A 55,258-nucleotide genomic window follows, 5' to 3' on the forward strand; every position below is an offset into this window, starting at 1 on the left:
GCAGGTCGCGCCAGGCGCCCTCGACCGGACCGTAGCCGCCGGCCGGGTCGGCGATCTGCAGCGAATAGAGGGCCACGCCGTCGGCGCCGCGCAGGATCCAGCCGCCGTCCAGCGGGCCTTGCAGCCCCTGAGCCGCGGCGATCGAGCCCTTCACGCGCAGCTCATAGGCCTGTTCGACGCTCATCGGCGCGCCGGGCGGGGCCGGAGGAGCGGTCTCGGGCGCGGGGATCGGCAGGATGGTCGGCTTGTGGCGCGGCGCGGGCGCGGTGGGTGGCGCCTCGTCTTCCTCGTCGGTGGTCTGGGGGCCGCTGGCGGCGATCAGGTCGGCCAGGGGATCGGCGGCGGCGGGCGGCGGGCTCGGCGCGGGCGCGGCCTGGCCGCTTGCCGGCGGAGCGTCCACCAGCGGGATCGCCGCCTGCGCCGGAACGGACGGATTGGTCGTCACCACCTCGGAAGCGGGCGCCTGGGCCAGGGCGGCGGCGGGCGGCGGGCTCGGCGCGGGCGCGGCCTGGCCGCTTGCCGGCGGAGCGTCCACCAGCGGGATCGCCGCCTGCGCCGGAACGGACGGATTGGTCGTCACCACCTCGGAAGCGGGCGCCTGGGCCAGGGCGGCGGCCGGAAACGACAGCAGGGCGGACAGTGAGACGGCGAGAAGACGACGCATAGGGGTCCTTATCAGCCCGCCGTCTTCGCGGCGATGGCCTCGGAAACGGCGACCAGCCGCTCGGCCTGAACCAGGTGCAGCCGCTCGGCCATCTTGCCGTCGACCCGCAGCGCGCCCTTGCCGGCGTTCTCCGGCGCGGCGAAGGCGGCGATCACCGCCTGGCTCCAGGCGATCTCGTCGTCCGACGGCGAGAACACCCGGTTGCAGATCTCCAGGTGCTTGGGATGGATCAGGGTCTTGCCGTCGAAGCCGAAGTCGACGGCCTGGCCGCAGACGGCCTCCAGCGCGGCCAGGTCGTCGATGTCGTTGTGCACGCCGTCGAGGATCGACAGGCCATGGCCGCGCGCGGCGGCGACCGCCAGAGACAGGATCGGCAGGAAGGCTTCCCGGCCCGGGGTCTGGCGGGCCCGCATCTCCTTGGCCAGGTCGTTGACGCCCATCACCCAGGCCGACAGGCGGGTTGTCCTGGCCGCCTCGCCGATCTCCCACAGGTGGAAAGAGGCCTTGGCGGTCTCGATCATCGTCCACAGGCGGGTATGGATCGGGGCGGCGTGCAGGGCCGCCTCATAGGCGTGGACGTCGGCGGCGTCGTTCACCTTGGGCACGAGCACGGCGTCGGGACCAGCTTCGGCGGCCGCCTTCAGGTCGTCGGCGCCCCAGGGGGTGTCGAGGCCGTTGGTGCGGATGACGACCTCGCGCGGGCCGAACCCGCCGGCCTTCACCGTGGCCACGGCGGCCTCACGGGCGGCGAACTTCATCTCCGGCGCCACCGCGTCCTCGAGGTCGAGGATGATCACGTCGGCGTCGAGCGTGCGGGCCTTCTCCACGGCCTTGGCGTTGGAGGCGGGCATGTAGAGGGCGCTGCGGCGCGGCCGGGCGAGGTCGGTCATGGCGGCGATCATCCTGACGGGACGGCTACTGTAAAGCATCCGCCGCGCGGGACGGGAAGCGTCGATCTCGCGGCGGGCGAAGCCATGGCGGGAAAGGGGGAAACGGGGTTAAGCTGGCGCCATGACCACGCAACCGGCCCCCACGCGCTACGACGAAACGGCCCGCAACGTGCTGGGCGGAGAACTGATCCCCTGCTCGCTCGACCCGGTGACCGGCTTCTACCGTAACGGCTGCTGTGAAACGGGGCCGCACGACCTTGGCCTCCACACCGTCTGCGCGGTGATGACCGAGGAGTTCCTGGCCTTCTCCAAGTCCACCGGCAACGACCTGTCGACGCCGCGTCCGGAGTTCGCCTTCCGGGGGCTCAAGCCGGGCGACCGCTGGTGCCTGTGCGCCGGCCGCTGGCGCGAGGCGCTGGACGCCGGCATGGCCCCGCAGGTCATTCTCGAGGCCACCCACGAGGAGACCCTGGCCATCGTGTCGCTGGGGGTGCTGAAGGACCACGCGGCGGTCTGACCCGCGCAAGGCCGGAAGGATCCCGGATGGTCGGTTACGAACGCAGGCTGCTGGTGCTGGTGGGGCTGATCGCCCTGGCCTTCCTGCCTCTGCTGGCCGCGTCGCTGTTCTTCCTGGCCCGCTTCTCGGCCGCCCAGGATCGGCTGGACGCCGTCTATACCCGCACCGTGATCCTCGCCCACGACCTGCGTGGCGAGAAGATGCGGCAGAACGCGCTCGTCCCGGTGATCGTCATCAACGGCGACAGGGGTTTGCTGATCGAGCTGGAGCGCTCCAATCGCCGCTTCGACGCCATCGTCGGCGACTTGAACGCGCTGGCCCGCGACGACGAGACGCGCGCGGCGCTGGAGCAGGTTTCCGCCTTGCAGCGCCGGCTGCTGGTGCTGCAGAGGACGGGCGTCGCCCAGCGGCTCGACGGCGGCACCATGAGCGGCGCCAACGCCTTCTTCCAGAAGAACGCCGGGCCGCTGACCAGCAGCATCGACGCGGCCATCGACCGCTTCACCGAGCGGTCGGCGGCCCGCTACCAGGCCGAGCGAACCCATAACCAGGCCGTGGTGCGCGGCGTGTTCGGCGTGCTGGTCCTGGCCTCGGCCTGCGCCTTCGTGCTTTGCGCCTTCCTGGGCCGCCTGCTGCTGCGGCTGGTCGAGCAGAAGCGCAGCTACGACCAGGTCGCCGCCCGCCTGGCCGAGCGGGAGAAGGCGATCTCGCTGGCCCGCAAGGAGGCGGTCGAGGTGGTGGCCCACGACCTCAACAACCCGATCACCACCATCCTGTTCGCCAGCGAGAACCTGCTGGCCCAGCCCGGTGTCGAGCAGCAGTCCAAGGTGCGCTCGGGCGTCGAGGCCATACTGCTGGCGACCGAGACCATGCGGCGGCTGATCCGCAACATCCTCGACCATTCCAAGATCGAGGCCGGCGGCCTGGTGCTGGCCAAGGAGACGGTCGACCTGCGCCGGCTGCTGGGCGACATCGCCGACCAGTTCGCCCTGTCGGCCGCCCGCAAGGGGCTGGACTTCGCCTACACGCCCGACGCGGCCGAGCCCTTGCTCGAGGCCGACGAGGGGCGCATCGGCCAGGTGGTGGCCAACCTGCTGTCCAACGCCATCAAGTTCACCGAGCCGGGCGGGACGGTGTCGCTGTCCAGTTGGGTGGCGGACGGAGCCGTGGTGGTCGAGGTGCGCGACACCGGCTGGGGCATGAGCCCAGAACAGGCCGCCCGGGTGTTCGAGCGCCACTGGCAGGGCGAGGCCGCCGCCGCCAATGGCAACGGCCTTGGCCTGGCGATCAGCAAGGCCATCGTCGAGGCCCATGGCGGGCGCCTGGGCGTCGACAGCCGGCCGGGCGAAGGCTCGGCCTTCAGCGTGGTGCTGCCGCTGGCGGCGTGAGGCTCGCGCTCCTATCCGATTTCGCCGTGCAGCCAGCTTCGGAAGGCGGCCATGGCCGCGCCGTCCGGCCGCGAATGCAGCCTTGTCAGCCAGTAGCGGCCGGTGACCACCTCGGCGGCGAAGGGGCGGACCAGGCGCTCGGCCGACAGCTCGGGCGCGAACAGCGCGGCGGGCGCCAGGGCCACGCCCTGGCCAGCGGCGGCGGCCGCGACCATCAGCACCGAATTGTCGAACATCGGCCCGCGCAGCGGCGGGGCCTCGGCGCCGGCGGCGGCGAACCAGCGCGGCCACTCGTCGGCGCGATAGGAGCGCAGCAGGGTCTCGCGCGCCAGGTCGCCGGGGGCCGACAGCCGTTCCGCGATCGCCGGCGCGCACAGGGCCGTCAGCGGCGCGGTCAGGATCGGCTCGGCATGCACGCCGTGCCAGGCACCGTCGCCGAAGCGGATGGCGAGATCCAGTCCCTCCCCGGCCAGGTCGACGCGGTTGTTGTTGGTCATCACCCGCAGGTCGACCTGCGGGCAGGCGCGGCGGAAGGACTCCAGCCGAGGCAGCAGCCAGCCCGTCGCGAACGAGCCGACCACGCCCAGCGTCAGCACCTCGCGCAGCCGTCCGTCGCTGTAGCGGTCGAGCGTCGCGCCGATGCGGTCGAAGGCGTCGACCAGCACCGGGACCAGGGCCTGGCCCTCGTCGGTCAAAGCCAGGCCGCGCGGCAGGCGGCGAAAGAGCGAGACGCCCAGGCGGGCTTCCAGCTGGGCGACCTGGTGGCTGACGGCGCCCTGGCTGACGCACAGCTCGACGGCTGCCCGGGTGAAGTTCAGGTGCCGGGCGGCGGCCTCGAAGGCGCGCAGGGCGTTGAGGGGAAGCTGGGCGCGATCCATGGCCAAGGCATGAACCAGGCTCATGGCTTCGTCCAGATATGATGCTTTGTCGCCGCCGCTTCCGATCGGCAGTTTCGCCGCGCCAACCGAAGGGGAGAGCGGCATGAAAACGAAATGGATCGCGAGCTTGGGCATCGCCGGGGCGCTGTTCGCAACAGGCGGACCGGCGGCGGCGCACGATCCTTTGCTGGCCCCGATCGAGCCGGCCTACGCCGCTCGCTGGCTGGGCGGCGAGGCGCCGATCAAGGTCTATGGCAATAGCTACATTGTGGGCTTCTCGGGGCTCAGCGTCGGCTTGATCAAGACCAGCCAGGGCCTGATCCTGGTCGACGCCGCCCTGCCCCAGGCCGTGCCGGCCATCGAGGCCAACATCAGGGCGCTGGGCTTCAAGGTCGCCGACATCAAGCTGATCCTCAGCACCGAGCCGCACTACGACCATGCCGGAGGCCTGGCCGCCCTGGCCCGCGACAGTGGCGCGACGGTGGTCGCCAGCGCTCCGACGGCCGAAGCCCTGCGACGAGGCCGGCCGGGCCCGGACGATCCCCAGCTGGCCGACCTCGTCCCCTTTCCGGCGGTGGCGAAGCTGCGGGTGGTCAAGGATGGCGAGGTCATCCGTCTGGGCGACGTGGCCGTCACCGCCCGCGCCACGCCGGGCCACACGGGCGGCAGCATGAGCTGGACCTGGACGTCGTGCGAGCGGCGCGACTGCAAGGCGGTGGTGTTCGGCTCCAGCCTCAATCCGGTGTCGTCCGACGGCTACCGGTTCTCGGATCCGAACAACGCGGGCGTCGTGGCAGGCTTCCGCCGCAGCTTCGAGACCATGCGGGGCTTGAAGTGCGACGTGCTGATCAGCGCCCATCCCGACCAGTCGGGCGGCGACCAGCGGCTGGCGCGGGCTCGCCGGGCTGAGAAGCCCAACCCGTTCGTCGATCCCAGCGCCTGCCGAAGCTATGCCGACCGCTACGCCGCGCGGCTGGACGCACGTCTGGCCAAGGAGCGGGCGGGGCTCTGACCTTCCATTTTCTCCCGTCATTCTCGCCCTTGTGGCGAGAACCCCTGGTTCCGCTCGTACGGGCAGCGCAGGCGGATCGCTGGCGATCCGCCCCATCCGTCATCGAGGCCGACAGAGGGGTTCCCGCCACAAGGGCGGGAATGACGGGAAATGAAAGCGCGCCGCCTACGCCAGCGGCTTCAGTTCGCCCAGCACCGTGGGGATCAGCTCCGACACCGTCGGATGGATCGGCACGGTGCGCTGCAGAACCGTATAGGGGGCCTTGGCGTACATGACGTCGAGGATGCCGTGGATGGCCTCGTCGCCCGAGGTTCCCAGGATCGCGGCGCCGAGGATTTGCTTGGTCTCGGCGTCGACCAGCACCTTCATGAAACCCTGGGTCTCGCCCTTCTCGATGGCGCGGCCCACGCGGGTCATCGGGCGTGTCCCGACCAGGGCCGGGCGGCCGGCGGCGCGGACTTCGGCTTCGCTCATCCCCACCCGGCCAAGCGGCGGGTCGGTATAGAGGGCGTAGGCGGTCAGGCGGTCGGTGACTTTCCTGGGGTCGTCGTCGAGCAGGTTGGCGGCGATGATCTCGAAGTCGTTGTAGGCGGTGTGGGTGAAGGCCCCGCGTCCGTTGCAGTCGCCCATGGCCCATATCGACGGGACGTTGGTGCGCAGGGTCTCGTCGACCGTGACGTAGCCGCGCTTGTCGACGGCGACGCCGGCCGCCTCCAGGCCCAGGTCGTCGGTGTTGGGCTTGCGGCCGACGGCCAGCAGGGTGTGCGAGCCCTTCACTGCCGGTTCGCCCTCCCGGCAGGTGACGTGGACGCAGACGCCTTCTTCGCCCCCTTCCGTCTTGCAGGGGGAAAAGCTGATGCACTCGGCGTTCAGCCGCACGGCGATGCCCTCGGCCTCGAGGATTTCGCGCACGGCGTCGGAAACCTCGGGATCCTCGCGGCCGATCAGGCGGGGCCCCATCTCGACCACGGTCACCTGGGCGCCGAAGCGCCGGTACATCTGGGCGAACTCCAGCCCGATATAGCTGCCGCCGACGATCACCAGGTGCTCGGGCAGCGTGTCCAGCTGCATCATGCCGACATTGGTGAGATACGAGATGTCGTTGACGCCGGGCATGTCCGGGACGTTGGCGCGGCCGCCGACATTGAGGAAGATCTTCGGGGCCTCCAGCACCCGGCCGTCGACCTCGACGGTGGTGGGCGAGGTCAGGCGGGCATGGCCTTCGAAGACCGTCAGGCCGTCCATGCCCTTGAGCCATTTCTCGACATTGCCGCGGGCGTTGCGGACGACGGTCTGCTGGCGTTCCTTGACCGCCTTCATGTCGACGCCGACGGGTCCTTGCAGAACGACGCCGTAGTCGGCCGCCCGGCGGGCCAGGTGCGCGGCATAGGCGCTGGCCACCATGGTCTTGGTCGGCATGCAGCCAGTGTTGACGCAGGTGCCGCCGAACAGCTTGCGCTCGACCAGGGCCACCTTCCAGCCGGCGGCGGTCAGGCGCCCGGCCAGCGAAGGCCCGGCCTGGCCGGCCCCGATGATGATGGCGTCGAAGGTCATGCTCACGAAACCGCCGAGACGATCAGATAGGCGCCGCCCAGGGCGATCACGTCTTCGACAAGAGCCGCGGGCGTGTCGCGCTTGAGGGCCTTGGCCAGGCGGCCGCGCAGCTCGGCGCCGCCCAGGGTGCCGATCACCGCGCCGATGACGCCCAGGATCGCCCCGACGATCCAGGCGCCGCCGGCCAGGCCGATGACCGCGCCCGAGAAGCCGCCGGCGACGATGCGGGCGCCGAACTGCGGCGGGACCTTGCGGCTGGGAGTCATCGGCAGTTGGTCGGTGATCAGCTCGACCGCCGCCAGGGCGGTGAAGATCCAGGTAGCGATGTTGCCGCCCAGCCAGGCCAGCGGCGTGCCGGCCAGCGGGATCCAGCCGAGATGCGCGCCCCAGGCGACGGCGGCGGGGGCGGTCATGGCCCGCAGGCCGGCGATCACGCCGATGAGCAGGGCGAGGACGTAGAGGGTCATGCGAGAACTCCCGAGCGTCGCCGCGATCAGGCGCGCTCCGGGAGCAAACCGCAAGCGCCTGGCGTCGGCTTGGATGTTCCGGCTGCGGTTCGCCCGATCAGCCCTTCAGCGCGTACTCCCGCTCCAGCCGATAGACCGAGCCTTCCTTGGTCTGCCAGCTGGAATAGAGGCCGAAGCGGTCGACGTGGAAGGGCGGCGAGTGCAGCAGGTTGTTGCGCTGGATCCAGGCGCCGACCTCGGGCACGGCCGCGCGCTTCAGATAGGCCAGGGTGACGTGCGGCAGGTAGGTGCGGGTCTCGGGCTTCAGCTCGGCCTTGCGGGCGGCGCTTTCGTTGGCCTTCTGCAGGCGGCGCAAGTGCGGCTCGTCCTCGACCCCGGCCCAGACGGCGTGCATGTCGGCGCCCTCGCCGAAATGGCCGGCGCCCTTCAGCTCCAGGTCGAAGGCTGGGGCCTCGATCCGGGCCAGCGCCTCGTCGAGGTCGGCGGCGACCGTTTCCTGCACGTCGCCGATGAAGCGCAGGGTGATGTGGAAGGCCTCCAGCGGCCGCCAGCGGGCGCCTTCGATGCCGGATTGTCGGGACTGGAGCGGCGCGCCGATCTCGGTGGGGATGGCGATCGCGGTGAACAGGCGGATCATGCCGCCAGCCTAGACGCCTTGGCGGTCGGCCTCCAAGCCCCTGCCGCAGGCGTCTTGCCGATCGGACAAATTGTCTGACAAATAGCGTCGCCCAGGAGGACGGCGCGAAGGCCGTCGGGGCGGGAGGCAGGCGATGACGGGACCCTCGATGGATCGGCGCGGGGTGCTGCTGGCGGGAATGGGCGCGAGCCTGGCGGCCGGTTCGGGCGTCGCCGCGGCCCCGGCGGGCAAGTCGTCGCTGCTGGCCCAGCGTCCGCCGATGGGTTGGAACAGCTGGAACAGCTTCGCCACCACGATCAACGAGGCCCAGGCGCTGGAGACGGCCCGGATCATGGCCGCGAAACTGCTGCCGTTCGGCTACGACGTCTTCACGGTCGATATCCAGTGGTACGAGCCGGAAGCGGCCAGCTACGACTACAATCGCAATCCCCAGCCGGCGATGGACGGCCATGGCCGCCTTCTCCCCGCCCCCAATCGTTTTCCGTCCAGCGCCGGCGGCCTGGGCTTCAAGCCGCTGGCCGACCAGGTGCATGCGCTGGGCCTGAAGTTCGGCGTGCACCTGATGCGGGGAATCCCGCGCGCGGCGGTGAAGGCCAACCTTCCGGTGCTGGGAACCAGCATCCGCGCCGCCGACGTCGCCGACACGTCGAGCGTCTGCTCCTGGAACCCCGACATGTACGGCGTCGACATGCGCAAGGCCGGGGCCCAGGCCTATTACGACAGCGTCTTCCGCCTGTTCGCCCAGTGGGGCGTCGACTTCGTGAAGATGGACGACATGAGCCGCCCCTACGACGCCCACGCCGCCGAGATCGAGGCGGCCCACAAGGCGATCAAGGCGTCCGGCCGGCCGATGATCCTCAGCCTGTCGCCGGGCGAGACGCCCGTGCCGCGCGCCGAGCACGTGCGCAGGTTCGCCCAGATGTGGCGCATCTCCGACGACTTCTGGGACGAGTGGTCGATGCTGGAGGCCCAGTTCACGCGGCTGGAGAACTGGAACGCCTTCCGCGCCCCGGGCGCCTGGCCCGACGCCGACATGCTGCCGCTGGGCCGGCTGGCCCTGGGCAAGCGCGACAGCAAGTTCACGCCCGACGAGCAGCAGACCCTGATGACCCTGTGGTCGATCGCCCGCTCGCCGCTGATCATGGGCGGCGACCTGCGCCACCTGGACGAGGCGACCCTGGCCCTGCTGACCAATCGCCAGGTGCTGGCGGTCAACCAGGCCAGCACCGGCAACCAGCCCCACTTCGTCGAGGACGGGGCGCGGATCTGGTCGGCGCGGCCCGAGGGGCGTCCGGCCGAGCGTTACCTGGCGCTGTTCAACACCACGGGAAAGTCGAAGGCGGTGGGCGTCGGGCTGCGGGAACTGGGCCTGACCGACGGGGTGTCGGTGCGCGACCTGTGGAGCGGGCAGGATCTTGGGCGGGTCAATGACCGCGTGGAGCGGACGCTGCCGTCACATGGCTCGGCGCTGCTGCGGCTGGGCGCATGAGATCCTCCCCCGGAAGGGGGAGGTGTCGGCGAAGCCGACGGAGGGGGAAGTGTCAGCTTGTATCGGCAAGCGCCGCGGAAGCTGGAAACGGCCCTCTCAGTCGCTCCGCGACAGCTCCCCCAGAGGGAGAGCATCTTGGGCTCAGTCCTCGTCGGACTGGGGCCCTTCAGGCTCGCCGACGAGGTTCGGCGGGTCGGCCAGCACGAGGCGTTCGGCCAGCTTCACTTCCGGCGCGGCGGCGCGGGTGAAGGGCAGGTACCAGGTCTGACCGCCGAGCGGAGGCGTGATCTCGAGCAGGTCGCCGGCGCCGAAGTCCTGGACGCTCTTGATCTTGCCCAGGTCCTCGCCGGTGGCGATGTGGCGCACGGCCATGCCGATCAGGTCGGTGAGGTAGAACTCGTCCTCGTCGGGCTCGGGCAGGGCCGAGCGGGGGACGTAGAGCTTGAGGCCGCGCAGGGCGTCGGCGGCTTCCTTGGTGGCGATGTCGGGACTGCGGCAGACCAGACCGTCCTTGACGGCTCTTGCCTGGGAGATCGACAGGGCGGGCGAGCCGTCCTGGCGCAGGAGCCGCTTGAAGCCCTTCAGGGCCATCGGCTCTTCGGTATAGGTCGAGATCCGTATCTCGCCGCGCACGCCAAAGCCGCCGGCCACGCGGCCGACCAGGATCAACGGGTCATCGGGAGAGATCGGCATCGACTTGAGTCTTTCCGGACCAAGCCGGGGTCGTTTGTGAAGCGAAACCCTCGCCCTTCGACAGGCTCAGGGTGAGGGTTTCTACTGCTTCGGCCTGCGGAATGGTCCTCATCCTGAGCTTGTCGAAGGACGAGGACCACGCAACAGGTTCGAAGTCCGAAAGGCGATTAGCCTTCCGAAGCTTCTTCGGCCGGAGCTTCTTCAGCAGCCGGAGCAGCAGCGGCTTCGGCGGCGGCCGCGGCGGCGGCTTCAGCGGCGGCCTTGGCGTCTTCCTTGGCTTGGGCTTCGGCGGCGGCGCGCTCTTCTTCGCGCTGGGCGCGCTCGGCGGTGCGTTCCTTGGCCTTCTTGCCCGGCTCGGCCTTCTGCGGGTTGTTGCCGGCGGTCCAGGCGCCGACGCCTTGGGCGGCGAGGAAGCGAGCGACGCGGTCGGTCGGCTGGGCGCCCTTCTTGAGCCACTCCTGGATCGACTCCAGCTTCAGGGTGACGCGCGCCGGGTCATCCTTCTTCAGCAGCGGGTTGTAGGTGCCGACCTTTTCGATGAAACGGCCATCGCGCGGCGAGTGGCTGTCAGCGACGACGATCGAGTAGTACGGACGCTTCTTGGCGCCGCCACGGGCGAGACGGATCTTCAGCATTGTCGTTAGTCCTTGGATCTAAAGCTATTTTTTCTTGAACGGATTGAAGCCGGGCGGCAGGCCGCCCAGGCCGGAGAGCGGGTTGGGCCCGCCCCCGAGGCCCGGCAGACCGGGCAGCCCCGAAAGGCCTTGGCCTTCCGTCGCGTTGGGATCGCCGGCGGGCATCTTGCCGCCGCCGAGGGATTTCAGTCGGGCCATGTCGCCGCCGCCGAGCATGCCGGCCATGCGGGCCAGGCCCTTGCCGCCGTCCTTGCTCATCGACTTGAACATGTCGGCCATCTGGCGGTGCTGCTTGAGCAGGCGATTGACCTCGGCCACGTCGACGCCCGAACCGGCGGCGATGCGGCGCTTGCGCGAGGCCGCCAGGATGTCGGGCTTCTTGCGCTCTTCCTTGGTCATCGAGCTGATGATCGCCTGCTGGCGGCGGAAGATGCTGTCGTCGATGCCGCTTTCGGCGATCTGCTTCTTGACCTTCTGGACGCCGGGCAGGAGGCCCATGATGCCTTCCATGCCGCCCATCTTCTGCATCTGCGACAGCTGGGACGACAGGTCGTCGAGGTCGAACTTGCCCTTGGCCAGCTTGCGCGCCATGCGCTCGGCTTCGGCCGCGTCAAGGTCGGCGGCGGCCTTCTCGACCAGGGCCACGACGTCGCCCTGGCCCAGGATCCGGCCGGCGACGCGGCGGGCGTCGAAGACGTCGAGCTGGTCGATCTTTTCGCCGGCGCCGAGGAACTTGATCGGCAGGCCGGTGACGTGGCGCATCGACAGCGCCGCGCCGCCGCGACCGTCGCCGTCGGCGCGGGTCAGGATCAGGCCCGTGAGCGGCAGGCGCTCGTGGAACGCCTTGGCCGTGCGCACGGCGTCCTGGCCGGTCAGGCTGTCGGCGACCAGGATGGTCTCGGAGGGATTGGCGATGCGGGCGATTTCCGCCGCTTCGCTCATCATCGCCTCGTCCAGCGTGGTGCGGCCGGCGGTGTCGAGGATCAGGACGTCGTAGCCGCTGAGCCTGGCGGCGGTGAGGGCGCGCTTGGCGATGTCCGGGGCGCTCTGGCCGGCCACGATCGGCAGGCTCTCGACGCCGACCTGCTTGGCCAGGGTCGCCAGCTGCTCCATGGCCGCCGGGCGACGGGTGTCGAGCGAGGCGACCAGCACCTTCTTGCGCTCGGTCTTGCTCAGGCGCAGGGCCAGCTTGCCGGTGGTGGTGGTCTTGCCCGAGCCCTGCAGGCCGGCCATCAGGATGATGGTCGGCGGGTTCAGGGCCAGGTTCAGGCCGGTGGGGACGTCGCCGCCCAGCATCTCGACCAGGCCGTCATAGACGATCTTGACCACCTGGTCGGCCGGCTTGACCGAGCGGATGACGGACTCGCCCGCGGCCTGTTCCTTGGCCTTGGAGATGAAGTCCTTGACGACCGGCAGGGCGACGTCGGCTTCCAGCAGGGCGACGCGGACTTCGCGCAGCGCCTCGTCGATGTCCTTTTCGGACAGCACGCCGCGACCGCCGAGGCGGTCGAAGACGCCTGAAAGTCGCTCTGTAAGGCCGTCGAACATGCGAAACCCTGGGTAAGAACCAAAGCTCCAAACGCGATCAGCCCCCGTGGACGATCACGTCGACGGGGGTCCTCGCCGTCCTCGTCCGCATGGGTCCCGGGCTACCGGGGCGGGGTCGTGACGGTGGAGGCGCTGCTGATAAAGCGCCGGAAGTGCGCGCTTATGCGGGAGCGCTGTGGAAAATGCAAGGATTTCGAGTCGCTTGGGCTCAGTTGGTCGAGGGGCCCGCGGAGGAGCGGGCGCCCTCGTGAAGCCCTTTGCCTTTCCGTCCGCGGAGGATTAAGGGCTTCATCGAACGCGTTCGACGGGATGCGGTCAGGGATTGGGGTCCCGTTTCGTCTGGTCTGCTCGCAAGGACTCCATGTCGACCAAACTCCTGTCCGCCGCCGTGGCGGCTCTCGCCCTGCTGCCCGCCGCCGCCCTGGCCCAGGCCCTGCCCTACAAGGATATCGAAGCGCCCTCGACCTGGGAGGTCGATGTCGGCGGCGGTCCCGTCTACGGCTTCAGTCCTGGCGGCAAGGATCCGCACAAGACCAACTTCACCTTCTGGGGCAGCGCCCACTGGAAGGGGAAGATCTACGCCAATGGCCTGGACGGCCTGGGCTACAACGTCGTCAACGACGAGACCCTGCACGTCGGCGCCCAGCTGCGTCCGCGCTGGGGTGGTCCGGACGACACCGACAGCGGCATCCAGAGCCCCGACACCGGCGCTGACCTGGCCGTCTACGCCTACAAGCGCACCTGGAAGGACTTCGTCGTCGGCGGCCGCATCGGTCGCGACGTCACCAGCGTGTCCGACGGCTGGGACTTCTGGGGCTCGGTGTCGCGCCAGGACGTGACGCCGGTGGGTCTCCTGCAGTCGATGGTCTATGCCCGCGGCGGCGACAAGAACACCAACCGCACCTTCTACGGCGTCACCGCCAGGGACGTGGCGGCCGTGCCGAGCCTGAACGAATACGACCCCAAGGGCGGGCTGAACCAGGTGGGCGTGGCCTTCCTGATGATGACCCCGATCGGCGACAAGTACGCCATCGGCACCTTCGCCAACTACGAGCGGATTCTCGGCGAGGCCGCCGACAGCCCGCTGATCGAGCGCTACGGCCAGCAGGACGAGTACCGCGGCGGCCTGATCGTCGTGCGGCGGTTCATCGGGCGGTAGGGCTCGCTTATCTCCGCCGTCATTCCCGCCCTTGTGGCGGGAACCTCTCTATCAGCTGCAGGTGAGTGAGGGGCGGATCGCTAGCGATCCGCTTGTGCTTCCCGTGCGAACGGAACCAGGGGTTCCCGCCACAAGGGCGGGAATGACGGGAGTAAAAGGCGTTCCACTAGCTCGGCGAGGTCACCGTCGCGCCGCCGGCCTTCAGCCGGTCCAGCACGCCGTTGCCAGGCAGCAGAAAGGCCAGGTCGACGACGGCGATGGTGACGCCAGGCCGCTCCAGCGCTTCGGACAGGGCCTTGGCCGACTGACCGATCTGTTCGTTCAGCAGACCCGCCCCGCCGGGCGCGCGCAACAGGCAGCGCTGGGCGGCGCTGGACGAGTAGCGGGCGCGCACCGAGGCGATGTCACCGTTGGCCCAGTCGGTTCCCAGCGTGTTCCAGCGCGGGGCCTCGTAGTCGATCTCGTTGAGGGCGTCGCGCAGGCAGGCCAGGTTGGCCTCGTCCGACAGCTTGCCGGCCGCGCCCAGCACCGGGCCCAGGCGATACTGGCTCATGGCCTTGACCTTGACGCCCTTGGCCTTGGCCATGCGCTCGATGGTGCTGACCGGCTTGGCTTCCGAGAGGCCGGCGGCCTGGCGGAAGTCGGACAGCACGATGAAGCCCGCCACGGCCGGCTTCCAGTCCTTGTAGGGGATCGCGGTGCGGCGGGCCTGGGTGCGGGCCTTGACGAAGCGGTCCTTCAGGTCGGGCGGCAGCTGGTCTTCCAGCTTCTTGCCGAAGCCCTGGCGCACGCCGCCGCCGCCGGTCAGGAAGAACTTGGTGACCTGCATCGGTCCGACCGAGGCCTCGGGCGGCACCAGCACGAGACTGGCCTGGTCCAGGGCGCGGTTGAGGCGCGGGCTGTCCCACTTCAGCTGGTGCGGCAGGGGCGCGGCCGAGCCGAGCACATAGAGCTTGGCCCCGTTCTTCTCGACCAGCCACAGGGCCGGGCCCGGCGGGCGGGCGACGACCAGCAGCTCCTCGACCACGGCGCTGCCCGGATCGGCCGGCTGCAGCTCGACCGTCGGCGTCTGGGCCGCGACCGGAACGGCGAAGGCGAGCGCCAGGGCGGTGAGCGCCGCGATGCGGGCGGGTCTCGAAACGGCCATGGGTGCTCCTCCTGCTTGCGGTCAGACATAGTGCGCGTCGGCGGATGGCGAAACGGGGGCGTGGCTTGCGCGAGCTCCCCGACGCATGGCTGTCTGCGCCGGCTGTCGGCGATGCAAGGAGGGGAAACATGCTCAAGCGGTGGATGGGAGCGGCCTGCGTGGCCGCCGTGCTGGCCGGGACCTCGGTGTCGCCGGCCCTGGCCCAGGCGCCGACGGCGACCGCCTCGGCCGGCGTCGCCTCGCCGGCGCTGAAGGCCCTGGTCGACGAGCACTGGGCCTGGTGGCTGAAGGGCGCGCCGGTGCAGGCCACCCTGCTGGGCGTGCGGACCTATGACGACCAGCTGGACGATCCGTCCCTGGCCTTCGCCGATCGCCGCGCCGCCGAGGCGCAAGCCTTTCTTGCGCGGCTGGACGCCATCTCCGACGCCGGCCTCTCCCAGCCCGACCGGGTCAACAAGGCCATCCTGCATCGCATGCTGAGCGAGCAGGTCGAGGGCAACCGCTTCGGCCAGCGCACCATGCTGTTTTCCAGCATCGGCAGCTGGCACCAGTATTTCGCCGCCCTGCCCGACATGCTGCCGTTCTTCACCAAGGCCGACTACGACAGCTACCTGAAGCGGCTGGACCTCTATCCGGCCTACAACACAGCCTCGATCGCCACGGTGCGCGAGGGGCTCTCCAAGGGCTACGTCCAGCCGTGCGCGCCGATGAAGGCGTTCGGGGCGACGATCACCGCCACCATCGCCAAGGATCCGGAGGCCTCGGCCTTCTACAAGCCGTTCAAGGGCAAGAAGCCGGCGACGATCGCCGACGCCGACTGGACCGCCATGCAGGCCCGCGCCAAGGCGACCATCACCGGCAAGATCAATCCCGCCTACCAGGCGCTGGCGGACTTCTACGAGAAGGACTACGCGCCCCGGTGCCGCAAGGACGTGGCCGCCGCCGCCCTGCCGCAAGGCCCGGCCTGGTACGCCTACCAGGTGCGGGTGATGACCACGACGACCCGGACGCCTGACGAAATCCACCAGCTGGGCCTGTCGGAGGTGGCCCGCATCCGCGCCGAGATGGACGAGGTCGCCAGCAAGAGCGGCCTCGCGCCCGATCGCAAGGCCTTCATCGGCAAGCTGCGCACCGACCCGAAATACTACGCCAGGACGCCGGCCGAGCTGATGCGCGAGGCGACGTTCCTGGCCAAGACCATCGACGGCTGGATGCCCAAGCTGTTCGGGACCCTGCCACGCCTGCCCTACACGGTGCGCGAGATCCCGGCCGAGATCGCCGAGGGCAACACCACGGCCTATTACAACGCCGGTTTCGCCAGCACCGGCTCGCCCGGGGTCTATTTCGTCAACACCACCCATCTGGACCAGCGGCCGCTCTACGAGATGCCGGCCCTGACGGTGCACGAGGCGGTGCCCGGCCATCACCACCAGATCGCGCTCCAGCAGGAACTGGACCTGCCGGAGTTCCGCAAGAACGCGGCCTTCTTCACCGGCTTCGTCGAGGGCTGGGGGCTCTATTCCGAGCGCCTGGGCATCGAGATGGGCCTCTACGACACGCCCGAGAAGGACATGGGGCGTCTGTCCTACGAGATGTGGCGCGCCTGCCGCCTGGTGGTCGACACCGGCATCCATTCCAAGGGCTGGACCCGCGACCAGGCCATCGCCTTCATGCTCGACAACACCGCCCTGTCGAAGACCAACATCGAGGCCGAGGTCGACCGCTACATCACCTGGCCCGGCCAGGCCCTGGCCTACAAGCTGGGCGAGCTGAAGATCCGCGAGCTGCGCACGCGGGCCGAGACGGCGCTGGGCCCGAAGTTCGACCTGCGCGGCTTCCACGACGCGGTGCTGAAGAACGGCTCGTTGCCGCTCGACGTGCTGGAGACCCAGGTCGACGCCTGGATCGCCAGCCAGAAGGCCAGCTAGGGCGTCATGCAGGCGGCCTCGACCACCGTGGCGTCCAGCGTCCCGGCGGCCGGGGCCTGCCAGTCCTGCTCGAAGCGATAGGCGTCCTCGGCGCCTTCGAGATTGTTGGCCGGGTAGCGGAAGGCCGCGGCGTTGCGGAAGCGACCCGCCGTGCAGTCGACCTCGACCAGCAGCTTTTCGGACAGGAAGGGCGGCGCGTCCGGCGCCTCTGCCTCGGTGCGCGGCTGGCGAAACTCGTGGCGGACCCAGACTTGGCCCCGCGGTTTGAGGCCGTCGTTGCCCTTGGCGGTCTTGGCGAACATCAGCACCGCGCCGTCTTCGCCGGCGGCGAAGAACGGCCAGCCGTCGCCACGCACCTTCTGGGCCCAACGCGGCATGGGCTTGGCCTTCTCGCCGGGGGTGACGACGACGCCGTCGACGGTCTGGGAGGCGGGCGGCGGAGCGGCGGCCTGAACGGCCAGCAGCAGGCCCCCGGCGAGCATCAGGTCGGCGAGGGTCACTAAGCGGCCTCCCATGTCGGACGCGGGGCGCCCTTTCCTTCGTTGCTGGTCACGGTAACATGGGTATCCGAGCGATCAACCGGCCGAGGGCTTGCCGATGACCAACAGGGCCGCCGTGCTGTCGATGCTGCTGCTCGTCGCCCTGGCCGGCGCGGCGCAGGCCGCTCCGACCCGCAAGGACAGCTGGGGCAAGCCGGGGATCAGCTACCTGAAGTACCGCACCGACGCCGCCGAGTGCCTGCACTATGTCGAGACCGCCGCGCCCGTGAAGCTGCCGCTGGTCGACGTGGTGTTCGAGATGGACATGGCCGTGGATCCGGCGGGCGGGCTCGACGCCATGTACGCCTATGCCGACCAGCAGAAGCTGCACATGAACCGCAACTGGCGCGAGGTGCGACGGCAGGCGACCGGGGCGGTCGAGACCTGCCTGGCCCAGCGCGGCTACAACCGCTTCAAGCTGACCAAGGCCGAGCGCGAGGAGCTTGAGGGCTTGCGCGTCGGCACGCCGGCGCGGCAGCTTTATCTGTGGCGGCTGGGATCGGAGCCGCGCTGAGGAGGTCGGTCGATGAGCCTGACCGAGATCGCCCGCTTCGCCGACCTCGTCGAGGCCCAGGTCGCCGCCTCGCGGCTGCGAGCCGAGGGCGTGCAGGTGCTGGTCCAGAACGAGCACTGGGGCGCCAGCGACTACCTGATGACCATCGCCATGGGCGGCTTTCGGCTGTGGACGCCCGACGTCGACGCCGATGAGGCGCGGCGACTGATCGCCGACCTGCGGGGCGGCGAGACGTTGGCCGAGACCCCGTCGTCCGGCCGGGTGACCTCGACGGCCAGGGCCGGGGCGGCGCTGGCCCTGGCGGCGACCTTCGGGCCGACGGTCGCCCTGCTGCTGGGCGGCAAGGGTCGCGGCGGCTGGATGCGGTCGGTCGCGGTCGGGGTGGCGGGGCTTTGCCTGGCGGTCGGGCTGGCGGCCTGGGCCGCCGCGCTGTTTGGCTAGGGGGCCGGCGCCGGCTGGGCCTGCAGGCTTTCCGGATCGGCCTGCTTCTCGCCCAGCACCACGACGAAGCTGCCGGCGATGATCATCAGGCCGCCGACGGCTAGGGCCAGGGTCAGGTGGTCGCCGAACAGCAGGACGCCGATCGAGGCGCCCATCAAGGGCTCGATGTTGATGAACACCCCGGCGCTGGCGCTGCCGACGCGGGACGAGCCGTACTGCCAGGCGGCCGTGGCCAGCAGGGTCGACAGCACGCCCAGGCCCAGCACGCTTGTCCAGGCGATCGGCGACAGGTCCAGCTTCGGCGGGCCGTGCATGGCCAGCGCGATCGGCAGCACGGTGAAGGCGGCGACGATCACCGTCACCGCCGGGATGGCCATCGGCGTCGGCGGCTTGGGCGCGCGCTTCAGAACCACCAGCCAGGCCAGGAAGATCAGCAGCGAGCCCAGCGAGAGCGCCACGCCCAGCAGCGAGCCGGCGCCGTCGGGCTTGCCGGCGATCAGGGCCGCGCCGAGGGTGGCCGCGCCGACGCCCATCCAGGAGGCGCGGCTGACCTTCTCGCCCATGACCTTGGCGCAGACGGCGATCAGGGCCGGCATGGCCCCGACCAGCAGCGCCGCCAGGGTGACGCTGACATGGGCCAGGCCTTCGAACTGCACCAAGAAGGCCACGCCGTAGAGCGCGCCCGAGGCCAGCATCACCGGCGATTTGAACAGGGCGCGGGCTTCCTTCGTCGCCAGGGCGAAGGGCGCGGCGACCACGGCGGCGACGATGAAGCGCAGCAGCACCATGTGGGCCGCGTCGGTCTCGCGCAGGATCAGCTTGCCCAGCGGGAAGCCCAGGCCCCAGAGCGTGCCGGCGAGGATCAGGGCGAGGAAGGCGACGCGTTTCATGGGGGCCTCATGGCGTATCCGCGGCCGCCTGGCGAGAGGCGGCGCGGCCCCGATATGCCGCGAGGGCGTGTCAGGGGCTGTCAGCAGGACCCGCGAGAAGATGAAATTTTCGAAAGGCGGCGTATCGCGGCCTTCGAGCCACAGGATCAAGTGCTTGATTTGCATGCACTTCGTATCATCGCGCCCGGCAACGCTTCATTGGTGTAACATTGTTCACAACTTCAGACATTTTCGCGCCACAACCGCCTTCAACCTAGGCCGCAGTTCGTTTCCACCCCTTGCGATGGAGATCGCCATGCGTCTCGTCCTGAAGTCTCTCACCCTCGCCGCCGGCGCGGCCCTGGCGGCCGGCGTCGTCGCCGCCTCGGCTCAGCCCGCCGCTCCGCCGCCCCCGCCCGCGCCGCCGGAAGCGCCCGAGCCGCCGCCTCCGCCAAGCTTCGACCACATGGTGTTCCGCGACCGCATCGGGCCGGTTCGCATGCACCAGGATCCGGAAGCCCGCGCTCAGCGCCTGCGCGACGTGCTGCAACTGACCGACCGCCAGGACGGCGCGCTGAAGGCCTACATCGCCGCCACCGGTCCCAAGGAGCGTCCGGAGCCCAAGCCGGCCCGCGATGAAAGCGTCAAGGACAAGGCGCCGCCGACCGCGCTGGAACGCCTCGACGAGCAGGCCGAGCGCATGGCCAAGGTCGCCGCCGACCTCAAGGGCCGCGCGGACGCCACCCGCAGCTTCTACAACGCCCTGACGCCCAGCCAGAAGAAGGCCTTCGACGCCCTCGGCCCGGAAGTGACCGGCGCCCCGAACGTCAGCGTCCGCCGCTTCGAGACCCGGGGTCCCAAGCCCGGTTTCGGCGAACGCCGGGTGATCATCCAGCGCAAGTCGGGCTCGTAAGGCGCCGAGACGATTGCGGGCGTCCTCAGGCCGATCTAAGTCAAGGTCGATGGGCGCCCGCAACCACAACAAGAACCCGTTCGATTTCCTGGCCAACCCCGAGCGGTTCATGGCCTTCTCGCGCTGGGCCGCGCCCATGTTCGGCGCGATCGCCGGCGTGCTGGCGGTGGCCGGCCTGGTCCTGACCTTCACGGTCCCCGAGGACTATCAGCAGGGCGACACGGTGCGGATGATGTTCATCCACGTGCCGGCGGCCGTGCTGGCGATGTTCGTCTATCTGTGCCTGGGGATCGCCAGCTTTCTGGCGCTGGTGTTTCGCCACGCCCTGGCCGACGCGGCCGCCCAGGCTTGCGCCCCGCTGGGCGCGGCCTTCACGGTGCTGGCCCTGGCCACAGGCTCGCTGTGGGGCAAGCCGATGTGGGGAACCTGGTGGGTGTGGGACGCCCGCCTGACCTCGGTGCTGGTGCTGCTGCTGTTCTATCTCGGCTATCTGGCCCTGCGCGGGGCCATCGACGACGAGCAGAAGGCCGCACGGGCCGCCGCCATCCTGGCCCTGGTCGGCGTCATCAACCTGCCGATCGTCAAGTTCTCGGTCGACTGGTGGAACAGCCTGCACCAGGGATCTTCCACCCTGCTGGCCAAGCCCGAGAACCGGCTGCCGGTGGTCTACGCCTGGCCCATGCTGCTGATGCAGCTGGCCTATCTGTCGGCGTTCGGATCGCTGTGGCTGGTGCGGATCCGGGCGCTGGTCTGGCGGCGCAAGGCGCGCAGCCTGGCCCTGAAGGCGGCGGAGGCCTGATCACGTGCATTTCGATTTCGACGCCGGCAAGTACGCCGTCTATGTCTGGCCCGCCTTCGCCCTGACGGCGGCGGTGTTCGGCTGGATGATCGCCGACAGCCTCCTGGCCGCCCGCCGCTGGCGGGCCGAGGCCGAGCGCCGGCAGGCCGAAGCGAAAGAGCCCCGCAAGTGAAGCGCTGGCTGGCCTTTTCGCCGCTGATCGTGCTGGCGGCCCTGGCGGTGCTGTTCGCCGGCTACGCCCTCAAGCGCAATCCGCAGGTCAGCCCCGACGCCCTGGTCGGCAAACCGGTTCCGGTCCTCTCCTTGCCCGACCTCGACAGCGGGACGCCGACCCCGGTCCGCAGCGCCGGCGACGGGCCGATGCTGGTCAATTTCTTCGCCTCCTGGTGCGCGCCGTGCGAGGTGGAGCATCCGCAGCTGATGGCGCTTAAGGCGCGCGGCGTCCGCGTCGTCGGCGTCGCCTACAAGGACGCGCCGGCCAACACCGAGGCGTTCCTGGGGCGTCTGGGCGATCCGTTCGCCGCCCGGCTGGTCGATCGCGACGGCCGGGCGGGCGTGGAGTTCGGCGTCACCGGCGTGCCCGAGACCTTCGTGGTCGACGCGCAAGGCCAGGTGGTGGCCAAGCATACGGGGCCGATCACGGCCGAGGATCTGGACGCGCTCGTTTCCAAGCTGCGTTGAAGCGTCGCGCACTTTCCGGCTTAGAAGCTCGTTAACCACGCTCGCGCACTCTGCATTAACCATGCTATCAACCGCGTCATGAGCACCGTTCGTCCCACCGGCTTGCCCGCTGTCCCCGCCCGATCCTCGTCGGGCGCCGTGACTCCGGCCGGCCAGTCGCGCGCGGCGGCCTTCTTCCAGGCGGCGGTCACCGACGCGACGAGCGCGCGTCCGACGGCCTCGCCGATGACCGTGCAGTTGCAGACCCAGACCGAGCCCCAGGCGCGCCGCACCGTGCCGCCCAAGGCCTTCACCGCCCCGACCGAGCAGCCGCAGAAGATCCTGCGCCCGGGCTCGCTGCTGAACATCCTGGTCTGAGTTAGGCGCCTCGGGGCGCTTTGAAAGTTCCAACCATCATCGTCATCCCGAAAAGCGCGGAGCGCTTATCCGGGACCCAGAGGACTGGGCTCCGCGGCAGGGTTCGCTTCCGCACATTCGCCGGCGCATCGTGGCGGCCCCTGGGTCCCGGCTCTTCGCTGCGCTACGGCCGGGATGACGAGCTGAGAGCGAGAACGAAAAACGCCGCGACATCGACTGTCGCGGCGTTTTCCTTTTGCGATCTTTCGAGCCCTACAGCGGCGGAGGCGGCGGGGCGAGGATCTCGCGCTTGCCTGCGTGGTTGGCGGCGCCGACGACGCCTTCCTTCTCCATCCGCTCCATCAGCGAGGCGGCGCGGTTGTAGCCGATCTGCAGGCGGCGCTGGATGTAGCTGGTCGAGGCCTTGCGGTCGCGGGTGACCACGGCCACGGCGTGGTCGTAGAGGTCGTTGGCCCCGCCCTCGCCGGCGAAGGCGCCCTCGATGGCCTCTTCCTGCTCCTCGTCGCCGCCGGCGGTGACTTCCTCCAGGTACTGGGGGATGCCCTGGTCGCGCAGGAACTTGGCCACGGCTTCGACCTCGCCGTCGCTGACGAACGGGCCGTGCAGGCGGGTGATGCGGCCGCCGCCGGCCATGTAGAGCATGTCGCCCTGGCCCAGCAGCTGCTCGGCGCCCTGCTCGCCCAGGATGGTGCGGGCGTCGATCTTCGACGTCACCTGGAAGCTGATCCGGGTCGGGAAGTTGGCCTTGATGGTGCCGGTGATGACGTCGACCGACGGACGCTGGGTGGCCATGATCAGGTGGATGCCGGCGGCGCGGGCCATCTGGGCCAGACGCTGGACGGCGCCTTCGATGTCCTTGCCGGCCACCATCATCAGGTCGGCCACCTCGTCGATGACCACGACCAGGTAGGGCATGGCCTCGGGGCGGATCTGCTCGGTCTCGTAGATCGGGCGGCCGGCGTCGTCGAACCCCGTTTGAACGGTCCGTTCGAAGTGCTCGCCCTTCTCGAGGGCCTCGTTGGCCTTCTCGTTGTAGCCGCCGATGTTGCGCACGCCGATCTTGGACATGCGGCGATAGCGGTCCTCCATCTCGCGGACGGTCCACTTCAGCGCCACGACGGCCTTCTTCGGATCGGTCACGACCGGCGCCAGCAGGTGCGGGATGCCGTCATAGACCGACAGTTCCAGCATCTTGGGGTCGATCATGATGAAGCGGCACTTCTCGGGCGGCAGCTTGTAGAGGATCGACAGGATCATGGCGTTGACGCCGACCGACTTGCCCGAGCCGGTGGTGCCGGCGATCAGCAGGTGGGGCATCTTGGCCAGGTCGGCGATATAGGGCTCGCCGCCGATGGTCTCGCCCAGGGCCATGGGCAGGATCGAGCTGGCCTTGTCGTAGTCGGCGCTGGACAGCAGGTCGCGCAGATAGACGGTCTCGCGACGCTGGTTGGGCATTTCGATGCCGATGGCGTTGCGGCCCTGGGCCACGGCCACGCGGCACGAGATCACGCTCATCGAGCGGGCGATGTCGTCGGCCAGTGCGACGACACGGGCGGTCTTCACGCCCGGCGCCGGCACCAGCTCGTACATGGTCACGACGGGGCCGGGACGGATCTGGTCGATCTGCCCCTTGACGCCGAACTCGGCCAGCACGCTTTCCAGCAGGCGGGCGTTCTGGCGCAGGGCGCCCTCGTCGAACTCGGCCGAGCGCGGCTTGGCCTTGGCCAGCATGGCCAGTTCCGGCAGCTGGAAGCCGTCTTCCTCTTCCTCGAAGTCGAAGGTCTTCTGCTGCTCGCGCAGTTCGCGGTTGCTGGTCGCGGCCGGGGCCTTGGGCTGGCGGATGGCCAGGGGGCGGGGCTCGAAGCTGGGCGCGAAGTCGTCCTCGTCGTCCTCGACCGGCGGCGGGGCCGGGCGGGCGGCCTTGCCGGCGCGCGGCGCGGGCTGGGGCGCGACGACCATGCCGTCCTCATCGTCCGCCGGGGCGGGCGCGCGGGCGGCGCGGCGGGCCGCGGGGGCCTGGGGCTCGTCGTTGTCGATGGCGTCCATGGCCTCGCGCACCGGGCGGCGGGGCGCGGCCTTGGGACGCGCGGCGCGGACCGGCTCGGGTTCGCGCTCCTGGCGGGGCGCGCGTTCGCGCGGGGCGGTCAGGCGGGCGACCAAGGAGAGGACGCTCTCGGGGTCGACGCGGCGCACGCCCAGGGCGTAGCCGACGCCGATCACGGCCCCGACCAGCAGCAGAAGGGCGGCGATGATCCGGGCGCCGGGGATGTGGGCGAAGCTGAAGATTCCGGCCAGCAGGTTCAGAAGGCCGTCGCCCCAGAAGCCGCCCAGGCCCTTGGCCAGCGGCCAGACGGCGGGCTTGGCCAGAACGGTGAGGAAGCCGGCCAGGGCCAGCAGGCCGGCCACGCCGACGCCGGCGCGCACGCGCAGCTCTCGGCGGTGGGCGTCGGGATCGGGCTGGGCGGTGCGGGCCAGGCCGAACACCAGCATCATGATCGCCGCCACCCAGCCGGCCAGGCCGAGGGACTGGACGACCACGTCGGCGATCACCGCGCCGGCGCCGCCCAGGGCGTTGCTGGCCGGCGCGCCGCTGACGGCGTTGAAGCTGGGATCGGCGGCGTCGTAGGTGGCCAGCGACAGCAGCAGACCCGCGCCCAGAACGGCCAGGACGCCGCCCCGGAACCGGGCCGTCCACGGCTGGTCCCAGCCGTAGCGCACGGCCTCCCAGACCAGCTCCACATTCGATCGCCGCGCAACTCGCGCCATGAACCACTCCGAAGCACTTCGAATGCTACCTTGTGGCCCCAGATGGTTAAGGGGCGTTTACCGAGATCGGGTGCGCGGGGCCTCTGGAAACAAAGACTTAGTGTCGCACGTCGTCACGAGAGCTTCATGGAACCGGACGCGCGGGACGCGCATTCATCCCTCGTATCCCCCTAGTAACATCCCCTCTGACTTCGCGGCCCGGACGGCGACGCCCGGGTCGTTTTTCGTCAAGATGCTCCCCCTGAAGGGGGAGCTGTCGCGGAGCGACTGAGGGGGAAGTTGCTGCGGCGTCTGAGGCTGTTGCCGGCTCATCAGGAACTTCCCCCTCCGGCCCTTCGGGCCACCTCCCCCTTCAGGGAGAGGGTTCTACAGGATGTACCGGCTCAGATCGGCGTTGGCCGCTAGGGCCCCTACCCGCTTGTTGACGTAGTCGGCGTCGATGGTGACCGTTTCGCCGCCGTGGTCGGTGGCGGTGAAGCTGATCTCCTCGACGACCTTTTCCATGATCGTCTGCAGACGGCGGGCGCCGATGTTCTCGACCGAGGCGTTGACGGCCACGGCCGCGTCGGCCAGGGCGTCGATGGCCTCGTCGGTGAACACCAGGGTCAGGTTCTCGGTGGCCATCAGGGCCTGGTGCTGGCGCAGCAGGTTGGCTTCCGGCTCGGTGAGGATGCGGCGCATGTCGTCGCGCGACAGACCCTTCAGCTCCACGCGGATCGGCAGGCGGCCTTGCAGCTCGGGCAAGAGGTCCGACGGCTTGGCCACGTGGAAGGCGCCCGAGGCGATGAACAGGATGTGGTCGGTCTTCACCGGCCCGTACTTGGTCGACACCGTGGTGCCCTCGATCAGCGGCAGCAGGTCGCGCTGCACGCCTTCCCGGCTCACGTCGGCGCCGCCGCGCTGCGAGGAGCTGGCGACCTTGTCGATCTCGTCGAGGAAGACGATGCCGTGGTTCTCGGCCAGGGCCAGGGCCTCTTGCGTAAGGGCCTCCTGGTCGAGCAGCTTGTCGCTCTCCTCGGCGATCAGCGGCGCCCAGGCGCCCGAGACCGTGGTCTTGTGGGTCTTGGTGCGGCCGCCGCCGAACGACTTCATCATCTCGCCCAGGTTCAGCACCGAGGCGCCGGGCTGGCCGGGGATCTCGAACATGCCGCCGCCGCCGTTGTCGGCCAGGGTCAGCTCGATCTCCTTGTCGTCGAGTTCGCCGGCGCGGAGCTTCTTGCGGAAGCTGTCGCGAGCGGCCGTGGCGCCGGGGCCGGTCAGGGCGTCGAGGATGCGGTCCTCGGCGGCGGCTTCGGCTTTCGCCTTCACGCCGGCGCGGCGCTTGTCGCGGACCATGGCCAGGGCGCTTTCGACCAGGTCACGGACGATCTGGTCGACGTCGCGGCCGACATAGCCGACCTCGGTGAACTTGGTGGCCTCGACCTTGAGGAACGGGGCCTGGGCCAGCTTGGCCAGGCGCCGGGCGATCTCGGTCTTGCCGACGCCCGTGGGGCCGATCAGCAGGATGTTCTTGGGGGTGATCTCGTCCTGCAGGTCGGCCGGGGTGCGGCGGCGGCGCCAGCGGTTGCGCAGGGCCACGGCCACGGCGCGCTTGGCCTCGGCGTGGCCGACGATGAAGCGATCCAGTTCGGAGACGATTTCGCGGGGGGAGAACTCGGTCATGTGTCGTTGATCAGGGTCTCGAAGATCAGGCGCCAGCCTTCGGCGCGTTTCTGCCACACGTGCATATAGTGCGCGGCGACGGGTTTGTTATCGGGTCCGCTCCAACTGGCCTCGCCGTGGGTCCAGACGAGGTCGCCGGCGCCCGACGCGCCGCCGCCCTGCGGACGAAGCGCGATCGAGGCCGGACGCAGGGAGAGGCGGGTCTTCAGGTCGTCGCCGGCGAGGGTCTGGGAATCCTTGGGACCCAGCAGCCAGGCGTCGGCGGTCAGCACGGCCCTGTAGGCGGCGGGGGCGTCGGTGGATACGGCCAAGGCCAGGGCCGCCTCGGCGTCGCGGGCCTCTTCGAAGCCCTGGGCCTGGGACGTGGCGCCTTCCGGGGCCAGCGGCCCGACCTGGGCGGCGGCGTCGGGACCGGGGGCCTTGCCGGGGTCGGCCTGCGCGCCGCCGTCATAGACCCACTTCCACACCCCGTCCGCGCCCTTGCGCCAGATGGTGGCGTAGTAGCCGCCGCGCCTGTCGTCGATGCTCCAGGGGCCCAGCGACAGGCCAAGGTCGCCGGAGCGGGCGATCACCACCTTCTGCGGCCACCAGAACAGCTTGGGTTCATTCGTTCCGGGGCGCTTTTCGTAGAGCGCGCGGGCGTTCACGGGGCCGGGCGCGAAGACGATGGCGTCGTCGGCCATGTGCTTGAGAAACGAGCCCCTGATCCCCAGCGCCAGGCCGTCGGCCGCGAAGGCCCGCTCGGCGGCCTCGATGGGGGCGGCCGAGATGTCCTGGGCGATGGCGGGACCGGCGATGGCCGCGGCGATCAGGGCGGGGGGAAGGATCTTGAGCATGGTCAGGGCCTCCTGCCAGCACCTTAGCGCGTCACGGTTGGCGAGGGACCTCCCCCCTTTGGGGGAGGCGATCGCGGAGCGATCGGCGGGGAGAAGCCGGCCGGTATTCGGGAAGCTGAGAACGCCCCCCTCCGGCCCTTCGGGCCACCTCCCCCAGAGGGGGAGGATCTTTGCCCTACAGTCCTTCGACCGTCAGGTTGCCGTTGGTGTAGACGCAGATTTCGGCGGCGATGGCCATCGAGCGGCGGGCGATCTCCTCGGCGGTCAGGTCCTGGTCGATCAGGGCCTTGGCGGCGGCCAGGGCGTAGTTGCCGCCCGAGCCGATGGCCGCCACAGCGCCGCCGCCGGGGCTTTCGCCCGGCTCCAGCACGTCGCCGACGCCGGTGACGGTGTAGATGGCGTCCTTGTCGGCGACCAGCAGCATGGCTTCGAGGCGGCGCAGGTAGCGGTCGGTGCGCCAGTCCTTGGCGAGATCCACGCAGGCCCGGGCCAACTGGTTGGGATACTGCTCGAGCTTGGCTTCCAGCCGCTCGATCAGGGTGAAGGCGTCGGCCGTGGCCCCGGCGAAGCCGGCGACGACGGCGCCCCCGGCCAGGCGGCGGACCTTGCGGGCGTTGCCCTTGACGACGGTTGGGCCCATGGAGACCTGTCCGTCGCCGGCGATCACGGTCTGGCCGTTCTTGCGCACCGCGAGAATGGTGGTGCCGTGCCAGTCGGGGAACGAGTTCGAGCTTTGCATGGCTTCGCATGTGGCGAGGCCGGCCTGGAGGGTCAAGCGCCATGAGCTTTTCCGAACGCGAGGTCGAGCGCTACGCCCGCCACCTGGTGCTGCGCGAGATCGGCGGGCCGGGGCAACAAAGGCTGAAGGCGGCCAGGGTTCTGATCGTCGGCGCAGGGGGCCTGGGCGCGCCGGCCGCGCTCTATCTGGCGGCCGCGGGCGTGGGGACGATCGGCATCGCCGACGCCGACGAGGTGTCGCTGTCGAACCTGCAACGGCAGGTGCTCTATGCCGAGGCGGACGTCGGCCAGCCCAAGGTCGAGGCGGCCGCCCAGCACCTGGCGGCGCTGAACCCGAACGTGGCGGTGGTCCCCCACCCCGTCTGGCTGGACGCGAGCAACGCCCGTGAGATCGTGCGCGGCTACGACCTGGTGCTGGACGGGACGGACGACTTTTCCACCCGCTTCGCCGTCAGCGACGCCTGCCTGGCCGAAGGCAAGGTGCTGGTCAGCGGGGCCCTGGGCCGCTGGACCGGCCAGGTGGGCGTGTTCCGCGGCCAGCCCTGCTACCGCTGCCTGGTGCCCGAGATCCCGCCGGACGCCGAGACCTGCGCCCTGGTCGGCGTGGTCGGCGCCCTGGCCGGCGTCATCGGCTCGATGATGGCGCTGGAGGCGGTGAAGGTGATCACCGGGGCCGGCCAGCCGCTCGACGGGCGCCTGCTGATCTACGACGCCCTGGCGGCCGAGACCCGCACGGTGAGGATCGGCGCGGACCCGGGCTGCCCCGCCTGCGGAGCATAGCGTCGTTCGGCGAAAACCTTGTGCCTACGGGGCTTTACGGGGTCGAGTCGGTGGATCGTTTGGTCTAGGTTGCCGGCCGCCGGTCCCGGCGGACCTCCCCCTCGCCGCCGGTCGGCCAAGGGAGAAAACCGATGACCACCTCTCGCATCGCCCACCCCGGCCTGGCGGCCAAGGTCATGAGCGCGCAGGACGCCGCCGCCCTGATCGAGCCGGGCTCGACCGTCGGCATGAGCGGCTTCACCGGCTCGGGCTATCCCAAGGCCGTGCCGCTGGCCCTGGCCGAGCGCATCGAGACGGCCCATGCCGCCGGCGACAAGTTCCGGGTCAAGGTGTGGACCGGCGCCTCGACCGGCCCGGAGCTGGACGGCGCCCTGGCCAAGACCGACGGCGTCGAGTTCCGCCTGCCCTACAACTCCGACCCCATCGCCCGCGAGAAGATCAATCGCGGCGAGATGGAGTATTTCGACATGCACCTGTCCCAGGTCGCCCCCATGGCCTGGCAGGGGTTCTTGGGAACGCTCGACACGGCGGTGGTCGAGATTTCCGGCATTCGCGCCGACGGCTCGCTGATCCCGTCCTCGTCGGTGGGCAACAACAAGACCTGGCTGGACCGGGCCTCGAAGATCATCCTCGAGGTCAACCGCTGGCAGAACCCGGCGCTGGAGGGGATGCACGACATCTACTACGGCACCGCCCTGCCGCCGAACCGCGTGCCGATCCCGCTGGTGAAGCCCGACGACCGGATCGGCGAGGCCTGGTTCCGGGTCGATCCCAGCAAGGTCGTGGCGGTGGTCGAGACCGACGCGCCCGACCGCAACCTGCCCTTCGCCGCGCCGGACGCCTCGGCCCTGGCCATCGCCGGGCACCTGCTCGAGTTCTTCGCCCACGAGGTGAGAATGGGCCGTCTGCCGCCGTCGCTGCTGCCGCTGCAGTCGGGCGTGGGCAATATCGCCAACGCCGTGCTGACGGGCCTGGTGGACGCGCCGTTCGAGAACATGACCGCCTATACCGAGGTGATCCAGGACGGCATGCTCGACCTGCTGGCCGCCGGCAAGCTGCGCATGGCCTCGGCCACGGCCTTCTCGCTGAGCCCCGAGGCCGCCGCCGGGCTTAACGCCGACATGCAGAGCTTCCGCGACAAGATGATCCTGCGCCCGCAGGAGATCTCCAACCATCCCGAGCTGATCCGGCGCCTCGGCTGCATCGCCATGAACGGCCTGATCGAGGCCGACATCTACGGCGCGGTGAACTCGACCCACGTGATGGGCTCGCGCATCCAGAACGGCATCGGTGGCTCGGGCGATTTCGCCCGCAACGCCTATGTGTCGATCTTCATGACCCCGTCGACGGCCAAGGGCGGCAAGATCTCGGCCATCGTCCCGCAGGTCAGCCACGTCGACCACATCAACCAGGACGTCCAGGTGATCGTCACCGAGCAGGGCCTGGCCGACCTGCGCGGCCTGTCGCCCAAGCAGCGGGCCCGGGTGATCATCGACAACTGCGCCCACCCCGACTTCCGCCCGGCCCTGGAGGACTATTTCCAGCGCGCCCAGCTGGGAGCCTACGGCCGCCAGACCCCGACCCTGCCGGGCGAGGCGCTGTCCTGGCACCAGCGGTTCATGGAGACGGGCGACATGCGGGGCTGACGGGCGGCGTGTGGTCTTCGTCCTTCGACAAGCTCAGGATGAGGACCAATTCAGGCCCTGCGGATCCGTCGAAAACCTCACCCTGAGTTCGTCGAAGGGCGAGGTTTTCGCACCCGGCGCCCCCCTACGCGAACCCCTTGCGGATGTGCTCGATCGACTTGGTCAGCACCAGCTTCCAGTTGTCGTCCGACCAGTCGCGGTGGCCGACGCCCTTCATCTCGACGTGCTCGCAGGGCTTGCCGGCGGCCTTCAGGGCCTTGGCCATGATCTTCGACTGCTTGGGGGTGACGATGGTGTCCTCGGTGCCGTGGATCAGCAGGACCGGGGCCTTGATCTCGGCGGCGCGTTCGGAGGGCGAGGCGGCGAGCAGCATGGCCTTGTCGGCCTTGGGATCGCCTATGGTCTTGCACCAATAGGCATAGGCGTCGGAATCCGAGCCGTCCTCCGAGCGCGAGAAGGCCAGGCTTTCGACCAGGTCGGCGTCGCCGGCGATCGAGACCACGGCCTTGTAGAGGTCGGGCTTGCGCACCGCGCCCATCAGGGCCGCGTAGCCGCCATAGCTGACGCCGCAGATGGCGATGCGGCCGGGATCGGCGGCGCCCGAGGCGACCACCTGGGCCACGGCGTCCTCGACGTCCTCCTGCATCAGGTCGCCCCAATGCTTGCGGCCGGCGTTGGCGAAGGCCTTGCCGTAGCCGCCCGAACCCCGGAAGTTGGGTTGCAGCACCAGCCAGCCCTGGGCGGCCAGCGCCTGGGCGAACAGGTCGAAGCTCAAGGTGTCGCGCACCTCGGGACCGCCGTGCGGCAGCACCACCATCGGACGGGGCTTGTCGGAGGCGATCACCGGCGTCGTCAGGTAGGCGGTGATCGTCTGTCCGTCGCGGGTCTTGATCGGCAGGGCCTTCATCGGCGCCAGGCGTTCCTGGGTCAGCCACGGGCGCTTGTCGCCCAGCAGGCGCAGGTCCTTCCTGTCGAGGTCGTACAGCCAGAAGGCGCCCGGTTGGCGCGGGCCGCTGACGAAGAAGATGAACCGCTTGTGGTCGGCGCTGACGTCGAAGGGGCTGACGTTGCACTCGTCGCCGAAGTAGGCGTTGATCCCCTTGTAGTGGGCCGCCAGCTTCGGATCGAGGAAGCGGTGGTTGCTGCGGTCGTCGCTGACCGAGATGCTGAGCGTCTTGTAGCTCTCGTCGACGAACACGCCCTGGATCGGCCGCTTGTCGTCGTGCGAGACGACCTCGCCGACGCTCATCGACTTGGTGTCGAAGCGCCGGATGGTGGGCATGTCGGCGCCTTCGTCGGTCGACAGCATCAGCAGCACGCCCGGTTCGGGCGTCGGGGCCACGAACTCCAGGTCCGACAGCTTCTTCAGCTCGTTGCGGCGGACCTTCTTGTAGAGCTTCCACTCCTTTTCGCCCGGCGCGCGGGCCAGGACGCTGACCACGGTGCCGCGGGCGTTGGAGTCGTAGCGGATCACCGGTACGCCGTTCTGGGTGTACCAGCCGTCGGTCGACGGGGACCCGCGCTCGAGATGGACCGCCTCGCCGGTATAGACGTCGACCACGTAGAGGGTCTCGCACTCGGTGACGGTGTCCCAGATCTGCATCAGGATCCGCTTGGGGTCGGTGTTCATCCGGTCGACCACGTTGGCCAGATTGAACTGCCGCTTCATCACCCCTTTCTGGTTGTTGAAAAGCACCACGGGATCGCGGCCGTCGGCCCCGATCGCCAGGATGCGGCGCACCGGAATGGGGATGAACTCGCCGTAGAAATAGAGGCCCATGGGATGGCCCTTGGCGTCCTTGGTCATCCGGACCCAGATCAGCAGGCGTTCCTCGTTGGCCCACTCCACCTGGTCGACGACGGTCTCGCCCAGCTGCACCGGCTTGATCGACTCGTCGCTGCCGGCGGTCTCGTAGAAGATGATCAGGGCGGTGGTCTTGTCGCCCTTCTTGCGCTCGACGAGGATGGCCACGCGCGAGCCGTCCGGCGACAGGGCGGTGTCGAGCACCTCGGCGCCTTGCAGCAGCTCGTCGACGCTGGGCGGGACGATGACCGTCTTGTCGGTCTTGGTCTCGACCTTCTTGGCGTCGGCCTTTTTCGCGTCGCCCGTCTTTTCATCCGCGGCGAAGGCGTGATCGATGGCCAGCGGCGCCGACGAGGCGGCCGCGATCATGAAACGGCGAGTAAGCAAGGCGGCCCCCCGGTCGCACTGAAGACTACAGGCGCGAGGGCTCGGTCCCCCGCGACCTCACAGTCGCGAGTTTCCACAAGCTTTGCAATTGCAAGATGCGATCGCCCGGAGGGCGGTCAAAGCATGGCGGGGATCACGCGGTCGGGCGGCCGGTGGCCGTCCATGAAGGTCTTCACGTTGACGATGACCTTCTCGCCCATGTCGATACGGCCCTCGACCGTGGCCGAGCCCATGTGCGGCAGCAGCACCACGTTGGGCAGCTTCAGCAGCTTGGGATTGATGGCCGGCTCGTGCTCGTAGACGTCCAGGCCCGCGCCGGCGATCTCGCCCCTCGCCAGCATGTTGGCCAGGGCCCCCTCGTCGATGACCTCGCCGCGGGCGGTGTTGACGACGATGGCGTGCGGCCGCAGCAGCTTGAGCCGGCGGGCCGACAGCAGGTGGTAGGTGGCCGGGGTGTGCGGGCAGTTGATCGAGATGATGTCCATCCGGGCCAGCATCTGGTCGAGGCTTTCCCAGTAGGTGCAGCCCAGCTCCTCGGCGATGCGCGGGCTGACGGGCTTGCGGTTGTGATAGTGCACCTGCATGCCGAAGGCCTTGGCGCGGCGGGCCACGGCCTGGCCGATGCGGCCCATGCCGACGATGCCCAGGCGCTTGCCCCACAGGCGGCGGCCCAGCATCCAGGTCGGCGACCAGCCCTTGAACTCGCCGGCCTTGACCACCTCGGCGCCTTCGACGACGCGGCGGGCGGCGGCCATGATCAGGGTCATGGTCAGGTCGGCGGTGTCCTCGGTCAGGACGCCCGGGGTGTTGGTGACGATGATCCCCCGCGCGTTGGCGGTGGCGACGTCGATATTGTCGACCCCGGCCCCGAAATTGGCGATCAGCTTGAGCCGCTCGCCGGATCGCGACAGAAGGCGCGAGTCGATGCGATCGGTGATCGTCGGCACCAGAACGTCTGCCCGTCCCATGGCCTCGACCAGCTCGTCGGCGGTCATCGGCGTGTCGGACAGGTTCAGTTCGGTGTCGAACAGTTCGCACATGCGCGTCTCGACCGGATCGGGCAGCTTGCGCGTGACGACGACTTTGAGCTTGCGGGCAGGCATGGGCGGTCCGAAAAGCCTTTCCCTGACGGGCGTTGGAAATCTGTAGCAAAGGGGCCGGAAGCGGCCAAGCAACATGCCGGTGAAATGCAAACATCGTTCGCTGGGCGGATTGGCGCTGGGCGGTCTTGCGGCGACGGCCCTGCTGCTGGCGGGGCCCGCCCTGGCCCAGGCGCCGGCCACCACGCCGTCGGGCCTGCCGGTGCCGCGCTACGTCGTGCTGAAGTACGGCGAGGTCAATGCGCGCCAGGGCCCGGACGAGCAGCACCGCCTGCTGTGGATCTACAAGGCCAAGGGCCTGCCGGTGCAGGTGGTGGCCGAAACCCGTGAGTGGCGACGGATCTGCGATCCCGAAGGCGGCTTGGCCTGGGTGCACAAGCGCACCACCGACGGCCGGCGCACGGCCATGCGAGTGCAGGACAGCCCCCTGCCCCTGCGCGCCTCGCCCAAGCCGGAGTCGCGGATCAGCGCCTATCTGGCCGGCCGCTCGATCGCCAATCTCGACAAATGCGAGAAGGGCTGGTGCCGGCTGAAGGCCGACGGCGCGTCGGGCTGGGCCCCGGAAGGCGAGATCTGGGGGGCGAAAGAGGTCCCGCAGTGTCCCGAGGGGCGCTGATTTTGGTCCCTTTCGGCGCTGCTCTCACCAATTGTCGCCGAATGTAACATTGAGGCCCGCCCCGGCGCCGTGCTAGGGGCGTTCGCATGCAAAAGAGCGCCTACACCTTCGAAGAGCTCCTGGCCTGCGGCCGGGGCGAAATGTTCGGCCCCGGCAACGCCCAGCTGCCCGTGCCGCCGATGCTGATGTTCGATCGCATCGTCCGGATCGAATCCGAGGGCGGCAAGTACGGCAAGGGCTATGTCGAAGCCGAATTCGACATCAACCCGGACCTCTGGTTCTTCGGCTGCCACTTCATCGGCGACCCCGTCATGCCCGGGTGCCTGGGCCTGGACGCCATGTGGCAGCTGGTCGGCTTCTTCCTGGGCTGGTCGGGCGCGCCGGGTCGCGGCCGCGCCCTGGGCGTGGGCGAAGTGAAATTCACCGGCCAGGTCACCCCCGAGGTCAAGAAGGTCGTCTACAAGATCGACCTCAAGCGCGTGATCATGCGCAAGCTGGTCATGGGCATCGGCGACGGCGTCATGGAAGCCGACGGCAAGGTGATCTACGAAACCAAGGACCTCAAGGTCGGCCTGTTCACGGCCGAACAGATGGCGGGTTGATCCAACCGACAGGCCGGCCGTTCTGTTCAAGGAGCCGGCTCCGGCGATCGGGGAGAAAGAGGTACTGATATGCGTCGCGTCGTCGTCACGGGACTGGGCGTCGTCTCGTCCATCGGCAACAACGCCAACGAGGTGCTGGCTTCGCTGCGCGAGGCCAAGTCGGGCGTGGTCGCCGCGCCGGAGTACGCGGAACTCGGTTTCCGCTGCCAGGTGCACGCCGCGCCCCAGATCGAGTGGGAAGGCCTGGTCGATCGCCGCGCCGCCCGCTTCCTGGCGCCCGGCACGGCCTACGCCCACATCGCCATGGAGCAGGCGATCGCCGATTCCGGCCTCGAGGAGAGCGACATCTCCAACGAGCGCACCGGCCTGATCGTCGGTTCGGGCGGTCCGTCCACCCGCGTCATCGTCGAGGCCGCGGCCACGACGAAGGAGAAGGGTCCCAAGCGGATCGGTCCGTTCGCGGTGCCCAAGGCCATGAGCTCGGGTCCGTCGGCGGTGCTGTCGACCTGGTTCAAGATCCGCGGGATCAACTACTCGATCAGCTCGGCCTGCGCGACCAGCGCCCACTGCATCGGCGCGGGCGCCGAGCAGATCCAGCTGGGCAAGCAGGACATCGTCTTCGCCGGTGGCTGCGAGGAGCTGGACTGGACCCTGTCGAACCTGTTCGACGCCATGGGCGCCATGAGCACCAACTTCAACGACCGCCCGGCCGTGGCCAGCCGCGCCTACGACAAGGACCGCGACGGCTTCGTGATCGCCGGCGGCGCCGGCGTCGTGGTGCTCGAGGAGTACGAGCACGCCAAGGCGCGCGGGGCCAAGATCTATGGCGAGCTGATCGGCTACGCCGCCAACTCCGACGGCTACGACATGGTCGCGCCGTCGGGCGAGGGCGCGGCCCGCTGCATGAAGCTGGCCATGGCGGAAGCGGGCGGCCGGACCATCGACTACCTGAACCCGCACGGCACCTCGACGCCGGTCGGCGACAGCAAGGAGATGGGCGCGGTGCGCGAGGTGTTCGGCGACAAGGCGCCGCTGATCTCGTCGACCAAGTCGCTGACGGGCCACAGCCTGGGTGCGGCCGGCGCCCAGGAGGCGATCTACTCGATCCTGATGCTCAAGAACGGCTTCGCCGCTGAGAGCGCCAACATCGAGAACCTCGACCCCGAGTTCGCCGACCTGCCGATCCTGCGCGAGCGCGCCGACAAGCCGCTCGACACGGTGATGTCCAACAGCTTCGGCTTCGGCGGCACCAACGGCACGCTGATCTTCGGCCAGGTCGACTGAGCCTTTTCCAGACACGCCGGGGCAGGCGGGTTCCGAAGCGGAAGCCCGCCTGCTAACCAGCGATCCAAGATCCAAGGAGCCGACCGATGGCCGACGACTACGCATTCCCCAAGGGCGAGCTGATGGCGGGCAAGAAGGGCCTGGTCATGGGCGTGGCCAACCACAATTCGATCGCCTGGGGCATCGCCAGCCAGCTGGCCGCCCAGGGCGCCGAGATGGCCTTCACCTACCAGGGCGAGGCGCTGGAGCGCCGCGTGCGCCCGCTGGCCGAAAGCATCGGCGTCAACACCCTGATCCCGGCCGACGTCACCGACGACGCCTCGATGGACGCGGCCTTCGCCGCCGTCGAGGAGAAGTTCGGCACGCTCGACTTCGTGGTCCACTCGGTGGCCTTCGCCAACAAGGACGAGCTGAAGGGCTCGTTCGTCGACAACACCACCCGTGAGGGCTTCCTCACGGCCATGAACATCTCGGCCTTCAGCTTCGTCGACGTCGCCAAGCGCGCCGCCAAGATCATGCCGAACGGCGGCTCGCTGATCACCATGACCTATCTGGGGTCGGAGCGGACCATCCCGAACTACAACACCATGGGCGTGGCCAAGGCCGCCTTGGAAGCGGCGACCCGCTACATCGCCCGGGACCTCGGCCCCAAGGGCATCCGCTGCAACGCCATCTCGGCCGGCGCCATGCGCACCCTGGCCCTGGCCGGCATCGCCGGCGGCCGCGGCATGATCGCCCAGGGCCGCGCCTTCAGCGCCATGAAGGAAGACACCTCGATGGAAGGCGTCGCCGGCGCCGCCCTGTGGCTGGTCTCGGACCTGGGCCGCTCGACCACGGGCGAAGTCGTCCACGTCGACGCCGGCTTCCACATGATGGGCATGCCCGACGAAGCCGAGGGTTGATCGCTTTCGGTTCAGGCTGACGAACGAGCCCGGCGGAGCGATCCGCCGGGCTTTTTCGTGGGCTTCGGTAGTGTTAGCTTAGAGATATGAGCACACTGAACATCGCTCTACCCGAGACGCTCCAGGCCTTTGTCGAGGAGCAGGCCGCTGCTCAAGGCTATGAGGGCGAGGCTGAATACGTGCGCGACCTTATCCGTCAGGAGCAGGATCGTGAGGCGCTGAATGCGCTGCTGCGGAAAGGCGAGATGTCGCCTCCAGGCCGGGTGGCCGATGAAGCTTATTTCAACGATCTTCGGGCTCGGATCCTGAAGGGACAGTGAGCTTCAAGCCGGTCATCCCCCGAACTGAGGCCGAAGCCGATGTCGAGGCGGCTGTGAGCTGGTATTTATCTCAGGCGGGCGTTTCGACTGCCCTCGGCTTCGCTGAAGCTCTGCGTGAGGCCTATCGGATCATCAGCGATCGCTCAGCCGCAGGTTCACCGCGCTACGCGTACATCCTGAGACGACCCGGCCTGCGAACCTGGCAGCTAAAACGCTACCCCTACTTGATCTTCTACTTCGACCGAGATGATCACGTGGACGTCTGGCGGGTGCTCCACGGTCAGCGCGACATCCCGGCTGGCTTGCAAGGCGACTAAGGCGCGTAGGCCCGCATGAACCGCGCCGCCGCCGCCGCCGCCAGGGCGTTGAACTGTTCGGGGGTGCGGTCGGACGGCAGGCGCAGGAGGGCGCGCAGCTGGCTGTGGCCCAGCACCATGCCGGCGAAGAACTCGGCGGCCTGCTCGGGTTCGTCGACGGCCAGGCGGCCGAGCCTCGTCTCGGTCTCCAGGAAGGCGGCCAGCTGGCGGCGGGTCTGGCGGGGCCCGGCCTCGAACACCTCGCTCGCCACGTCCGGCATCTCGCCCGCGCCCTGGATGATCACCCGCAGCACCGAATAGCCGTTGGTGGTGATCACCGTCTCCAGCATCGAGCGGGCGAAGGCCTCAAGCGCCTCGCGCGGGTTGTCGATGGCGCCGGGCTCGCGCAGCGGGGCGGTGATGCGGGCCACGCGGCGGGCCATCAGCGCCTTCACCAACTCGGCCTTGGAGCCGTAGTGGTTGTAGACCGTCTGCTTGGAGACCCCGGCCCGGCGGGCGATCTCCTCCATGGGGGCCGAGAGGCCGCGCTGGCCGATCACCTCGACGGCGGCGTCGAGGATGGCTTCGGTCTTGGCGACGTCGATCTGTCCGGCGATCCTGGGCATCAGTGGGCGTCCGATGGGGGCGGGGGGATGACCTTGGGCGGGGCGGCCAGCAGGCTGACGGCGGCGGCGACGAAACAGCCGTAGGCCAGCAGGGTGAAGCTGTCGCCGAAGGCCAGCACCGTGGCCTGCTGGTTCATCATGTTGCCGATCGCCTTGCGCGCCGCGCCGTCGGGGTCGGTGACCCCCAGCTGCTGCATGCGCGCGGCCAGGCCCGCCATCATCGTCGCCGCCTCGCCGCCGTTCGCCACCTTCGACGACATGTCGCTGAAATAGAGGGCGGTCTGCTGGGTGATGCTGGTGGCCAGCAACGCCAGGCCGATGGCGCCGCCGGTGTTGCGCGACAGGTTCACGAGGCCGGAGGCGTTCTTGACCATGTGCTGGGGCAGGGTGCTCATCGTGATCTGCTGGGTCGCGATCATCGCGATCATGACCCCGACGCCGCGACAAGCCTGGACCCCGGCGAATTCCCAGAAACCCCAGTTTTTGGTCACGCCGTGGGCCATGTACATGCCCCAGCCCGCCAGCAGGAAGCCGATGCACATCGGGATGCGCGGATCGACCTTGCGGACGATGCGGCCGGCGATCGGTCCGGTGGCGAACATCGACAGGCCCGAGACCACCATGGTGGTGCCCACTTCCGAGGCTGAATAGCCCCGCACGCGGCTGAGGAACTGCGGCAGCAGGAAGGTGCCGCCGAACAGGCTGGCGCCCGAGATCGCGGTCATCATCACGCCGATGCTGAAGTTGCGGTTGGCGAAGGCCTTCAGCTCGACGATCGGGTTCCTGTAGGTCAGCTGGCGCCAGATGAAGACGACGCCGGTGACCACGGTCACGACGGTCAGCCCCAGGATCAGGTCGTCCTCGAACCAGTTCTCCTTGGCGCCTTCCTCCAGCACGTACTGCATGCTCATCAGGAAGACGGCCATGAAGGCCAGGCCCGACCAGTCGAAGCCCTTGGCGAGGCTCGGGTCGCCCTTGTCGAAGTCGCCCCACTTGGCGACCGCGAACAGCACCAGGATCCCGGGCGGGACGTTGATGAAGAACAGCCAGCGCCAGGACAGCCACTCGGTCAGGTGGCCGCCGAGGGTCGGGCCGACGGTGGGGGCCAGGGTGACGATCAGGCCCATGATGACGCTGGCGGTGATCCGGCGCTCGGGCGGGAAGGCGGTGAAGGCCACGGCGAACACCGTCGGGATCATCGCTCCGCCGATGAAGCCCTGCAGGGCCCGCGTCAGGATCATCATGTCGATCGACGACGAAAGGCCCGTCGCGACGCTCATCAGGATGAAGCCCAGGCACGAGGCCATGTAGAGCCGCTGGGTGCCCCACAGGCGCGACAGGTATCCCGACAGCGGGATCATCACGACCTCTGGGATCAGGTAGGCGGTCTGGATCCAGCTGACCTGGTCGGCGCTGGCCCCGACGCCCGCCTGGATCTGCGGCAGCGAGGCGGCCACGATCTGGATGTCGAGGATGGCCATGAACTGGCCGATGACCATGGCCCCGAAGCCGAGGAACAGCTTGGTCCAGTCGACATCGCTCCCGGTCTTGGCCGGGGCGGGCTTGGCGGAAGCGGGCAGGGCGGCGTCGGTCACGACGGCGCGCCCTTAGCGGGCCTGGGTCGCGGTCGAGGCGCGGGCGACCTGCGCCGAACCCTGGCCGGCTTCGGCAAACGAGGCGCCCGAGCGGTCGCGGACGTCGACCTTGACCTCGACCGACAGGCCCGGGCGCAGGGCCGCGCCGACGCCGGTGCGCTCGACGGCGATCTTGACCGGCAGGCGCTGGGTGATCTTGGTGAAGTTGCCGACGGCGTTCTCGACCGGGATCAGGGCGAACTCCTGGCCGGTGGCCGGGGCGAAGCTGTCGACCTTGCCGATGATCTTCTGCTTGCCGAAGGCGTCGGCCTTGATCTCGACCGGCTGGCCGACGCGCAGGCGGGCGACCTGGGTCTCCTTGAAGTTGGCGACCACGAAGCTCTGGCCCAGGGGCACCACCGACATCAGGGCGACGCCAGGCTGCACCAGTTGGCCGGGGCGCACGGTGCGGGCGCCGACCACGCCGGCGGCGGGGGCGCGGATCACGGTGCGTTCCAGGTCGATGCGGGCCTGGTCGACGGCGGCGTGGGCGGCGGCGGCCTGGGCGATGGTCTGGGCGCGGGCCGAGCCCAGCGACGAAGCCGTGCGGCGCTCGGCCTCGAGGGCGGCCTGGGCGCTGGCGACGGCGGCGTCCGACTGCTTGGCGCCGGCGGCCTCGGTCTGGACCTTCTGCTGCGAGACCCAGCCCTGCTGGGCCAGGGAGTCGTAGCGGGCGAGGTCGGCGCGGGCCCGGCCGGCGTCGGCCTGGGCGCTGGCGACGCCCGCCTGGCGCTGCTGGATCAGGGCCTGTTCGAGGATGGCCTTGTCGTCGACGCTCTTGATGGCGGCGTCGAGGGCGGCGGCGTTGGCGATCGCCTGGTCGAGCTTGGCCTGGAAGGTCGAGGGATCGATCTTGGCCAGCACCTGGCCGGCCTCGACCCGTTGATTGTCGGCGACCAGGACCTGCGCCACATAGCCGGTGACCTGGGGGCTGACCGACACGGTGTCGGCCTGCACGAAGGCGTTGTCGGTGCTCTCGAAGCGCTGCTTGTCGATGTACCAGAACACGCCGCCGACCAGGATGGCCACGCCGGCGACGCCGGCGACCAGCAGCGGAACCAGCTTCTTCTTCTTCGTCTCGGCCATGGCCAAATCCTGAAAGGAGGTAGGCGTCCGACGGATCAATGTTCGCCTGTCGGACGCGACGGGGGATAAATGGACGATTTCGTCCAAAAATCAATCCGCCGTCGCCGCGTCATTGTGCGGCGCCGCAAAATTCCGGTCCGAGGGGCCTTTAGTCGAGGGCGTTGCGGCAGGCCGCGGCCATGGCCAGGGGGCTGAGCGCGATCGCCGCGGCGCTGTAGGCCAGCAGGAACAGCAGGCCGCCGGTCCACGGCAGGCCGCCGCTCAAGGCGTCCAGCGCGCCGGCCCCGAAGATCACCGGCGGGGCGTAGAGCGGCAGGACGATGACCGCCACCAGCAGGCCGCCGCGCTTGCTGCCCAGCGACAGGGCCGCCCCCAGTCCGCCCAGGAACGAGAAGGCCAGGCCCCCGGCCAGGGCGCAGACGAACAGCAGGGGCATGATCGCCGGCGAGGCGCCCAGCGCCACCGCCGCCACCGGGGCGGCCAGGGCCAGCGGCGCGCCGGCCGCCAGCCAGTGGGCCAGGCACTTCGCCGCCGCGACGGCTTCGAGCGGGGCGGGGCCCAGGGCCAGCAGGTCGAGCGCCCCGTCCTCGAAGTCGCGCTCGAACAGGCGCTCCAGCGAGAGCAGGGCGGCCAGCGCCAGGGCCAGCCAGGCGATGCCGGGGGCCAGGCTCGCCAACCGTTCGGGCGCGCGGCCGGCGGCGAGCGGCAGCAGGGTGACGACGCAGGCGTAGAAGGCCAGGGCCAGCAGCGGACCGCCGCCCCGGCCCCAGGCCAGGGCGAACTCGCGCCGGAAAAGGACGCCGAAGCCCCTCATGCGCCGACCTCGACCAGGCGGGCGGGGACGGGCAGGGGGTCGTGCACGGCGGCCAGAACCATGCCGCCGCCCGCCAGATGCTCGGCCAGGATCACGCCGAAGGCGGCGCGGTGGGCGGCGTCCAGCGGGGCCATCGGCTCGTCCAGCAGCCACAGGGGGCGGGGGCTGGCCAGCAGCCGGGCCAGGGAGACGCGGCGGCGCTGGCCGGCCGACAGGCGGCGGACCTCCAGATCGAGCAGGCGGCCAAGCTCCAGCCGCTGGACGGCGGCGCGGGCCGAGGCCTCGGTCCCACCGGTCCAGCGGGCCTGGAACAAGAGCTCCTCCCAGGCGGTGCGGGCGCTCTTCAGGCCGTCGTGATGGCCGGCCAGGTGCAGGTGGTCGGCGCGGGCGGCTTCGGCCTCGAGTATCCGCCCTTCGGAGCCTTCGAAGCCGATGGTTCCGGCCTGGGGGCGCAGCAGGCCGGCGACGGCTCGCAGCAGGCTGGTCTTGCCCGCGCCGTTGCGGCCGGTGAGGGCCACGGCGTCACCGCTTTCGAGGTCCAGATCCAGCCCCGAAAACAGGGTCCGCTCGCCCCGCGACAGGCTCAAACCCTTTATGCGAACGGCTCTCATCATTGGAAGTCCATGCCGCGCGCATGGACGTTGTGGGTAACCGGCGCTAAGAAGCGCTCGGCCGTCACCCTCCGCATTGGATGGGGCGTACGCGGCGCGAGGATGGACGCTGTGGGTCCGCCTCGATCGCGCGATCCCGGGAGTGGTTTTCCGGCGGCCGTGGACAGAGAAGGGATCCTTCCAAATGGCGTCTGTAGACAGCCTCAAAACCCGCCGCGAACTCGTCGTCGACGGTAAGACCTACGTCTATTACAGCCTTCGCGCCGCCGAGGAAGCCGGTCTGGCCGGCACGGGCTCGCTGCCCGTCTCGATGAAGGTGCTGCTGGAAAACCTGCTGCGTTACGAAGACGGCGTCTCGGTCAACGAAGCCGACCTGAAGGCCGTCGCCAACTGGCTGGAAAACAAGGGCTCGGTCGAGCACGAGATCAGCTTCCGCCCGGCCCGCGTGCTGATGCAGGACTTCACGGGCGTTCCGGCCGTCGTCGACCTGGCCGCGATGCGCGACGCCATGGTCGCCCTGGGCGCCGACCCGGCCAAGATCAACCCGCTGAACCCCGTCGACCTGGTCATCGACCACTCGGTGATGGTCGACAACTTCGGTGACTCCAAGGCCTACGACGCCAACGTGAAGCGTGAGTACGAGCGCAACATCGAGCGCTACCGCTTCCTGCGCTGGGGCTCGTCGGCCTTCAACAACTTCCGCGTCGTGCCCCCCGGCACCGGCATCTGCCACCAGGTGAACCTGGAATACCTGGCCCAGACCGTCTGGACCGCCCAGGTTGACGGCGCCGAAGTGGCCTACCCCGACACCGTCGTCGGCACCGACAGCCACACCACCATGGTCAACGGCCTGTCGGTCCTGGGCTGGGGCGTCGGCGGCATCGAAGCCGAAGCCGCCATGCTCGGCCAGCCGATCCCGATGCTGATCCCGGAAGTCATCGGCTTCAAGCTGACCGGCGCCATGCCGGAAGGCGCGACGGCCACCGACCTGGTGCTGACCGTCACCCAGATGCTGCGCAAGAAGGGCGTGGTCGGCAAGTTCGTCGAATTCTACGGCGACGCCCTGGCCAACCTGACCCTGGAAGACCAGGCGACGATCGCCAACATGGCTCCGGAATACGGCGCCACCTGCGGCTTCTTCCCGATCTCGGCCGCCACCGTCGCCTTCCTGAAGGGCACCGGCCGCGACGCCGAGCGCGTCGCCCTGGTGGAAGCCTACGCCAAGGAACAGGGCCTGTGGTGGGAGCCCGGCGTCGCCGAGCCGACCTTCACCGACAGCCTGGAACTGGACCTGGGCAGCGTCCTGCCGTCGCTGGCCGGCCCGAAGCGCCCGCAGGACCGCGTCCTGCTGTCGGACGCCTCGAGCAAGTTCGCCGAGTCGCTGGTCGGTGAGTTCGGCAAGGCCGAAAGCCCCGAGTTCCGCGCTCCGGTGGAAGGCGAGGACTTCGACGTCGGCCACGGCGACGTGGTGATCGCCGCCATCACCTCGTGCACCAACACCTCCAACCCCTCGGTCCTGATCGCCGCCGGCCTGCTGGCCAAGAACGCGGTCGCCAAGGGCCTGAAGGCCAAGCCGTGGGTGAAGACCTCGCTGGCCCCCGGCTCGCAGGTGGTCACCGACTACCTGGCCAAGGCCGGCCTGACCAAGCACCTCGACGCCCTGGGCTTCAACCTGGTTGGCTACGGCTGCACCACCTGCATCGGCAACTCGGGCCCGCTGCCGGAAAACATCAGCAAGACGATCAACGAGAACGACCTGGTCGCCTGCTCGGTGCTCTCGGGCAACCGTAACTTCGAAGGCCGCGTGAACCCGGACGTCCGCGCCAACTACCTGGCCTCGCCGCCGCTGGTGGTGGCCTACGCCCTGGCCGGTTCGCTGAAGATCGACCTGAACACCCAGCCGATCGGCAAGGACAAGAAGGGCAACGACGTCTTCCTGCGCGACATCTGGCCGTCGAACGAAGACATCGCCGCCCTGCAGCGCAAGTCGATCAACGAGAAGATGTTCGCCAGCCGCTACGGCGACGTCTTCAAGGGCGACAAGAACTGGCAGGGCATCAAGGTGACCGGCGGCCAGACCTACGCCTGGGAAGGCGAGTCGACCTACGTCCAGAACCCGCCCTACTTCCCGAACATGTCGATGACCCCGGCTCCGGTCACCGACATCGTGGAAGCCCGCGTCCTGGCCGTGTTCGGCGACTCGATCACCACCGACCACATCAGCCCGGCCGGTTCGATCAAGACCTCGAGCCCGGCTGGCCAGTACTTGGTCAACCACGGCGTCGAGCCGATCGACTTCAACGGCTACGGCGCCCGCCGCGGCAACCACGAAGTCATGATGCGCGGCACCTTCGCCAACATCCGCATCCGCAACAAGATCACCCCGGAGATCGAAGGCGGCGTGACCAAGCACTTCCCCTCGGGCGAAGTGATGCCGATCTACGACGCGGCCATGAAGTACCAGGCCGAAGGCCGTCCGGCCGTCGTGTTCGCCGGCAAGGAATACGGCACCGGCTCGTCGCGTGACTGGGCCGCCAAGGGCACCAAGCTCCTGGGCGTCCGCGCGGTGATCACCGAGAGCTTCGAGCGCATCCACCGCTCGAACCTGGTCGGCATGGGCGTGCTGCCGCTGCAGTTCATCCAGGACGGCTGGCAGAAGCTGGAGCTGACCGGCGAAGAGCTGGTCTCGATCCGTGGCCTGACGGATCTGGCCCCGCGCAAGCAGCTGATCGTCGAGCTGTACCGCCCGACCGACGGCCGCATCGCCCGCTTCCCGGTGCGCTGCCGCATCGATACGCCGACCGAACTCGAATACTTCAAGAACGGCGGCGTCCTGAACTACGTGCTGCGTAACCTGGCCAAGGCCGACTAAGCAGCGACGTTCTTCAGACGTTGAATACGAGACGGCCGGTCCCCCTGGGGCCGGCCGTTTTCGTTTGTCGGGGCCCCGACATCGTTGTCGTGTGGATTCCCGGCCTAGAAGCGGCCATTTCACGGCCTCGTGAGGGGCGACGCAGCGGTTTCTTGGCTTAAGTGCGCCGCACATGCGTACGGCCTTGATCTCTCTTCTTTCCCTCGCCCTGACGAGCCTCGTCGCCGCCCCGGCCGCGGCCAAGTCGCCCGTGCTGGTCGAGCTGTTCACCTCCCAGGGCTGTTCGTCCTGCGGCAAGGCCAATCTGGCCGCCGCCGAGCTGGCCGAGCGCGACGACGTCCTGGCCCTGACCTATTCGGTCGACTACTGGGACTATCTCGGCTGGAAGGACACCTTCGCCAAGCCGGCCTTCGGCGAGCGCCAGCGCGCCTACGCCAAGGCCTTCGCCCTGCGGGACGTGCCCACGCCCCAGGTGGTGGTGGCCGGAAAGGTGCAGGCCTCGGGCGCCAAGGCCGAGACCGTCGAGAAGCTGATCGACGCCGCCCACCTGCCGCCGGCCCCGGACATGGAGTTCGTCGGGACCAACCGCGTCGCCATCGGCTCGGGCGCGTCGCCGCGCGGCGGGGCCGAGGTGTGGCTGGTGCGCTTTGATCCGCGCAAGCAGGAGATCGCCGTCAAGCGCGGCGACAACCGCGGCCAGACCATCATTCACCGCAACGTGGTGCGCGAGATCGTCAAGATCGGCGCCTGGACCGGCCGCCCGAAGATGTACCGCCTGCCCGCGCTGGCCAAGGACGACGATCTGGCCACCGCCATCATCGTCCAGGGGGCCAAGGGCGGCCGGGTGCTGGGCGTGCTGCCCCCCGGCGGCAAGAGCCGGTAGGGCGGATCTCGCTCAGTACCCCCTTGGCGGCCGCCAGCCGGCCAGGCCGAGCATGAACTCGCCCAGCGCCCGCTCGTCGCCGCGCTCGGGCGACCAGCGGTTCACATAGCGATAGGTCCCGCCGCTTGCGGATTCCAGGATCCATTGCGACCCGTCCGTACCCAAGCGGCAGTCGGCGGAACTCCGGTTCAGATTCGATGCGGCCTTCAGCAGATGCTCGAAGCGGCGTTCCTCGTCCTTGCTCAACACCCTGCGCACAACCCCGCCGGCGTTTTCCTCCGGCAGGCCGGGATCGTAGCCGCCCGCCCCGGACAGCCGCGTGGCCACCAGCTCGGTCTCACCGGTGGACCAGCGGTTCAGGCGCACGATCATCGGCTTGTGGAAGGTGGGGATGAAGGTCAGCCGGTAGGTCCGCACGCCCGGCGGACGCGACTGACGCGACAAAGCGTAGAGCGAGGGCTCGTCGGCTGCCATCAGGATGCGCGGATACCATTCGGCTTCGACCTCGCTGATCACCGGCTGGCGTCTGAAGATCGGGCAGAGGATCGAGGGCTTGCGGAACTCGGGCGGAAAATAGCCGGACCCCCGCGCCGGGTCCGACGCTGCGCCGACCGGCGGGGCGGCAGCAAGCGCGCCCATGATGATCGCAATCGCCAGACCGCCGCCTTTGATCATGACCTCTCCCCCTCGCGGCCATTGTGACGGCGTGGGTTTACGGGTGTCAATCCGGTGCGGGCGCGCAAAAGAAACCCCGCCTCGCCTTAGGGGATGATCGGCGAAGCGGGGTCTTTAGGGGAGGGGATAGAAGATACGCGCCGGTCGAACGGGCCGCCCACGAGCCGGTGGGCTGGAGGGGCTGTTCAGGATCCCGGACCGCGAGGCGTTCCGATCGACCGACCATGAGACTATCGAGGGGCCAAGCGGCCGACGAAGGGCGCGATCAGGGTCGTTTCGCGACGGGGTGGGGCGGCTCTGTGGCGATCTTTGCAGTTCCGCAAGCCGCGTCGAAAAGGGGCGGGGGGCCAGATGCGAAAAGCCCGCGTGGGAGGGGGCTCCACGCGGGCTCTGCAGTTTAAGAGAGGGGTTCTCTTGATTTGGTCTGTCGGCCGACCGGCCCGCGATCAAGGGGGGCTGGGGGGGCTGTTCAGGATCCTGGACCGTGGGGTCTCCGATCAGCCGACACTGACTTTTTCGCTGGGGAAGCGGGCGGGCGAACGACCGAAACAAGGTCATTTCGTGGCCTGGTTCAGCTTGGCTTTTCGCTTCGTCGAACGATGTTGCGGATTTGCGACGGCTGAGCCTGTCGGGGCCGGATGGAACATCCGGGCCCCGATAAACAGGCTCAGACTCAAAGTTTAGAGCGCGTTTGGGCGGGCGAAACCGCTCACACTTTCGCCCAACGCGCTCGCTTAAACGCCTGATTTGGGGTTAGGATTCGTCCGATGGCCCTGGATGTCTCCCCTCCCGTCGGCGGCGTCGTGTTCTTCGAGCGGCGCGAGATCGACCAGCTGCTGCGGCTGTACGGCCGGATGGTCGCGGCCGGCGAGTGGCGCGACTACGGCATGGGCGGCGCGGCCGACCACGCGGCCTTCTCGATCTTCCGCCACGCCGCCGAGGCCCCGCTCTATCGCGTCGAGAAGTGGCCCGAGCTGGCTCGCAAGCAAGGCCAGTGGCTGGTGCGCGGCCAGGGCGGCATGGTGCTCAAGCGCGGCCACGACCTGGCCCAGGTTCTGCGGCTGTTCGACAAGGGCAAGTTCAAGGTCGTCGACTAGCGGCCCACCGACCATGCGCCCACGAAAAAGCCCCGGCGGAGCGATCCGCCGGGGCTTCGTCGTTTCGGCCTGGAAGGCGCCTTAGCGGCGGTCGCCCAGGAAGAACAGCAGGAAGCGGAACAGGTTGATGAAGTCCAGGTACAGGTTCAGCGCGCCGTAGTTGGTGGCCACCGACTTGGCGGCCGCGTCGCCGCCGACCTGGTAGTAGGTCATCTTCAGGTTCTGCGTGTCGTAGGCGATCAGGCCGGCGAAGATCAGCACGCCGATGGCGTTGATCGCGAAGACCAGCGGGCCCGACGGGAAGAAGATCGACACGATCGAGGCCAGGATCAGGCCCACCAGACCGATGATCAGGAAGCTGCCGAAGCCGGTCAGGTCCTTCTTGGTGGTGTAGCCGAACAGGCTGAGCGCGCCGAAGGCGGTGGCCGTGATCAGGAAGGTCGAGGCCACGCTGCCGCCGGTGTACATCAGCACCACGGTGCCGAGCGACGCGCCGATCAGCGACACGATCGACCAGTAGATCACGCCCGCGGTGCGCGGGTTGATCGACTTCATCACGAAGCTCGAGAACAGCAGAATGCCCAGCGGGGCGAAGGCGATGACCATGCCCAGCAGCGTGTAGCCCACGCGGTTGCCGTTCACCTGGAACAGCAGGTCGCGCACGGGCGGGAACGAGCTGGTCGTCCAGGCGAGGGCGGCCGACAGCAGCAGGCCCAGCGCCACCTTGTTGTAGACGCCGAGCATGAAAGTGCGCAGCCCGGCGTCAACCGACATGTCGACGCGATCCGCCGGGATCGTGCGCGCATAGTCGCGGTTGAAGTCGTTCATCGAAGGAAACCCTTATTTCAACGTCCCCGAGGGGACACGTGTGAAATATCGGATCGAATGGCCTTCTACGCAAGGCTTCAAGCGGGAAGACGAGGTCGGCGCGAATGTATCAAAGTATGTCCGGGCGCCCGAGGTTTGGGTTCGCCTTGGCGGCGCGACGTCCTAAATAGGGCGGGCAAAGCCAAGCAGGGGACTTCATGGACTACGTCGAACTCGGCCGCACCGGCATCCAGGTCTCGCGCTGCTGCCTGGGCACCATGACCTGGGGCTCGCAGAACAGCGAGGAAGAGGCCCACGCCCAGATGGACTACGCCCTGGGGCGCGGGGTCACCTTCTGGGACACGGCCGAGATGTACGCCAGCCCGCCCACGGCCGAGACGCAAGGCAGCACCGAGCGCTACATCGGCAGCTGGCTGGCCAAGACGGGGCGTCGCAAGGACATCGTCCTGGCCTCGAAGGTCGCCGGCCGGGGCTCGGCCTTCGGCGGCCTGCCGTGGATGCGCGCCGACGGCGCCAGCACCCGCCAGACCAAGGCCCAGATCGACGAGGCCGTGGAAGGCTCGCTGAAGCGCCTGCGGACCGACTATCTCGACCTCTACCAGCTGCACTGGCCCGACCGCGCCGTGCGGGTGTTCGGCGGCCAGACCTACAAGGACTATGACGACGACTACGAGCGCTTCGGCGACATCCTCGAGGCGCTGGACGCGCACGTGAAGAAGGGCTCGATCCGCAGCATCGGCGTCTCCAATGAGTTTCCGTGGGGCGTGATGAAATTCCTGGCCGAGAGCGAAAGCCGGGGCCTGCCGCGCATCGCCTCGATCCAGAACGCCTATCACCTGGCCAACCGGGTGTTCGAGTACGGCCTGGCCGAGATCGCCATGCGCGAGCAGGTGGGCCTCTTGGCCTATTCACCGCTGGCCCAGGGCCAGCTGACCGGCAAGTACCTGGGCGGAAACCTGCCCGAGGGCTCGCGCAAGGCGCTCTACAACCGCATGCAGCGCTACGAGGGCCCCGGCGCGATCGAGGCGTTCACGGCCTATGTGGATCTGGCCCGCCAGAACGGCCTGGATCCGGCCCAGCTGGCCCTGAAGTTCGTCGACGCCCGCCCGTTCGTCACCGCCACCATCATCGGCGCGACCAGCATGGACCAGCTGAAGACCGACATCGACGCGTTTGATGTGGAATGGACCGAGGAGCTGGAAAAGGCGGTCAACGCGATCCACGCCGCGCGGCCGAATCCTTGTCCGTGATCTGAGCCGGGAACCTCCCCCTGTGGGGGAGGCGATCGCGTAGCGATCGGTGGGGGGAGACAGATCGGCCAGCGTTTCGAAAGCTGAAAACGGCCCCCCTCCGGCCCTTCGGGCCACCTCCCCCAGAGGGGGAGGATCTCCGACGTTAAACCACCCCTCGCGCCTTCAACTCGGCGACCTTCTCGGCGCTCATCCCCGCCACCTGCGTCAGCACCTCTTGCGTGTGCTCGCCCAGCGTCGGGCCCGGCCAGCGCACCCCGCCTGGGGTGTCGGTGAGGCGGGGGAAGGCGTTCTGCATCTTCACCTGGCCGAACACCGGATGGGGCACGGAAACGATCGATTCGCGGGCCTGGAACTGCGGGTCGGCCAGCATTTCGGGGGCGCGGTAGATGCGGCCGGTGGCGAGGCCAGCGGCCTCCAGTTTCGGCAGCAGGTCGTCGATGTCCTGATCGAGGGTCCAGGCGGCGATGCGGGCGTCGAGCTCGGCCTGGTTGACGCCCCGGGCGGCGTGGTCGCGATAGCGGGGGTCTTCGGCCAGGTCCGGGCGGCCCATCAGGTCGCAGAGGCGCTTGAACAGGGTGTCCTGGTTGGCGCCGATCAGCACCAATTCGCCGCTCCTGGTCGGATAGACGTTGGAGGGGGCGATGCCGGGCAGCACCGCGCCCGAGCGCTCGCGGATGTAGCCGGTCAGGTCGTATTCGGTGATCAGGTTCTCCATCACCGTCAGCACGCTCTCGTAGATCGCCGCGTCGACCACCTGGCCCTTGCCGGTGGCGTGGCGGGCGTGCAGGGCCATCATCACGCCCAGCGCGGCGTTCAGGCCCGACAGGCTGTCGCCGATCGAGATGCCGGCGCGGGCCGGATTGCGGTCGGGCTCGCCGGTGATGTGGCGCAGGCCGCCCATGGCCTCGCCGACCAGGGCGTAGCCGGCCCGCTTGGCGTAGGGGCCGGTCTGGCCGAAGCCCGAGACGCGGGCCATGACCAGGCCGGGATTGGTCCTGGACAGCGCATCGTAGCCCAGGCCCCACTTCTCCAGCGTGCCGGGGCGGAAGTTCTCGACCACCACGTCGGCCGTGGCGATCAGGTCGCGGGCGATGGCGCGGCCCTCGTCGGTGCGCAGGTCGACGGTGACCGACTTCTTGTTGCGGCCGATCACCGGCCACCAGGGCGACAGGCCCTTGGGCTTGGAGCGCCCCCACTGGCGCATCGGATCGCCGGCCGCGGGGTCTTCCAGCTTGATGACCTCGGCGCCGAAGTCGCCCAGCACCTGGCCGCAGAACGGACCGGCGATCAGCTGTCCCATCTCGATGACGCGAACGCCCGCCAACGGTCCTTGGGTCATTTTGTTCCTCTCCCCGATCACGGAACCATCACGCGGCCGTGAACCTTCTTCCTGCCACACGGCGACGCGCGACGCCGACCTTCTTCCATCAGAAAAACGCGCAGGGAAAGACAGCCATGACCCGCAAGCTCCTCATCGTCGGCGCCGCCTTCGCCGCTCTCAGCCTCGCCGCCTGCGGCCAGAAGACCGACGAGACCAAGGGCGCGGCGACCCCGGCCGAGCAGGCCGCGACCCCCGACGCCAACCCCGCCGCCACCGTCCCGACCCTGGCCGACGAGGCCAAGGCGCCCGACTTCTCGGCCAAGGCCGCCGCCGGCGACACGTTCGAGATCGAGTCGGCCAAGATCGCCCTCAAGCGCTCGACCAACGCCGACGTGAAGAAGTTCGCCCAGGCCATGATCGACGCCCACACCGCCACCAGCCAGGGCTTGAAGGCCGCCATCGCCGCCTCGGGCGCGACCTTCACCCTGCCGGCCGCCCTGCCCGACGACCTGCAGGGCAAGCTGGACGACCTGAACAAGGCCGACGCCAAGGACTTCGACAAGACGTACGCCGACGACCAGGTCGACGCCCACCAGGCCGCGCTGAATCTGTTCCAGCGCTATGCCCAGGACGGCGACAACGCCGCCATCAAGACCTTCGCCGCCGAGACCGCGCCGAAGATCCAGGAGCACCTGAACATGGCCGAGGGCCTGAAGAACGGCATGAAGTAGAACGGCATGAAGTAGGGCTCTCTGGAGTCCTGATGTGGAAAACCCCCGGTCGCAAGGCCGGGGGTTTTTCTTTGCAATCATGGCCGTCATCCCGGCCGGAGCGTAGCGGAGAGCCGGGACCCAGGGGCCGGCGTACTGAGCCGGCGACCGATTGGGTGGTGAGGCCAATTGCCGAGCCCGGTCCCCTGGGTCCCGGATAAGCCCTATGGGCTTTCCGGGATGACGAGGGTGGGGATCAGGTTGTTCCCCTCTAGTCCGCGACTTTCACGACGTTGTCGTCGCCGTTGCGGTCGATGACGAAGTTGTACGGGTCGACGCCGGCGAAGCGCGGGGCGACCGGCGTGACGAAGGTCAGGGTCTGGGTTCCGCTCCGGATCGGGCGGCGCTCCATGGCCACGACGTTCTTCTGCTCGAAGCCCTTCTTGCCCGGCTCGGCGGTGAACAGGCCCACGTCCAGCACTTCGTTCAGAGGCGCGTCCGTCTCCTTGCCGCGACCGTCGGCGTACATCTTCTTGGCCTCGACCACGAGCTTGACGTCGAACCGGCCGTCGGCCCGCTTCTTCACGCTCGCGCTCTTGGTCTTCAGGTCATAGAGCGTGATCTTCTCGAACAGGTCGGTGACCAGGGCCTGCTTGTCGGGGGCGACCTCGGCGCGGAGGATCCGCAGGAAGTCGAGCGTGGTCGGATAGGGCGCGCCCTTGAAGCCGTGGTCGGCGATCAGCTTGCGCAGGGCCCGGTTGACCGTTGCCTCGCCGACCTCGTGCTGCAGCCGGTACATGACCAGCGAGCCCTTGCGGTAGTGGATGTAGCCCTGGTTCTCGACCCGGGCCAGCGGCTGCTCCTCGAGCACGTCGCCGCCGCGCGAGCGCAGGTAGCTGTTGAGCTCGAACTTCAGGAACTTGCGGATCTGGGCCTCGCCGTACATCCGCTTCATGACCATCAGCGCCGAATACTGGGAGAAGGTCTCCGACAGCATGGTCGAGCCCTGCTGGTCGGCGCCCAGCACCTGGTGGGCCCACCACTGGTGGCCGATCTCGTGCGCGCCGACATAGGTGACCATGTCGATCTTTTCCGGGTCGCGGTAGTCGGCGATGAAGAACATGCTCTCCGACCAGGGGATGGTGCCGGCGAAGGCCTGGGCGAAGTCGGCATAGGCCGGGAATTCCTGGAAGCGCAGCTGCTTGAACTGATAGGGGCTGAACTGCTCCTGGTAGTAGTCGAGCGAGGCCTTCATCGCGCCGCGCATGCGGTCGATGTTCCAGGCGTGCTGCGGGTCGTAATAGACCGCCAGGTCGATACCCTTGTAGGTCTCGCGTGAGACCGCGTAGCGGGCCGACTGGATCGACAGGAACGGCAGGATCGGCGCGTCGGCCACGAAGCGCACGGTGCGGCGTTCCTGGTTCCCCGACTTCCACACCCGCTCCGAAGCCTTGCTGCCCGGCGCGATCGGCGTCTGGTCGGCGTCGGTGGTGACGGTGATGTCGGAGGTGACGAAGTCGGCGTCCTTGCGCAGGCCGTTGAACTGGCGGCTGGCCACGTCGCCCAGCCTGGCCATCCGCAGCTCGGGCGGCAGGCCGTACTTGCGGCGCTTGGCGCGGTCCTGCAGCAGGCCGTCGCGGCCCATGCCCAGAATCGGCGCGATCTCCATGTTGTTGAGGAACGTGCCGTTGGCGACCACGCGGCGCTCGTTGTCGCTGTTCTTGAAGCCCTTCTGGCTGCGCTCGGTGATGAAGCTCATCCGGCGGGTCTCGCCTGGGGCCAGCGGGGTGTCGAAGGCGAAGATCCGGTAGTTGAAGCGCTCGAAGGTCTGCTTGGGACGCGCGCCCTCGATCGACAGGGCGCGCACGGCCAGGTCGCGGTCGAAGCGGACGTGGATTTCCTTGATCGGCGCGCCGGTCTTGTTCTGGAAGACATAGGCGCCGCGGGTCACCGCCCGGGGCTCGCCCGGATAGAGATCGACGTCCAGCTTCATGCCCGTGATCTTGGGCTGGGGCGCGGTCTCGTAGCGCAGCAGCGTCTTTTCGAAGTCGGCGGTCCAGCGCTCGTCGTCGAGGTTGGTGCGGTACTCGTTCCAGACGTTGGTGTTGACGAAGATGAAGCTCCCCAGGCCCGCGAAGGCCAGGAAGACGACGCCGAACACCACGCCGTTGGCGCCGCGCAGGCGGTGGGGCAGGCGGCGCAGGCGCGGCAGCAGCCGGGTCTCGGTCCCGCGACGCCACAGGGCGTAGGACAGCACCGCCAGCAGCACGGCGAAGGCGCTCCAGTAGGCGCGGAACCACCAGGCCCCGATCCAGAAGGCGCCCAGGCGGTTCATGTCCGAGAACGGCATGCCCGGCGAGCCGCCGTAGTTGTAGAGATTGTGCTGGAAGCCGAGGTTCTGGAACGTCACCTGGGTGACGACATAGACCACCATCAGGCCCCAGCCGATGAACTTGTGCGGGCTCAGCACCTGCAGGAACACGGCCAGCACGGCCAGCAGGACCCAATCGACGGCCTGGGGCAGCACGTACCACAGGAGGTACTTGTCGAGTTCCAGCCGGAAGTAGCCGTGGCCGATCTGGCTGACGACGCCGGCGACCACGCTGACCAGCAGGGTCGACAGCAGCACCAGGGCGATGGCGGCGATCTTGGGGGCGGTGAAGGCCCAGTCGCCGACCGGGGTGGAGTCGATGATCTCGTGGGTGCGGCGCTCGCGTTCGCGCCAGACCAGCTCGCCGGCATAATAGATGGCGATGATCATCGGGATCAGGCTGAACGAGCCCAGCAGCGGCGCCAGCAGGGCGCGGGTCACCGGATAGATCTGGCCGCCATAGCCGTCCGCGTCGGTGGCGACCCACAGCGAGCCGGCGGCGTTGAACAGGCCCAGCGCCAGCAGCACGAAGAAGGCCGGGCTCTTGAATACCTGGCCCATGTCGAGCCGGGTGCGGGCGACGAACTGGATCCAGGCGGTGGCGCGGTCGTGGCGCGGCTGGGCCAGGGGCTTGGGGGCCGGGGGCAGGATCTCGACCGGCGGCGGCAGCGTGGCCTTGGACTTCTCGCCCTTGCGGCCGGCCAGCTCGGCGGCCTGGAAGCGGAAGAGGCCGTAGGCGGCCGCCAGCAGCCCGCCGGCCAGAACGACGACGAACACCCGGTTGAACAGCAGGGCGCCGGTCAGGGCGGGGGTGATGGTGTTGCGCTCGTTGGCGGTCCAATACTTGGTCGCCAGGCTGAAGGCGCCGGTGCCCAGGGGCTCCCACAGGGCCGCGGCCTGCTCGAACTCGGGCTTGTCCAGCGCGATGCCGGCCACCACCCACAGCACCAGGAAGCCGATCACCCCGACATAGGTCCACATCATCGAGCGGGTGACGGTGGCCAGGGCGAAGAACAGCG

Annotated in this window: 53 protein-coding genes (2 of these 53 only partly in view); 26 read left to right on the forward strand and 27 right to left on the reverse strand. The window is 69.1% G+C overall.

Annotated elements, in window-relative coordinates:
- Together DDF62_RS21140 and DDF62_RS21145 are read right to left on the reverse strand one after the other, a co-directional pair.
- Positions 1-664 carry the 5' portion of a hypothetical protein gene (locus DDF62_RS21140; protein ID WP_116490930.1) on the reverse strand. The gene continues 506 nt to the left of window position 1, outside the view, so 664 of the gene's 1,170 nt are visible here — the first part of the coding sequence; the start codon lies at positions 662-664; its stop codon lies beyond the left edge, outside the window.
- 11 nt (positions 665-675) lie between these two features.
- Positions 676-1,554 (reverse strand): HpcH/HpaI aldolase/citrate lyase family protein, encoded by an 879-nt coding sequence (locus tag DDF62_RS21145; protein ID WP_116491002.1) that lies wholly within the window; start codon positions 1,552-1,554, stop codon positions 676-678.
- A gap of 121 nt (positions 1,555-1,675) precedes the next feature.
- Between DDF62_RS21145 and DDF62_RS21150 the strand changes: the two genes are divergently transcribed.
- On the forward strand, positions 1,676-2,071 hold the full coding sequence (locus DDF62_RS21150) for a DUF2237 family protein (RefSeq protein ID WP_116490931.1): 396 nt from the start codon (positions 1,676-1,678) through the stop codon (positions 2,069-2,071).
- 26 nt (positions 2,072-2,097) lie between these two features.
- Entirely contained in the window at positions 2,098-3,459 is a 1,362-nt protein-coding gene (locus DDF62_RS21155; protein ID WP_116490932.1) for a sensor histidine kinase, read from the forward strand.
- Between the two features lie 11 nt (positions 3,460-3,470).
- On the opposite strand, the gene DDF62_RS21160 is transcribed toward DDF62_RS21155, so the two are convergent.
- The gene (locus DDF62_RS21160) at positions 3,471-4,361 is read right to left on the reverse strand and encodes a LysR family transcriptional regulator (protein ID WP_341871580.1); all 891 of its coding nucleotides are present in this window, start codon (positions 4,359-4,361) and stop codon (positions 3,471-3,473) included.
- Between the two features lie 79 nt (positions 4,362-4,440).
- Here DDF62_RS21160 and bla point away from each other — a divergent pair, with 79 nt between their 5' ends.
- Positions 4,441-5,349 (forward strand): subclass B3 metallo-beta-lactamase, encoded by a 909-nt coding sequence (gene bla, locus DDF62_RS21165; protein WP_116490933.1) that lies wholly within the window; start codon positions 4,441-4,443, stop codon positions 5,347-5,349.
- Between the two features lie 165 nt (positions 5,350-5,514).
- On the opposite strand, the gene DDF62_RS21170 is transcribed toward bla, so the two are convergent.
- From DDF62_RS21170 to thpR, 3 genes are all read right to left on the reverse strand, one after another.
- The gene (locus DDF62_RS21170; RefSeq protein WP_116490934.1) at positions 5,515-6,903 is read right to left on the reverse strand and encodes an FAD-containing oxidoreductase; all 1,389 of its coding nucleotides are present in this window, start codon (positions 6,901-6,903) and stop codon (positions 5,515-5,517) included.
- Between the two features lie 2 nt (positions 6,904-6,905).
- On the reverse strand, positions 6,906-7,370 hold the full coding sequence (locus tag DDF62_RS21175; RefSeq protein WP_116490935.1) for a DUF4126 domain-containing protein: 465 nt from the start codon (positions 7,368-7,370) through the stop codon (positions 6,906-6,908).
- Between the two features lie 97 nt (positions 7,371-7,467).
- Positions 7,468-8,007, reverse strand: a complete 540-nt coding sequence (thpR, locus tag DDF62_RS21180; protein ID WP_116490936.1) for an RNA 2',3'-cyclic phosphodiesterase — start codon at positions 8,005-8,007, stop codon at positions 7,468-7,470.
- A 133-nt stretch (positions 8,008-8,140) separates the two neighbouring features.
- Here thpR and DDF62_RS21185 point away from each other — a divergent pair, with 133 nt between their 5' ends.
- Positions 8,141-9,496, forward strand: a complete 1,356-nt coding sequence (locus DDF62_RS21185; protein ID WP_116490937.1) for a glycoside hydrolase family 27 protein — start codon at positions 8,141-8,143, stop codon at positions 9,494-9,496.
- 141 nt (positions 9,497-9,637) lie between these two features.
- Here the strand turns inward: DDF62_RS21185 and rimM are convergent, their stop codons facing one another.
- From rimM to ffh, 3 genes are all read right to left on the reverse strand, one after another.
- Positions 9,638-10,189, reverse strand: a complete 552-nt coding sequence (gene rimM, locus DDF62_RS21190; RefSeq protein WP_116490938.1) for a ribosome maturation factor RimM — start codon at positions 10,187-10,189, stop codon at positions 9,638-9,640.
- A 167-nt stretch (positions 10,190-10,356) separates the two neighbouring features.
- Positions 10,357-10,824, reverse strand: coding sequence for a 30S ribosomal protein S16 (rpsP, locus tag DDF62_RS21195; protein WP_116490939.1), 468 nt, complete (start codon positions 10,822-10,824; stop codon positions 10,357-10,359).
- Between the two features lie 24 nt (positions 10,825-10,848).
- Positions 10,849-12,372 (reverse strand): signal recognition particle protein, encoded by a 1,524-nt coding sequence (gene ffh / locus DDF62_RS21200; RefSeq protein WP_116490940.1) that lies wholly within the window; start codon positions 12,370-12,372, stop codon positions 10,849-10,851.
- A gap of 361 nt (positions 12,373-12,733) precedes the next feature.
- Between ffh and DDF62_RS21205 the strand changes: the two genes are divergently transcribed.
- Positions 12,734-13,531: a MipA/OmpV family protein gene (locus tag DDF62_RS21205; protein ID WP_116490941.1), complete on the forward strand. Its 798-nt coding sequence runs from the start codon at positions 12,734-12,736 to the stop codon at positions 13,529-13,531.
- A gap of 166 nt (positions 13,532-13,697) precedes the next feature.
- On the opposite strand, the gene DDF62_RS21210 is transcribed toward DDF62_RS21205, so the two are convergent.
- Positions 13,698-14,678 carry a TraB/GumN family protein gene (locus DDF62_RS21210; RefSeq protein WP_116490942.1) on the reverse strand — a complete coding sequence of 327 codons (981 nt, stop codon included), beginning with the start codon at positions 14,676-14,678 and terminating at the stop codon, positions 13,698-13,700.
- Positions 14,679-14,806: 128 nt separating this feature from the next.
- Here DDF62_RS21210 and DDF62_RS21215 point away from each other — a divergent pair, with 128 nt between their 5' ends.
- Complete coding sequence (locus tag DDF62_RS21215) at positions 14,807-16,606, forward strand: DUF885 domain-containing protein (RefSeq protein ID WP_244286902.1); 1,800 nt, start codon at positions 14,807-14,809, stop codon at positions 16,604-16,606.
- On the opposite strand, the gene DDF62_RS21220 is transcribed toward DDF62_RS21215, so the two are convergent.
- On the reverse strand, positions 16,603-17,106 hold the full coding sequence (locus DDF62_RS21220; RefSeq protein ID WP_244286903.1) for a surface-adhesin E family protein: 504 nt from the start codon (positions 17,104-17,106) through the stop codon (positions 16,603-16,605). The genes DDF62_RS21215 and DDF62_RS21220 overlap by 4 nt on opposite strands.
- 97 nt (positions 17,107-17,203) lie before the next feature.
- Between DDF62_RS21220 and DDF62_RS21225 the strand changes: the two genes are divergently transcribed.
- Together DDF62_RS21225 and DDF62_RS21230 are read left to right on the forward strand one after the other, a co-directional pair.
- Positions 17,204-17,659 (forward strand): hypothetical protein, encoded by a 456-nt coding sequence (locus DDF62_RS21225; protein ID WP_116490943.1) that lies wholly within the window; start codon positions 17,204-17,206, stop codon positions 17,657-17,659.
- Between the two features lie 12 nt (positions 17,660-17,671).
- A complete protein-coding gene (locus tag DDF62_RS21230) occupies positions 17,672-18,100 on the forward strand; it encodes a putative signal transducing protein (RefSeq protein ID WP_116490944.1) in 429 nt (142 codons plus the stop codon).
- Here the strand turns inward: DDF62_RS21230 and DDF62_RS21235 are convergent.
- Complete coding sequence (locus tag DDF62_RS21235) at positions 18,097-18,990, reverse strand: DMT family transporter (protein ID WP_116491006.1); 894 nt, start codon at positions 18,988-18,990, stop codon at positions 18,097-18,099. The genes DDF62_RS21230 and DDF62_RS21235 overlap by 4 nt on opposite strands.
- Before the next feature lie 295 nt (positions 18,991-19,285).
- On the opposite strand from DDF62_RS21235, the gene DDF62_RS21240 reads away from it, so the two are divergent.
- From DDF62_RS21240 to DDF62_RS21260, 5 genes are all read left to right on the forward strand, one after another.
- Positions 19,286-19,882, forward strand: coding sequence for a Spy/CpxP family protein refolding chaperone (locus DDF62_RS21240; protein ID WP_116490945.1), 597 nt, complete (start codon positions 19,286-19,288; stop codon positions 19,880-19,882).
- A 49-nt stretch (positions 19,883-19,931) separates the two neighbouring features.
- The gene (gene ccmC / locus DDF62_RS21245) at positions 19,932-20,681 is read left to right on the forward strand and encodes a heme ABC transporter permease CcmC (RefSeq protein WP_116490946.1); all 750 of its coding nucleotides are present in this window, start codon (positions 19,932-19,934) and stop codon (positions 20,679-20,681) included.
- Between the two features lie 4 nt (positions 20,682-20,685).
- Positions 20,686-20,853: a heme exporter protein CcmD gene (gene ccmD / locus DDF62_RS21250; protein WP_116490947.1), complete on the forward strand. Its 168-nt coding sequence runs from the start codon at positions 20,686-20,688 to the stop codon at positions 20,851-20,853.
- On the forward strand, positions 20,850-21,362 hold the full coding sequence (locus DDF62_RS21255) for a DsbE family thiol:disulfide interchange protein (protein WP_116490948.1): 513 nt from the start codon (positions 20,850-20,852) through the stop codon (positions 21,360-21,362). The genes ccmD and DDF62_RS21255 overlap by 4 nt, the downstream gene beginning before the upstream one ends.
- A 78-nt stretch (positions 21,363-21,440) precedes the next feature.
- Positions 21,441-21,719 (forward strand): hypothetical protein, encoded by a 279-nt coding sequence (locus tag DDF62_RS21260; protein WP_116490949.1) that lies wholly within the window; start codon positions 21,441-21,443, stop codon positions 21,717-21,719.
- 252 nt (positions 21,720-21,971) lie between these two features.
- Here DDF62_RS21260 and DDF62_RS21265 read toward each other — a convergent pair whose 3' ends face one another.
- The 4 genes from DDF62_RS21265 to hslV all read right to left on the reverse strand — a co-directional run bounded on the left by DDF62_RS21265 (position 21,972) and on the right by hslV (position 27,758).
- The gene (locus DDF62_RS21265) at positions 21,972-24,485 is read right to left on the reverse strand and encodes a DNA translocase FtsK (protein ID WP_116490950.1); all 2,514 of its coding nucleotides are present in this window, start codon (positions 24,483-24,485) and stop codon (positions 21,972-21,974) included.
- Positions 24,486-24,851: 366 nt separating this feature from the next.
- The gene (hslU, locus tag DDF62_RS21270; protein WP_116490951.1) at positions 24,852-26,147 is read right to left on the reverse strand and encodes an ATP-dependent protease ATPase subunit HslU; all 1,296 of its coding nucleotides are present in this window, start codon (positions 26,145-26,147) and stop codon (positions 24,852-24,854) included.
- The gene (locus DDF62_RS21275) at positions 26,144-26,983 is read right to left on the reverse strand and encodes a DUF4440 domain-containing protein (RefSeq protein WP_244286904.1); all 840 of its coding nucleotides are present in this window, start codon (positions 26,981-26,983) and stop codon (positions 26,144-26,146) included. Before DDF62_RS21275 ends, hslU begins: the two co-directional genes overlap by 4 nt.
- Positions 26,984-27,158: 175 nt before the next feature.
- The gene (gene hslV / locus DDF62_RS21280) at positions 27,159-27,758 is read right to left on the reverse strand and encodes an ATP-dependent protease subunit HslV (protein ID WP_165832326.1); all 600 of its coding nucleotides are present in this window, start codon (positions 27,756-27,758) and stop codon (positions 27,159-27,161) included.
- Positions 27,759-27,763: 5 nt separating this feature from the next.
- On the opposite strand from hslV, the gene DDF62_RS21285 reads away from it, so the two are divergent.
- Together DDF62_RS21285 and DDF62_RS21290 are read left to right on the forward strand one after the other, a co-directional pair.
- Entirely contained in the window at positions 27,764-28,501 is a 738-nt protein-coding gene (locus DDF62_RS21285) for a HesA/MoeB/ThiF family protein (protein WP_165832327.1), read from the forward strand.
- A 131-nt stretch (positions 28,502-28,632) separates the two neighbouring features.
- The gene (locus tag DDF62_RS21290) at positions 28,633-30,147 is read left to right on the forward strand and encodes an acetyl-CoA hydrolase/transferase family protein (RefSeq protein ID WP_116490954.1); all 1,515 of its coding nucleotides are present in this window, start codon (positions 28,633-28,635) and stop codon (positions 30,145-30,147) included.
- Between the two features lie 124 nt (positions 30,148-30,271).
- Here DDF62_RS21290 and DDF62_RS21295 read toward each other — a convergent pair whose 3' ends face one another.
- Together DDF62_RS21295 and DDF62_RS21300 are read right to left on the reverse strand one after the other, a co-directional pair.
- Positions 30,272-32,338 carry an alpha/beta hydrolase family protein gene (locus DDF62_RS21295; RefSeq protein ID WP_133244964.1) on the reverse strand — a complete coding sequence of 689 codons (2,067 nt, stop codon included), beginning with the start codon at positions 32,336-32,338 and terminating at the stop codon, positions 30,272-30,274.
- A gap of 116 nt (positions 32,339-32,454) precedes the next feature.
- Complete coding sequence (locus tag DDF62_RS21300) at positions 32,455-33,441, reverse strand: 2-hydroxyacid dehydrogenase (RefSeq protein ID WP_116490956.1); 987 nt, start codon at positions 33,439-33,441, stop codon at positions 32,455-32,457.
- Between the two features lie 73 nt (positions 33,442-33,514).
- On the opposite strand from DDF62_RS21300, the gene DDF62_RS21305 reads away from it, so the two are divergent.
- The 6 genes from DDF62_RS21305 to DDF62_RS21330 all read left to right on the forward strand — a co-directional run bounded on the left by DDF62_RS21305 (position 33,515) and on the right by DDF62_RS21330 (position 37,479).
- Positions 33,515-34,054 (forward strand): SH3 domain-containing protein, encoded by a 540-nt coding sequence (locus DDF62_RS21305; RefSeq protein ID WP_116490957.1) that lies wholly within the window; start codon positions 33,515-33,517, stop codon positions 34,052-34,054.
- A gap of 86 nt (positions 34,055-34,140) precedes the next feature.
- A complete protein-coding gene (gene fabA, locus DDF62_RS21310; RefSeq protein WP_101720350.1) occupies positions 34,141-34,656 on the forward strand; it encodes a 3-hydroxyacyl-[acyl-carrier-protein] dehydratase FabA in 516 nt (171 codons plus the stop codon).
- A gap of 69 nt (positions 34,657-34,725) precedes the next feature.
- Positions 34,726-35,940: a beta-ketoacyl-ACP synthase I gene (fabB, locus tag DDF62_RS21315; protein ID WP_116490958.1), complete on the forward strand. Its 1,215-nt coding sequence runs from the start codon at positions 34,726-34,728 to the stop codon at positions 35,938-35,940.
- An 86-nt stretch (positions 35,941-36,026) separates the two neighbouring features.
- Positions 36,027-36,842 carry an enoyl-ACP reductase FabI gene (locus DDF62_RS21320; protein WP_101720348.1) on the forward strand — a complete coding sequence of 272 codons (816 nt, stop codon included), beginning with the start codon at positions 36,027-36,029 and terminating at the stop codon, positions 36,840-36,842.
- An 86-nt stretch (positions 36,843-36,928) separates the two neighbouring features.
- The gene (locus tag DDF62_RS21325; protein ID WP_116490959.1) at positions 36,929-37,162 is read left to right on the forward strand and encodes a ribbon-helix-helix domain-containing protein; all 234 of its coding nucleotides are present in this window, start codon (positions 36,929-36,931) and stop codon (positions 37,160-37,162) included.
- Complete coding sequence (locus DDF62_RS21330) at positions 37,159-37,479, forward strand: type II toxin-antitoxin system RelE/ParE family toxin (protein ID WP_116490960.1); 321 nt, start codon at positions 37,159-37,161, stop codon at positions 37,477-37,479. Before DDF62_RS21325 ends, DDF62_RS21330 begins: the two co-directional genes overlap by 4 nt.
- Here the strand turns inward: DDF62_RS21330 and DDF62_RS21335 are convergent.
- The 5 genes from DDF62_RS21335 to ccmA form a co-directional block, all read right to left on the reverse strand.
- Positions 37,476-38,084 carry a TetR/AcrR family transcriptional regulator gene (locus DDF62_RS21335; protein ID WP_116490961.1) on the reverse strand — a complete coding sequence of 203 codons (609 nt, stop codon included), beginning with the start codon at positions 38,082-38,084 and terminating at the stop codon, positions 37,476-37,478. The two genes, DDF62_RS21330 and DDF62_RS21335, sit on opposite strands and share 4 nt — an antisense overlap.
- Complete coding sequence (locus DDF62_RS21340; protein WP_116490962.1) at positions 38,084-39,679, reverse strand: DHA2 family efflux MFS transporter permease subunit; 1,596 nt, start codon at positions 39,677-39,679, stop codon at positions 38,084-38,086. The genes DDF62_RS21335 and DDF62_RS21340 overlap by 1 nt, the downstream gene beginning before the upstream one ends.
- A gap of 12 nt (positions 39,680-39,691) precedes the next feature.
- Positions 39,692-40,810: an HlyD family secretion protein gene (locus DDF62_RS21345; RefSeq protein WP_165832328.1), complete on the reverse strand. Its 1,119-nt coding sequence runs from the start codon at positions 40,808-40,810 to the stop codon at positions 39,692-39,694.
- A 142-nt stretch (positions 40,811-40,952) separates the two neighbouring features.
- Positions 40,953-41,618: a heme exporter protein CcmB gene (ccmB, locus tag DDF62_RS21350; protein WP_116490964.1), complete on the reverse strand. Its 666-nt coding sequence runs from the start codon at positions 41,616-41,618 to the stop codon at positions 40,953-40,955.
- Positions 41,615-42,232 (reverse strand): heme ABC exporter ATP-binding protein CcmA, encoded by a 618-nt coding sequence (gene ccmA, locus DDF62_RS21355; protein ID WP_116490965.1) that lies wholly within the window; start codon positions 42,230-42,232, stop codon positions 41,615-41,617. Before ccmA ends, ccmB begins: the two co-directional genes overlap by 4 nt.
- Positions 42,233-42,413: 181 nt before the next feature.
- On the opposite strand from ccmA, the gene acnA reads away from it, so the two are divergent.
- Together acnA and DDF62_RS21365 are read left to right on the forward strand one after the other, a co-directional pair.
- A complete protein-coding gene (acnA, locus tag DDF62_RS21360; RefSeq protein WP_116490966.1) occupies positions 42,414-45,101 on the forward strand; it encodes an aconitate hydratase AcnA in 2,688 nt (895 codons plus the stop codon).
- Positions 45,102-45,273: 172 nt separating this feature from the next.
- Entirely contained in the window at positions 45,274-45,984 is a 711-nt protein-coding gene (locus DDF62_RS21365) for a DUF1223 domain-containing protein (RefSeq protein ID WP_116490967.1), read from the forward strand.
- A gap of 12 nt (positions 45,985-45,996) precedes the next feature.
- Here the strand turns inward: DDF62_RS21365 and DDF62_RS21370 are convergent, their stop codons facing one another.
- Complete coding sequence (locus tag DDF62_RS21370; protein ID WP_116490968.1) at positions 45,997-46,659, reverse strand: hypothetical protein; 663 nt, start codon at positions 46,657-46,659, stop codon at positions 45,997-45,999.
- Positions 46,660-47,426: 767 nt separating this feature from the next.
- Between DDF62_RS21370 and DDF62_RS21375 the strand changes: the two genes are divergently transcribed.
- Positions 47,427-47,756, forward strand: a complete 330-nt coding sequence (locus DDF62_RS21375; RefSeq protein WP_116490969.1) for a DUF2794 domain-containing protein — start codon at positions 47,427-47,429, stop codon at positions 47,754-47,756.
- A gap of 81 nt (positions 47,757-47,837) precedes the next feature.
- On the opposite strand, the gene DDF62_RS21380 is transcribed toward DDF62_RS21375, so the two are convergent.
- Positions 47,838-48,584 carry a Bax inhibitor-1/YccA family protein gene (locus DDF62_RS21380; protein WP_101720337.1) on the reverse strand — a complete coding sequence of 249 codons (747 nt, stop codon included), beginning with the start codon at positions 48,582-48,584 and terminating at the stop codon, positions 47,838-47,840.
- 197 nt (positions 48,585-48,781) lie between these two features.
- Between DDF62_RS21380 and DDF62_RS21385 the strand changes: the two genes are divergently transcribed.
- Positions 48,782-49,834, forward strand: coding sequence for an aldo/keto reductase (locus DDF62_RS21385; RefSeq protein WP_116490970.1), 1,053 nt, complete (start codon positions 48,782-48,784; stop codon positions 49,832-49,834).
- 145 nt (positions 49,835-49,979) lie between these two features.
- On the opposite strand, the gene DDF62_RS21390 is transcribed toward DDF62_RS21385, so the two are convergent.
- Entirely contained in the window at positions 49,980-51,176 is a 1,197-nt protein-coding gene (locus DDF62_RS21390) for a CaiB/BaiF CoA transferase family protein (protein ID WP_116490971.1), read from the reverse strand.
- 116 nt (positions 51,177-51,292) lie between these two features.
- Between DDF62_RS21390 and DDF62_RS21395 the strand changes: the two genes are divergently transcribed.
- Positions 51,293-51,889: a DUF4142 domain-containing protein gene (locus DDF62_RS21395; protein ID WP_116490972.1), complete on the forward strand. Its 597-nt coding sequence runs from the start codon at positions 51,293-51,295 to the stop codon at positions 51,887-51,889.
- Between the two features lie 250 nt (positions 51,890-52,139).
- Here DDF62_RS21395 and DDF62_RS21400 read toward each other — a convergent pair whose 3' ends face one another.
- Positions 52,140-55,258: the 3' portion of an ABC transporter permease/M1 family aminopeptidase gene (locus DDF62_RS21400; RefSeq protein ID WP_116490973.1), read on the reverse strand. It continues 484 nt past the right edge of the window; only the last 3,119 of its 3,603 coding nucleotides appear in the window; its start codon lies off the right edge, out of view; the stop codon is at positions 52,140-52,142.

The organism is Caulobacter radicis, from assembly GCF_003094615.1.
In the GTDB taxonomy this organism is placed as follows: Bacteria; Pseudomonadota; Alphaproteobacteria; order Caulobacterales; family Caulobacteraceae; genus Caulobacter; species Caulobacter radicis.

Excerpts from the sequence above, each read along its gene's own strand:
- DDF62_RS21145 (WP_116491002.1), bottom strand. The coding sequence starts at position 1,554 with ATGACCGACCTCGCCCGGCCGCGCCGCAGCGCCCTCTACATGCCCGCC.
- DDF62_RS21150 (WP_116490931.1), top strand. The coding sequence starts at position 1,676 with ATGACCACGCAACCGGCCCCCACGCGCTACGACGAAACGGCCCGCAAC.
- DDF62_RS21155 (WP_116490932.1), top strand. The coding sequence starts at position 2,098 with ATGGTCGGTTACGAACGCAGGCTGCTGGTGCTGGTGGGGCTGATCGCC.
- DDF62_RS21160 (WP_341871580.1), bottom strand. The coding sequence starts at position 4,361 with ATGAGCCTGGTTCATGCCTTGGCCATGGATCGCGCCCAGCTTCCCCTC.
- bla (WP_116490933.1), top strand. The coding sequence starts at position 4,441 with ATGAAAACGAAATGGATCGCGAGCTTGGGCATCGCCGGGGCGCTGTTC.
- DDF62_RS21170 (WP_116490934.1), bottom strand. The coding sequence starts at position 6,903 with ATGACCTTCGACGCCATCATCATCGGGGCCGGCCAGGCCGGGCCTTCG.
- DDF62_RS21175 (WP_116490935.1), bottom strand. The coding sequence starts at position 7,370 with ATGACCCTCTACGTCCTCGCCCTGCTCATCGGCGTGATCGCCGGCCTG.
- thpR (WP_116490936.1), bottom strand. The coding sequence starts at position 8,007 with ATGATCCGCCTGTTCACCGCGATCGCCATCCCCACCGAGATCGGCGCG.
- DDF62_RS21185 (WP_116490937.1), top strand. The coding sequence starts at position 8,141 with ATGACGGGACCCTCGATGGATCGGCGCGGGGTGCTGCTGGCGGGAATG.
- rimM (WP_116490938.1), bottom strand. The coding sequence starts at position 10,189 with ATGCCGATCTCTCCCGATGACCCGTTGATCCTGGTCGGCCGCGTGGCC.
- rpsP (WP_116490939.1), bottom strand. The coding sequence starts at position 10,824 with ATGCTGAAGATCCGTCTCGCCCGTGGCGGCGCCAAGAAGCGTCCGTAC.
- ffh (WP_116490940.1), bottom strand. The coding sequence starts at position 12,372 with ATGTTCGACGGCCTTACAGAGCGACTTTCAGGCGTCTTCGACCGCCTC.
- DDF62_RS21205 (WP_116490941.1), top strand. The coding sequence starts at position 12,734 with ATGTCGACCAAACTCCTGTCCGCCGCCGTGGCGGCTCTCGCCCTGCTG.
- DDF62_RS21210 (WP_116490942.1), bottom strand. The coding sequence starts at position 14,678 with ATGGCCGTTTCGAGACCCGCCCGCATCGCGGCGCTCACCGCCCTGGCG.
- DDF62_RS21215 (WP_244286902.1), top strand. The coding sequence starts at position 14,807 with ATGCTCAAGCGGTGGATGGGAGCGGCCTGCGTGGCCGCCGTGCTGGCC.
- DDF62_RS21225 (WP_116490943.1), top strand. The coding sequence starts at position 17,204 with ATGACCAACAGGGCCGCCGTGCTGTCGATGCTGCTGCTCGTCGCCCTG.
- DDF62_RS21230 (WP_116490944.1), top strand. The coding sequence starts at position 17,672 with ATGAGCCTGACCGAGATCGCCCGCTTCGCCGACCTCGTCGAGGCCCAG.
- DDF62_RS21235 (WP_116491006.1), bottom strand. The coding sequence starts at position 18,990 with ATGAAACGCGTCGCCTTCCTCGCCCTGATCCTCGCCGGCACGCTCTGG.
- DDF62_RS21240 (WP_116490945.1), top strand. The coding sequence starts at position 19,286 with ATGCGTCTCGTCCTGAAGTCTCTCACCCTCGCCGCCGGCGCGGCCCTG.
- ccmC (WP_116490946.1), top strand. The coding sequence starts at position 19,932 with ATGGGCGCCCGCAACCACAACAAGAACCCGTTCGATTTCCTGGCCAAC.
- DDF62_RS21260 (WP_116490949.1), top strand. The coding sequence starts at position 21,441 with ATGAGCACCGTTCGTCCCACCGGCTTGCCCGCTGTCCCCGCCCGATCC.
- DDF62_RS21265 (WP_116490950.1), bottom strand. The coding sequence starts at position 24,485 with ATGGCGCGAGTTGCGCGGCGATCGAATGTGGAGCTGGTCTGGGAGGCC.
- hslU (WP_116490951.1), bottom strand. The coding sequence starts at position 26,147 with ATGACCGAGTTCTCCCCCCGCGAAATCGTCTCCGAACTGGATCGCTTC.
- DDF62_RS21275 (WP_244286904.1), bottom strand. The coding sequence starts at position 26,983 with ATGCTCAAGATCCTTCCCCCCGCCCTGATCGCCGCGGCCATCGCCGGT.
- DDF62_RS21285 (WP_165832327.1), top strand. The coding sequence starts at position 27,764 with ATGAGCTTTTCCGAACGCGAGGTCGAGCGCTACGCCCGCCACCTGGTG.
- DDF62_RS21290 (WP_116490954.1), top strand. The coding sequence starts at position 28,633 with ATGACCACCTCTCGCATCGCCCACCCCGGCCTGGCGGCCAAGGTCATG.
- DDF62_RS21300 (WP_116490956.1), bottom strand. The coding sequence starts at position 33,441 with ATGCCTGCCCGCAAGCTCAAAGTCGTCGTCACGCGCAAGCTGCCCGAT.
- DDF62_RS21305 (WP_116490957.1), top strand. The coding sequence starts at position 33,515 with ATGCCGGTGAAATGCAAACATCGTTCGCTGGGCGGATTGGCGCTGGGC.
- fabA (WP_101720350.1), top strand. The coding sequence starts at position 34,141 with ATGCAAAAGAGCGCCTACACCTTCGAAGAGCTCCTGGCCTGCGGCCGG.
- fabB (WP_116490958.1), top strand. The coding sequence starts at position 34,726 with ATGCGTCGCGTCGTCGTCACGGGACTGGGCGTCGTCTCGTCCATCGGC.
- DDF62_RS21320 (WP_101720348.1), top strand. The coding sequence starts at position 36,027 with ATGGCCGACGACTACGCATTCCCCAAGGGCGAGCTGATGGCGGGCAAG.
- DDF62_RS21325 (WP_116490959.1), top strand. The coding sequence starts at position 36,929 with ATGAGCACACTGAACATCGCTCTACCCGAGACGCTCCAGGCCTTTGTC.
- DDF62_RS21335 (WP_116490961.1), bottom strand. The coding sequence starts at position 38,084 with ATGCCCAGGATCGCCGGACAGATCGACGTCGCCAAGACCGAAGCCATC.
- ccmB (WP_116490964.1), bottom strand. The coding sequence starts at position 41,618 with ATGAGGGGCTTCGGCGTCCTTTTCCGGCGCGAGTTCGCCCTGGCCTGG.
- ccmA (WP_116490965.1), bottom strand. The coding sequence starts at position 42,232 with ATGATGAGAGCCGTTCGCATAAAGGGTTTGAGCCTGTCGCGGGGCGAG.
- acnA (WP_116490966.1), top strand. The coding sequence starts at position 42,414 with ATGGCGTCTGTAGACAGCCTCAAAACCCGCCGCGAACTCGTCGTCGAC.
- DDF62_RS21365 (WP_116490967.1), top strand. The coding sequence starts at position 45,274 with ATGCGTACGGCCTTGATCTCTCTTCTTTCCCTCGCCCTGACGAGCCTC.
- DDF62_RS21370 (WP_116490968.1), bottom strand. The coding sequence starts at position 46,659 with ATGATCAAAGGCGGCGGTCTGGCGATTGCGATCATCATGGGCGCGCTT.
- DDF62_RS21375 (WP_116490969.1), top strand. The coding sequence starts at position 47,427 with ATGGCCCTGGATGTCTCCCCTCCCGTCGGCGGCGTCGTGTTCTTCGAG.
- DDF62_RS21380 (WP_101720337.1), bottom strand. The coding sequence starts at position 48,584 with ATGAACGACTTCAACCGCGACTATGCGCGCACGATCCCGGCGGATCGC.
- DDF62_RS21385 (WP_116490970.1), top strand. The coding sequence starts at position 48,782 with ATGGACTACGTCGAACTCGGCCGCACCGGCATCCAGGTCTCGCGCTGC.
- DDF62_RS21390 (WP_116490971.1), bottom strand. The coding sequence starts at position 51,176 with ATGACCCAAGGACCGTTGGCGGGCGTTCGCGTCATCGAGATGGGACAG.
- DDF62_RS21395 (WP_116490972.1), top strand. The coding sequence starts at position 51,293 with ATGACCCGCAAGCTCCTCATCGTCGGCGCCGCCTTCGCCGCTCTCAGC.